Annotated in this window: 60 protein-coding genes and 4 tRNA genes (2 of these 64 cut by a window edge); 48 read left to right on the top strand and 16 right to left on the bottom strand. The window is 54.7% G+C overall.

From position 1 onward, the window contains the following. Nucleotides 1-63, top strand: partial view of a DnaA regulatory inactivator Hda gene (gene hda, locus GPM19_RS08740; protein WP_160418654.1) — the 3' portion only. 639 nt of this gene lie to the left of the window's left edge; only the last 63 of its 702 coding nucleotides appear in the window; its start codon lies off the left edge, out of view; it ends in the stop codon at nt 61-63. 100 nt (nt 64-163) lie between these two features. Here hda and GPM19_RS08735 read toward each other — a convergent pair whose 3' ends face one another. After that, complete coding sequence (locus tag GPM19_RS08735) at nt 164-541, bottom strand: phasin family protein (RefSeq protein WP_160418653.1); 378 nt, start codon at nt 539-541, stop codon at nt 164-166. 268 nt (nt 542-809) lie between these two features. On the opposite strand from GPM19_RS08735, the gene GPM19_RS08730 reads away from it, so the two are divergent. The 6 genes from GPM19_RS08730 (at nt 810) to GPM19_RS08705 (ending at nt 4199) form a co-directional block, all read left to right on the top strand. Next, the gene (locus GPM19_RS08730; RefSeq protein ID WP_160418652.1) at nt 810-2186 is read left to right on the top strand and encodes a class II fumarate hydratase; all 1377 of its coding nucleotides are present in this window, start codon (nt 810-812) and stop codon (nt 2184-2186) included. 39 nt (nt 2187-2225) lie between these two features. Further along, a complete protein-coding gene (gene glpK / locus GPM19_RS08725; protein ID WP_160418651.1) occupies nt 2226-3713 on the top strand; it encodes a glycerol kinase GlpK in 1488 nt (495 codons plus the stop codon). A 65-nt stretch (nt 3714-3778) separates the two neighbouring features. Next, nucleotides 3779-3855 (top strand) — tRNA-Val (locus tag GPM19_RS08720). Nucleotides 3856-3893: 38 nt separating this feature from the next. Next, nucleotides 3894-3970, top strand: a tRNA-Val gene (locus tag GPM19_RS08715). A gap of 37 nt (nt 3971-4007) precedes the next feature. Further along, nucleotides 4008-4084: transfer RNA gene (locus GPM19_RS08710), tRNA-Val, on the top strand. A gap of 38 nt (nt 4085-4122) precedes the next feature. Beyond that, nucleotides 4123-4199 (top strand) — tRNA-Val (locus GPM19_RS08705). A gap of 53 nt (nt 4200-4252) precedes the next feature. On the opposite strand, the gene msrC is transcribed toward GPM19_RS08705, so the two are convergent. From msrC to GPM19_RS08685, 4 genes are all read right to left on the bottom strand, one after another. Continuing rightward, the gene (gene msrC / locus GPM19_RS08700) at nt 4253-4720 is read right to left on the bottom strand and encodes a free L-methionine (R)-S-oxide reductase MsrC (protein WP_160418650.1); all 468 of its coding nucleotides are present in this window, start codon (nt 4718-4720) and stop codon (nt 4253-4255) included. Nucleotides 4721-4810: 90 nt separating this feature from the next. Further along, nucleotides 4811-5602 carry a MetQ/NlpA family ABC transporter substrate-binding protein gene (locus GPM19_RS08695; protein ID WP_160418649.1) on the bottom strand — a complete coding sequence of 264 codons (792 nt, stop codon included), beginning with the start codon at nt 5600-5602 and terminating at the stop codon, nt 4811-4813. A gap of 97 nt (nt 5603-5699) precedes the next feature. Beyond that, nucleotides 5700-6353, bottom strand: coding sequence for a methionine ABC transporter permease (locus GPM19_RS08690; RefSeq protein ID WP_160418648.1), 654 nt, complete (start codon nt 6351-6353; stop codon nt 5700-5702). Beyond that, the gene (locus tag GPM19_RS08685) at nt 6334-7377 is read right to left on the bottom strand and encodes a methionine ABC transporter ATP-binding protein (RefSeq protein ID WP_160418647.1); all 1044 of its coding nucleotides are present in this window, start codon (nt 7375-7377) and stop codon (nt 6334-6336) included. The genes GPM19_RS08690 and GPM19_RS08685 overlap by 20 nt, the downstream gene beginning before the upstream one ends. A 302-nt stretch (nt 7378-7679) precedes the next feature. On the opposite strand from GPM19_RS08685, the gene GPM19_RS08680 reads away from it, so the two are divergent. The 10 genes from GPM19_RS08680 to moaE all read left to right on the top strand — a co-directional run bounded on the left by GPM19_RS08680 (nt 7680) and on the right by moaE (nt 15519). Beyond that, nucleotides 7680-8309 carry a riboflavin synthase subunit alpha gene (locus tag GPM19_RS08680; protein WP_160418646.1) on the top strand — a complete coding sequence of 210 codons (630 nt, stop codon included), beginning with the start codon at nt 7680-7682 and terminating at the stop codon, nt 8307-8309. Nucleotides 8310-8437: 128 nt separating this feature from the next. Beyond that, a complete protein-coding gene (locus tag GPM19_RS08675; RefSeq protein WP_160418645.1) occupies nt 8438-9739 on the top strand; it encodes an NCS2 family permease in 1302 nt (433 codons plus the stop codon). 32 nt (nt 9740-9771) lie between these two features. Beyond that, nucleotides 9772-10317, top strand: coding sequence for an adenine phosphoribosyltransferase (locus GPM19_RS08670; protein ID WP_160418644.1), 546 nt, complete (start codon nt 9772-9774; stop codon nt 10315-10317). Nucleotides 10318-10322: 5 nt separating this feature from the next. Further along, nucleotides 10323-10802 (top strand): xanthine phosphoribosyltransferase, encoded by a 480-nt coding sequence (gene gpt / locus GPM19_RS08665; protein ID WP_160418643.1) that lies wholly within the window; start codon nt 10323-10325, stop codon nt 10800-10802. Nucleotides 10803-10837: 35 nt separating this feature from the next. Next, complete coding sequence (gene ung / locus GPM19_RS08660) at nt 10838-11530, top strand: uracil-DNA glycosylase (RefSeq protein ID WP_160418642.1); 693 nt, start codon at nt 10838-10840, stop codon at nt 11528-11530. Nucleotides 11531-11630: 100 nt separating this feature from the next. Continuing rightward, nucleotides 11631-12260, top strand: a complete 630-nt coding sequence (gene upp / locus GPM19_RS08655; protein ID WP_160418641.1) for a uracil phosphoribosyltransferase — start codon at nt 11631-11633, stop codon at nt 12258-12260. Between the two features lie 75 nt (nt 12261-12335). Further along, entirely contained in the window at nt 12336-13574 is a 1239-nt protein-coding gene (locus GPM19_RS08650; RefSeq protein WP_160418640.1) for a uracil-xanthine permease family protein, read from the top strand. 67 nt (nt 13575-13641) lie between these two features. Then, nucleotides 13642-14202, top strand: coding sequence for a molybdopterin-guanine dinucleotide biosynthesis protein B (gene mobB, locus GPM19_RS08645; RefSeq protein WP_160418639.1), 561 nt, complete (start codon nt 13642-13644; stop codon nt 14200-14202). Between the two features lie 46 nt (nt 14203-14248). Next, nucleotides 14249-15052, top strand: a complete 804-nt coding sequence (moaC, locus tag GPM19_RS08640) for a cyclic pyranopterin monophosphate synthase MoaC (protein WP_160418638.1) — start codon at nt 14249-14251, stop codon at nt 15050-15052. Nucleotides 15053-15054: 2 nt separating this feature from the next. Then, a complete protein-coding gene (gene moaE, locus GPM19_RS08635) occupies nt 15055-15519 on the top strand; it encodes a molybdopterin synthase catalytic subunit MoaE (protein WP_160418637.1) in 465 nt (154 codons plus the stop codon). 29 nt (nt 15520-15548) lie between these two features. Here moaE and GPM19_RS08630 read toward each other — a convergent pair whose 3' ends face one another. The 3 genes from GPM19_RS08630 to GPM19_RS08620 all read right to left on the bottom strand — a co-directional run bounded on the left by GPM19_RS08630 (nt 15549) and on the right by GPM19_RS08620 (nt 18390). Beyond that, entirely contained in the window at nt 15549-17132 is a 1584-nt protein-coding gene (locus GPM19_RS08630) for a ribonuclease J (protein ID WP_160418636.1), read from the bottom strand. 203 nt (nt 17133-17335) lie between these two features. After that, entirely contained in the window at nt 17336-17716 is a 381-nt protein-coding gene (locus GPM19_RS08625; protein ID WP_160418635.1) for a hypothetical protein, read from the bottom strand. 68 nt (nt 17717-17784) lie between these two features. Further along, nucleotides 17785-18390, bottom strand: coding sequence for a gamma-glutamylcyclotransferase (locus GPM19_RS08620; protein WP_160418634.1), 606 nt, complete (start codon nt 18388-18390; stop codon nt 17785-17787). 124 nt (nt 18391-18514) lie between these two features. Between GPM19_RS08620 and GPM19_RS08615 the strand changes: the two genes are divergently transcribed. Further along, a complete protein-coding gene (locus tag GPM19_RS08615; RefSeq protein ID WP_160418633.1) occupies nt 18515-19201 on the top strand; it encodes a metallophosphoesterase in 687 nt (228 codons plus the stop codon). Here GPM19_RS08615 and GPM19_RS08610 read toward each other — a convergent pair. Further along, a complete protein-coding gene (locus tag GPM19_RS08610) occupies nt 19187-21133 on the bottom strand; it encodes an aconitate hydratase (RefSeq protein ID WP_160418632.1) in 1947 nt (648 codons plus the stop codon). The two genes, GPM19_RS08615 and GPM19_RS08610, sit on opposite strands and share 15 nt — an antisense overlap. A 35-nt stretch (nt 21134-21168) precedes the next feature. After that, nucleotides 21169-21417 (bottom strand): hypothetical protein, encoded by a 249-nt coding sequence (locus tag GPM19_RS08605; RefSeq protein ID WP_160418631.1) that lies wholly within the window; start codon nt 21415-21417, stop codon nt 21169-21171. 148 nt (nt 21418-21565) lie between these two features. Here GPM19_RS08605 and GPM19_RS08600 point away from each other — a divergent pair, with 148 nt between their 5' ends. Beyond that, nucleotides 21566-22222, top strand: coding sequence for a LysM peptidoglycan-binding domain-containing protein (locus GPM19_RS08600; RefSeq protein WP_160418630.1), 657 nt, complete (start codon nt 21566-21568; stop codon nt 22220-22222). Between the two features lie 25 nt (nt 22223-22247). Here GPM19_RS08600 and GPM19_RS08595 read toward each other — a convergent pair whose 3' ends face one another. After that, a complete protein-coding gene (locus tag GPM19_RS08595; RefSeq protein WP_160418629.1) occupies nt 22248-22682 on the bottom strand; it encodes a RidA family protein in 435 nt (144 codons plus the stop codon). An 87-nt stretch (nt 22683-22769) separates the two neighbouring features. Between GPM19_RS08595 and GPM19_RS08590 the strand changes: the two genes are divergently transcribed. After that, nucleotides 22770-23906 (top strand): alpha/beta hydrolase family protein, encoded by a 1137-nt coding sequence (locus tag GPM19_RS08590; protein WP_160418628.1) that lies wholly within the window; start codon nt 22770-22772, stop codon nt 23904-23906. A gap of 67 nt (nt 23907-23973) precedes the next feature. Here the strand turns inward: GPM19_RS08590 and GPM19_RS08585 are convergent, their stop codons facing one another. Then, nucleotides 23974-24666, bottom strand: a complete 693-nt coding sequence (locus tag GPM19_RS08585) for a response regulator transcription factor (protein WP_160418627.1) — start codon at nt 24664-24666, stop codon at nt 23974-23976. A 347-nt stretch (nt 24667-25013) separates the two neighbouring features. Between GPM19_RS08585 and GPM19_RS08580 the strand changes: the two genes are divergently transcribed. The 3 genes from GPM19_RS08580 to GPM19_RS08570 all read left to right on the top strand — a co-directional run bounded on the left by GPM19_RS08580 (nt 25014) and on the right by GPM19_RS08570 (nt 27904). Beyond that, nucleotides 25014-26156, top strand: coding sequence for a histone deacetylase-like amidohydrolase (locus GPM19_RS08580; protein ID WP_160418626.1), 1143 nt, complete (start codon nt 25014-25016; stop codon nt 26154-26156). Next, a complete protein-coding gene (locus GPM19_RS08575) occupies nt 26156-27124 on the top strand; it encodes a branched-chain amino acid transaminase (protein ID WP_160418625.1) in 969 nt (322 codons plus the stop codon). Before GPM19_RS08580 ends, GPM19_RS08575 begins: the two co-directional genes overlap by 1 nt. 114 nt (nt 27125-27238) lie before the next feature. Beyond that, nucleotides 27239-27904 (top strand): SDR family oxidoreductase, encoded by a 666-nt coding sequence (locus GPM19_RS08570; RefSeq protein ID WP_160418624.1) that lies wholly within the window; start codon nt 27239-27241, stop codon nt 27902-27904. A gap of 81 nt (nt 27905-27985) precedes the next feature. On the opposite strand, the gene GPM19_RS08565 is transcribed toward GPM19_RS08570, so the two are convergent. After that, the gene (locus GPM19_RS08565; protein ID WP_160418623.1) at nt 27986-28357 is read right to left on the bottom strand and encodes a hypothetical protein; all 372 of its coding nucleotides are present in this window, start codon (nt 28355-28357) and stop codon (nt 27986-27988) included. Nucleotides 28358-28536: 179 nt separating this feature from the next. Between GPM19_RS08565 and GPM19_RS08560 the strand changes: the two genes are divergently transcribed. The 5 genes from GPM19_RS08560 to GPM19_RS08540 all read left to right on the top strand — a co-directional run bounded on the left by GPM19_RS08560 (nt 28537) and on the right by GPM19_RS08540 (nt 33136). Next, nucleotides 28537-28710 (top strand): DUF2970 domain-containing protein, encoded by a 174-nt coding sequence (locus tag GPM19_RS08560; RefSeq protein WP_114487064.1) that lies wholly within the window; start codon nt 28537-28539, stop codon nt 28708-28710. A 127-nt stretch (nt 28711-28837) separates the two neighbouring features. Beyond that, nucleotides 28838-29953 carry a cytochrome c oxidase subunit II gene (coxB, locus tag GPM19_RS08555; protein ID WP_160418622.1) on the top strand — a complete coding sequence of 372 codons (1116 nt, stop codon included), beginning with the start codon at nt 28838-28840 and terminating at the stop codon, nt 29951-29953. Nucleotides 29954-30010: 57 nt separating this feature from the next. Beyond that, nucleotides 30011-31645: a cytochrome c oxidase subunit I gene (ctaD, locus tag GPM19_RS08550; RefSeq protein ID WP_160418621.1), complete on the top strand. Its 1635-nt coding sequence runs from the start codon at nt 30011-30013 to the stop codon at nt 31643-31645. A gap of 34 nt (nt 31646-31679) precedes the next feature. Next, entirely contained in the window at nt 31680-32279 is a 600-nt protein-coding gene (locus GPM19_RS08545; protein ID WP_160418620.1) for a cytochrome c oxidase assembly protein, read from the top strand. Continuing rightward, nucleotides 32276-33136, top strand: a complete 861-nt coding sequence (locus tag GPM19_RS08540) for a cytochrome c oxidase subunit 3 (protein WP_160418619.1) — start codon at nt 32276-32278, stop codon at nt 33134-33136. Before GPM19_RS08545 ends, GPM19_RS08540 begins: the two co-directional genes overlap by 4 nt. A gap of 3 nt (nt 33137-33139) precedes the next feature. Here GPM19_RS08540 and GPM19_RS08535 read toward each other — a convergent pair whose 3' ends face one another. Beyond that, nucleotides 33140-33331, bottom strand: coding sequence for a DUF2909 family protein (locus GPM19_RS08535; RefSeq protein ID WP_160418618.1), 192 nt, complete (start codon nt 33329-33331; stop codon nt 33140-33142). Here GPM19_RS08535 and GPM19_RS08530 point away from each other — a divergent pair. From GPM19_RS08530 to GPM19_RS08470, 13 genes are all read left to right on the top strand, one after another. Continuing rightward, nucleotides 33312-34019, top strand: a complete 708-nt coding sequence (locus GPM19_RS08530; RefSeq protein WP_227842288.1) for an SURF1 family protein — start codon at nt 33312-33314, stop codon at nt 34017-34019. The genes GPM19_RS08535 and GPM19_RS08530 overlap by 20 nt on opposite strands. Before the next feature lie 23 nt (nt 34020-34042). Then, nucleotides 34043-34639, top strand: a complete 597-nt coding sequence (locus tag GPM19_RS08525) for a redox-active disulfide-containing membrane protein (protein ID WP_160418617.1) — start codon at nt 34043-34045, stop codon at nt 34637-34639. Between the two features lie 38 nt (nt 34640-34677). Next, on the top strand, nt 34678-35730 hold the full coding sequence (locus GPM19_RS08520; protein ID WP_160418616.1) for a COX15/CtaA family protein: 1053 nt from the start codon (nt 34678-34680) through the stop codon (nt 35728-35730). Then, nucleotides 35723-36643: a heme o synthase gene (gene cyoE / locus GPM19_RS08515; protein ID WP_160418777.1), complete on the top strand. Its 921-nt coding sequence runs from the start codon at nt 35723-35725 to the stop codon at nt 36641-36643. The genes GPM19_RS08520 and cyoE overlap by 8 nt, the downstream gene beginning before the upstream one ends. 105 nt (nt 36644-36748) lie before the next feature. Next, nucleotides 36749-37216 carry a DUF2489 domain-containing protein gene (locus tag GPM19_RS08510; protein WP_160418615.1) on the top strand — a complete coding sequence of 156 codons (468 nt, stop codon included), beginning with the start codon at nt 36749-36751 and terminating at the stop codon, nt 37214-37216. Between the two features lie 301 nt (nt 37217-37517). Beyond that, nucleotides 37518-38393 carry an OmpA family protein gene (locus GPM19_RS08505; protein WP_160418614.1) on the top strand — a complete coding sequence of 292 codons (876 nt, stop codon included), beginning with the start codon at nt 37518-37520 and terminating at the stop codon, nt 38391-38393. Between the two features lie 223 nt (nt 38394-38616). Continuing rightward, the gene (gene thrS / locus GPM19_RS08500; protein WP_160418613.1) at nt 38617-40539 is read left to right on the top strand and encodes a threonine--tRNA ligase; all 1923 of its coding nucleotides are present in this window, start codon (nt 38617-38619) and stop codon (nt 40537-40539) included. A 12-nt stretch (nt 40540-40551) separates the two neighbouring features. Beyond that, complete coding sequence (gene infC / locus GPM19_RS08495) at nt 40552-41091, top strand: translation initiation factor IF-3 (RefSeq protein ID WP_268877320.1); 540 nt, start codon at nt 40552-40554, stop codon at nt 41089-41091. An 81-nt stretch (nt 41092-41172) separates the two neighbouring features. Further along, nucleotides 41173-41367, top strand: a complete 195-nt coding sequence (gene rpmI, locus GPM19_RS08490; RefSeq protein WP_160418612.1) for a 50S ribosomal protein L35 — start codon at nt 41173-41175, stop codon at nt 41365-41367. 67 nt (nt 41368-41434) lie between these two features. Continuing rightward, on the top strand, nt 41435-41788 hold the full coding sequence (gene rplT / locus GPM19_RS08485) for a 50S ribosomal protein L20 (protein WP_114487050.1): 354 nt from the start codon (nt 41435-41437) through the stop codon (nt 41786-41788). 175 nt (nt 41789-41963) lie between these two features. Next, on the top strand, nt 41964-42983 hold the full coding sequence (gene pheS, locus GPM19_RS08480) for a phenylalanine--tRNA ligase subunit alpha (protein ID WP_160418611.1): 1020 nt from the start codon (nt 41964-41966) through the stop codon (nt 42981-42983). A 26-nt stretch (nt 42984-43009) separates the two neighbouring features. Next, the gene (gene pheT / locus GPM19_RS08475; RefSeq protein WP_160418610.1) at nt 43010-45391 is read left to right on the top strand and encodes a phenylalanine--tRNA ligase subunit beta; all 2382 of its coding nucleotides are present in this window, start codon (nt 43010-43012) and stop codon (nt 45389-45391) included. A gap of 88 nt (nt 45392-45479) precedes the next feature. Next, entirely contained in the window at nt 45480-45776 is a 297-nt protein-coding gene (locus GPM19_RS08470) for an integration host factor subunit alpha (RefSeq protein ID WP_160418609.1), read from the top strand. A 106-nt stretch (nt 45777-45882) separates the two neighbouring features. Here the strand turns inward: GPM19_RS08470 and GPM19_RS08465 are convergent, their stop codons facing one another. Continuing rightward, nucleotides 45883-46089 carry a DUF2788 domain-containing protein gene (locus tag GPM19_RS08465; RefSeq protein WP_160418608.1) on the bottom strand — a complete coding sequence of 69 codons (207 nt, stop codon included), beginning with the start codon at nt 46087-46089 and terminating at the stop codon, nt 45883-45885. 111 nt (nt 46090-46200) lie between these two features. Between GPM19_RS08465 and GPM19_RS08460 the strand changes: the two genes are divergently transcribed. The 3 genes from GPM19_RS08460 to GPM19_RS08450 all read left to right on the top strand — a co-directional run bounded on the left by GPM19_RS08460 (nt 46201) and on the right by GPM19_RS08450 (nt 48454). Further along, nucleotides 46201-46665: a flavodoxin gene (locus GPM19_RS08460; RefSeq protein WP_160418607.1), complete on the top strand. Its 465-nt coding sequence runs from the start codon at nt 46201-46203 to the stop codon at nt 46663-46665. Between the two features lies 1 nt (nt 46666). Further along, a complete protein-coding gene (locus GPM19_RS08455; protein ID WP_160418606.1) occupies nt 46667-47038 on the top strand; it encodes a hypothetical protein in 372 nt (123 codons plus the stop codon). 171 nt (nt 47039-47209) lie between these two features. Further along, nucleotides 47210-48454, top strand: a complete 1245-nt coding sequence (locus GPM19_RS08450; RefSeq protein ID WP_160418605.1) for an NAD(P)/FAD-dependent oxidoreductase — start codon at nt 47210-47212, stop codon at nt 48452-48454. Between the two features lie 9 nt (nt 48455-48463). Here GPM19_RS08450 and GPM19_RS08445 read toward each other — a convergent pair whose 3' ends face one another. Further along, nucleotides 48464-49126 (bottom strand): hypothetical protein, encoded by a 663-nt coding sequence (locus GPM19_RS08445; protein WP_160418604.1) that lies wholly within the window; start codon nt 49124-49126, stop codon nt 48464-48466. A gap of 179 nt (nt 49127-49305) precedes the next feature. Between GPM19_RS08445 and GPM19_RS08440 the strand changes: the two genes are divergently transcribed. The 4 genes from GPM19_RS08440 to GPM19_RS08425 all read left to right on the top strand — a co-directional run. Next, complete coding sequence (locus tag GPM19_RS08440; protein ID WP_160418603.1) at nt 49306-50478, top strand: metallophosphoesterase family protein; 1173 nt, start codon at nt 49306-49308, stop codon at nt 50476-50478. Next, nucleotides 50475-53144 (top strand): AAA family ATPase, encoded by a 2670-nt coding sequence (locus tag GPM19_RS08435; RefSeq protein ID WP_160418602.1) that lies wholly within the window; start codon nt 50475-50477, stop codon nt 53142-53144. Before GPM19_RS08440 ends, GPM19_RS08435 begins: the two co-directional genes overlap by 4 nt. A gap of 107 nt (nt 53145-53251) precedes the next feature. Next, complete coding sequence (locus GPM19_RS08430) at nt 53252-53971, top strand: Crp/Fnr family transcriptional regulator (RefSeq protein WP_319928106.1); 720 nt, start codon at nt 53252-53254, stop codon at nt 53969-53971. Between the two features lie 300 nt (nt 53972-54271). Further along, nucleotides 54272-54911: the 5' end (the start) of a peptide chain release factor 3 gene (locus GPM19_RS08425; protein WP_160418601.1), read on the top strand. The gene runs 950 nt beyond the window's last position; only the first 640 of its 1590 coding nucleotides appear in the window; the start codon lies at nt 54272-54274; its stop codon lies off the right edge, out of view.

Raw genomic sequence — 54911 nt, 5'->3', positions numbered from 1 at the left:
GCATCTCTGTCAGCGCAGCGCAAGCTCACAATCCCTTTCGTCAAAAAGGCGCTCGATTGGTAGACAATCGTCATAAACAGAAAAACCGCCGATGAATTCGGCGGTTTTTTGTGCGCTATACTGAATTATAATAAGTCGTTATAACAGAACCTCATGAAAGCACTCAGGCGCTTTTGGCAGTAGCCTTGCTGGCTACTTCACGCGCTTGCTTGACGTTGCTTTCTGTCAGCTTCTGGCTCTGCTGAATGAAATCCTGATGCAAGGAGGCCACCTTGTCGGCATCGCCCTTGACGCGTTCGGTGAGCTCCTTGGCGACTTTCTGCTGGTCTTCCATATAGCTGCGCAGGCCTTCAGCGTTTTTGATGCTCAGCAAGTTACGAACCTGTGCCAGGCTGGTATCGGCATAGGTTTTGCCGGCGTCCAGTTGAGCATTGACCAACTTCTCGGTGAAGTTAAGGCTCAAAGTAGCGAAGGCGCGTGCCGGTGCCATGAACAGGTTGTCGACTTGCTGGTTCATTTCGTTAGTGTTGAAAGTATTCATATTACCCTCCAAGGGTTGTCAGTGACTGACCAGGAAAGTAACGGTAGAGCTTTCTCTTGTTTCCTGACCTTCTTGCGTTGCAAGCATAGCAAGCATTTTTGTGCAGTGCAACATTGCGCGTGAAGCCACTGATAAATAGACCGGACTTGCATCATTTCCCCGCCGCTACCAAGGTGAGATTCATGCAGCCAAGTTGGGGCGCTTTTTAAAGAGGCACTCTTTTAGAAAAATGTATTTTTATCCCACTGGGTTAGGGAGGTAACGTCTCATGAGCACACGTATCGAACGCGACAGCATGGGTGAGCTGGAAGTGCCGGAGAAGGCGCTTTACGGAGCCCAGACCCAGCGTGCCGTCAACAACTTTCCGGTTTCCGGCTCGCCCATGCCCAGCCGGTTCATTCATGCCATTGCCCGGATCAAGCTTGCCGCCGCCCATACCAACCGGGATCTCGGCCTGCTGGACAGCGCATGTGCCGATGCCATCATCAAGGCGGCGGAAGCGGTAATCGCCGGCGAGCATGACAACCAGTTTCCGGTCGACGTGTTCCAAACCGGTTCCGGCACTTCAAGCAACATGAACGTCAATGAAGTGATCGCGACCCTAGCCAGTCGTGAGGGCGTCGAGGTCAACCCCAACGACCACGTCAACATGGGGCAGTCGAGCAATGATGTGATTCCCACGGCGATTCATGTAGCGGCGGCAATCGCGGTAGACACACATTTGCGTCCCGCCCTGGTGCATCTGCACGCTCAGATCACCCAGCGTGCCGACAGCTTGCAGCATGTCACCAAGACCGGTCGCACTCACTTGATGGACGCCATGCCCTTGCGCATGGATCAAGAGCTGGGGGCTTGGGCCAGCCAGATAAATCAAGCCATCGAGCGCCTGGACAGTGCCATGCAGCGGCTGTGCCGGTTGGCGCAGGGTGGCACGGCAGTGGGAACCGGCATCAATGCGCCGCCGGAATTCGCCGAGCGTATGGCGCAGCACTTGAGCCGTCAGACAGGGCTTGCCTTCGAGCCCAATGACAGCTTCTTTGCCAGCCTCGCTTCCCAGGATGCCGCCGTTGAACTTTCCGGCCAGCTCAAGGGATTGGCGTGCGTGGTGATGAAAATTGCCAACGACCTGCGCTGGATGAATTCCGGGCCCCTGGCCGGGCTGGGCGAGATCGAGCTCGAGGCACTGCAGCCCGGCAGTTCGATCATGCCGGGCAAGGTCAACCCGGTGATACCCGAGTCCGCCGCTCAGGCAGCCGCTCAGGTGATCGGCCTGGACATGGCAATCACCGTGGCGGGGCAGAGCGGTAATTTCCAGCTCAACGTCATGTTGCCGCTGGTTGCCTCCAACCTGCTCACTTCCATCATGCTGATGGGTAATACCGCAAGCTTACTCGCGGATAGGGCCATAGCTACCTTCAAGGTCCGTGAGGATAATCTTCAGGGACCCTTGGCGCGTAACCCGATACTGGTCACCGCCTTGAATAACGTGATTGGCTATAACGCCGCCGCCGCTGTTGCCAAGAAGGCCTATCAGGCGGGGCGACCGATTATCGATGTGGCCGAGGAGCAGACCGACCTCGACAGGGAAACGCTGGAAAGGCTGCTTGACCCTGCCGTTCTGACCCGTGGCGGCATTCCCGAGTAAATAAGAACCGAATAAACAAAAACGAGTACAGGGACGCGGATGGCCAATTATCTTCTCGCAATTGATCAGGGGACCACCAGCTCCCGAGCAATTGTGTTTGACCGGCAGGGGCGCAGCGTAGCCTCTGCACAACAGGAGTTTGCTCAATGTTTTCCCGCCGATGGCTGGGTGGAGCATCAACCGGAAGCCATCTGGGAAAGTGTGTTGAGCAGTTGTCGCCAGGCGCTGGAAAATGCCGGCCTGAATGCCGCGCAACTGGATGGAGTGGGCATCACCAATCAACGTGAAACCACCTTGTTGTGGGATCGAGCCACCGGCGAGACGCTGTATCCGGCCATCGTGTGGCAGGACCGGCGTACGATCGAGCATTGTCAGGTGCTCAAAGAAGCAGGGCATGAGCCGATGCTCCAATCACGCACCGGCTTGCTGCTGGACCCTTATTTTTCCGCGACCAAGCTCGCCTGGCTGCTGGATAACATCGAAGGCGCGCGTGAGCGTGCCGAGAGAGGTGAGTTGGCCTTTGGCACCGCGGATTCCTTTTTAATCTGGCGGCTGACGCATGGCCGGGTGCATGCCACTGACGCCACCAATGCCTCGCGTACGGCATTGTTCAATATTCATCATCAAGATTGGGACGAGGAATTGCTGGCGCTTTTCGACATACCGGCCGCATTGCTGCCGCAGGTGCGAGACTCCAGCGATGATTTCGGCAAGGTGGATGCCGCCTGGTTGGGGGCCGAATTGCCGATTTCCGGTGTGGCGGGCGACCAGCAGGCTGCCTTGATCGGCCAGGCATGCTTTACCCCGGGGATGGGCAAAAGTACCTATGGGACCGGTTGTTTCATGATCGTCAATACCGGTGATGACCCTTCGCTATCACGCAATCGATTGCTGACGACGGTTGCCTATCGCCTGAACGGGCGGCCCACTTATGCCATGGAAGGCAGCATTTTCGTGGCCGGTGCGACGGTACAATGGTTGCGTGATGGTTTGAAACTGTTCGCCAACGCCGCGGAAACCGAAGCGCTGGCGGCGGAGACCCGCAGTGGCCATAGCGTTTACCTGGTGCCTGCCTTTACCGGTTTGGGCGCGCCGCATTGGGACCCCAAGGCGCGTGGGGCGATTTTAGGCCTGACTCGCGATACGGGGATAGCCGAAATCGTCGCGGCAGGGCTGCAGGCGGTGTGCTATCAAACCCGCGATCTCCAGGCCTGCATGAATGATGATATCCAGGCAACGCCAGGCGTCTTGCGCGTCGATGGAGGAATGGTCAGCAATAATTGGCTGATGCAATTTCTTGCCGACATGCTCGATGTAGACGTGGATCGTCCCGGTATCCTGGAAACCACCGCCTTGGGTGCGGCGTATCTGGCTGGCCTGAGGTTGGGTTGGTATCGCGATCTGGAGGAAATTTCCCGCCTATGGCAATGCGAGCGACGCTTTACCCCTCAAATGCCTGCGCAAGAGCGTGACGCGCTTTATCGAGGTTGGCGGGAGGCGGTGAGCCGTGTGCGTACCACGCCCTGAGCAAGCCATAAAAATGCTTGCATTTCAGGGGTGGGTCCGTAGAATACGCATCCGTTGCTTGCAGCAGGACCATAGCTCAGTTGGTTAGAGCGCCACGTTGACATCGTGGAGGTCGGCGGTTCAAATCCGCCTGGTCCTACCAAGTATTCGCTGCTGCCAACGTCTTTATTACCGGTTTACAGGACCATAGCTCAGTTGGTTAGAGCGCCACGTTGACATCGTGGAGGTCGGCGGTTCAAATCCGCCTGGTCCTACCAGTATTCGCTGCTGCCAACGTCTTTATTACCGGTTTACAGGACCATAGCTCAGTTGGTTAGAGCGCCACGTTGACATCGTGGAGGTCGGCGGTTCAAATCCGCCTGGTCCTACCAAGTATTCGCTGCTGCCAACGTCTTTATTACCGGTTTACAGGACCATAGCTCAGTTGGTTAGAGCGCCACGTTGACATCGTGGAGGTCGGCGGTTCAAATCCGCCTGGTCCTACCAGTAAAAACGCCCCTGCAATCCAGATTGTAGGGGCGTTTTTTTGCGTTCGAATTTTATTTGAGATACGGCAAGTCGGTCTGATCCACAAAGATCTTCACTAACGCTTCGATGCCGATCTGATCTTTTTCAGTGAAGCGGCCCGGCTCCGGGCTGTCCAGGTCAAGAACTCCCCATAGTCCTGCATTCATCACCACAGGAATCACCAGCTCCGAGCGCGATGCCGCATCGCAGGCAATATGGTCGGCCACGGCATGCACGTCCTCGATGCGCTGGGTGATCTGGCTGCGCGCCGCTGCGCCACATACACCCTTGCTGAAGGGAATGGGGTGGCAGGCAGGCTTGCCTTGAAACGGTCCCAGGTGAAGCAGTTCGGGGCTGCGCTGCAGATAGAAGCCCACCCAGTTCAACTGGGGAATTTCCTGCATGATGAAGGCACAGCTTTGCGCACTATTGGTTAACCAGTCGCGTGTATCGAGTAAGGCGCTGAGCTGGCGACACAGTAAGGAGTAGTCGGGTTGCATGGTTTCGCCTGAAACGTGAAAGGAAACGAATCAGGCCGGCATGAGCCGGCCTGAAATAGGGCACTATGTAGTGTCTAGCAGTGCTTAAACTTACTCGGTCCAGCCGGGAACGGCGCCGCCTTGGAACAGTTCTTCGGCTTTTTCGACAACGGCTTCGCTTTGGTAGGCATCCACCAGCTGGCGGATATCTTCACGGTCTTCATCGCCGCCACGCACGGCAATCAAGTTGACGTAGGGAGATTCGGGACCTTCCTTGATCAAGGCGTCGTCCAAGCTCAGGCCTGCCGGCTGAGCGAAGGTATTGTTGATGAAAGCCATGTCCACATCAGGCAGCACGCGCGGCAACTGAGCGGCTTCGATTTCGTGAAAGCGGAAATTACGTGGATTTTCGACAATATCGATCGGGGTGGCTTCCAGGTTCTCGGGATCATCCAGCGTGATCAGGCCCTTGTTGTGCATCAGGATCAGGGAACGGCCTTCGTTGGAAGGGTCGTTGGGCAGTGCAATCAGAGCACCCTCCGGAAGCTCATCAATATTCTCGTATTTTTCCGAGTAGGCGCCAATGGGGTAAACGAAGGTGTAGCCGGCAATCGCCAGATCGTAGCCCCGGTCATTGTTCATCGACTGCAGGTAGGGCTCGTGCTGGTAGGCATTGGCATCGAGGCTACCATCGGCCAAGGCGGCGTTGGGGGTCACGTAATCCGTGAACTCGATGATTTCGACGTTCAGGCCATATTCTTCCTCGGCAATGCGAGCGGCCACTTGCATGACATCGGTTTCAGGCCCAGCGACGGTGCCTACCTTGAGTGTGTCTGTCTCAGCATTGGCGGTGCTGACGGCAAAAGCGATGGCGGTGAGTCCGCCAAGTAGTAATTTATGCATCCAGAACGCTCCTCTTGAGTTGAATGGACTACTTGAAAATGATATTGCAGGAATAAAAACCCAGTGTCTAATTCATTTTGGTTATTAAGGTTGAAAGCTATTTTCGATCGCTCTTGCGCACCAGGTAGTCACCCAGGCTTTGAAAGCCTTGAACCATTACCACCAGTATCACCACGGTAATCACCATGATGGTGGGGTTGAAGCGGTTGTAGCCGTAGCGTATGCCCAAGTCGCCCAAGCCGCCGCCGCCCACCGCCCCGGCCATGGCCGAGTAGCTCACCAGTGTGACCACGGTAATGGTCAGGCCGGTTATGATGCCCCCGCGGGCTTCCGGGAGCAGTACTTTCCTGACGATCTGCCACGGTGTGGCACCCATGGATTGAGCCGCTTCGACCAGCCCAGGTGAGAGTTCGTTCAGTGCGCCTTCGACCAGACGAGCGACGAAGGGGATGGCGGCAATCGTCAGCGGCACTGAAGCGGCATTGATGCCAATCGATGTACCCACGAGCATTCGGGTGAATGGAATGATCGCCACCATCAGGATGATGAACGGTATCGAGCGTCCGATGTTGGTGACGATGCTTAATACCTGATTGAGCACCGGCATGGCCAGAATTTGGCGTGGACGAGTGACATAAAGCATCACGCCCAAAGGGACGCCAAGCAATGTCGAGATCATCCCCGATATTGCCACCATATACAGGGTGTCCAGAGTGGCCTGGAGAATAAGGTCAAGCATTGCGCTGGACATGGCCAAGTACCTCTATCTGCAATTGGTGGGATTCCAGATACGCCATGGCGTCCCGGGTTTGTTGGGGTGTGCCGAGAAGCTCGGCAATCATTAGCCCCAGGGTACGATCCTGAATGGATTCCACCTTGGCTTGAAGAATGCTGACATCCACTTCGCACTCCCGCGCCAGGCGAGAAATCAGCGGAGTGGAAACTGCGTCACCGGAAAACGTGAGGCGCACGACCGGATGCGTGTGGGTGCCAGCATCGGGGCTCAAGCGTTCAATAAGCTCCTTGGGAGGCTCCAACTGAAGGAAGTCATTGAGAAATTCACGTCCCAATTGGGTGCGTGGGGCGGTAAAGAAATCGCCTACTTCAGCATCCTCTACCAGTTCACCATCTGAAATAAGGCTTACCCGATGGCAAATCGACTTCACCACTTCCATTTCGTGAGTGATCAGCAGGATGGTGAGGCCGAGTTTCTTATTGATATCGCGTAAAAGCTCAAGAATCGAGCCGGTGGTCTGGGGGTCGAGTGCTGAGGTGGCTTCATCGCAGAGCAGAACATTGGGCTTGCTGGCCAGCGCACGGGCGATGGCGACGCGCTGTTTCTGGCCGCCGGAAAGCTGGGCGGGGTATTGGTTGGCTTTATCGACCAGGCCGACCAGTTCCAGAAGCGGCCCGACCCGCTGGCGGATCGTGCTGCGGGTTTCTCCCATCAATTCCAAGGGCAAGGCGATATTATCGAACACCGTGCGGCTGGTCAGTAGGTTGAAGTGCTGAAAAATCATCCCGATACGATGGCGGGCCTTGTTCAGTGCCTGAGGGCTCAGGGCGGTCATGTCCTGTCCGTCGACACTGACCTTGCCGGCAGAAGGGCGCTCAAGCAGGTTGACGCAGCGGATCAAGGTCGATTTACCGGCGCCGGACAAGCCGATCACGCCGTGTATTTTGCCTTGAGGAATATGCAGGTTCACGTTTTGCAAGGCGTGGACGGTGTTGGCGCCAACCCCGTAGGTCTTGCTGATGTTTTCAAGGTAAATCATGGGCGTCTGCCTTGTGGTAGGCCGAAGACACGGGATGTGAGGGCAGGTGCGAAAAAGGGGCATAAAAAAGACCACCCTAGGTGGTGGCCCTAACGCTGGACACACCCTTTTTAGCTGAACTTCATCAGAGAATGTCTGATGGACGCCCGCAATCCGGGGACAAATCGGCGTCATTACATTTGCGGCGAAAGTCTAGAGAGTGACGGGGGGAGTGTCAATTGATTGCGGTGAAGACAACCGCCGCATTATGCTGGGGGCGGTAACAAAGAAGCCATCTAAAACAGCCAGTAAAAGGAGTGCCCATGTTTACCGGTATTGTGCAGGGTACCGCCGAAGTGGTGGAAGTTCGCGAGCTTGAGCAGTTCCGTACCCATATCATGAAAATGCCCGCCGAGCTATGTGAAGGCTTGCAGCTGGGGGCCTCCGTGGCTCACAACGGCGTCTGCCTGACCGTCACGGCGATCGAGGGAACCCGGATCAGTTTCGACTTGATGCGGGAAACGCTGCGGTTGACCAATCTGGGTAACGTTGTTCCGGGAACCCATGTCAATGTAGAGCGTGCGGCACGTTTTGGCGATGAAATCGGTGGTCATGCGATGTCCGGCCATATCATCGGCATGGCGCCTCTCGTCGCCATCGAAGAAGCACCCAATAACCGGAAGCTATGGTTTGAGCTGCCCAGTGAAAAAGGACGCTTTGTATTTGAAAAGGGCTATATCGGTGTGGATGGGATCAGCCTGACAGTCGGAGAGGTACGCAAAGGGAGTGGAGCATCAAGCATACAGTTTTGCGTCAATTTGATTCCCGAAACCTTGGCGCGAACCACCCTGGGACAACGTGTGCCGGGAGATCAGATCAACATCGAAGTCGACCCCCAAACCCAGGCTATCGTGGAAACAGTGGAGCGGGTGTTGGCTGCACGAAATGATTAGGGTGGACAAGGCTCGTCTACGTATGTCGCCTTAGAGGTTCTCGCATCGTCAGGCGCCTTTAGGTACCATGTGCGGCTTTTCTAGCTCCCTTAATGCCACGGCGTTTTCGCGCGCAGGATAAAACATCCATGAAACGTTTCCTCGATAATCATTTCAAGCTCACTGAGCACAAGACAAACGTGAAAACAGAAGTCATCGCCGGGATTACTACTTTCCTGACTATGGCTTACATCATTTTTGTTAATCCGAGTATTCTTTCCGAAGCCGGCATGGATTATGGAGCGGTCTTCGTGGCGACTTGCCTGGCGGCCGCTATTGGCTGTTTGATCATGGGCATATGGGCCAATTACCCCATCGCACAGGCACCGGGAATGGGACTGAACGCCTTTTTCACCTACGGTGTGGTGCTGGGCATGGGTTATACGTGGGAAGCCGCCTTGGGCGCGGTGTTCTTTTCCGGTTTGTGCTTTTTCCTGTTGAGTGTTTTCAAGATACGCGAGTGGATCATCAACTCGATTCCGCTTTCTCTGCGCCTGGGCATCGCCGCGGGTATCGGTCTGTTCCTGGCAATGATCGCACTGAAAAACGCCGGCATCGTGGTGGCCAATCCGGCAACCTTCGTGGCGCTGGGTGATCTGTCCCAGCCGCCGGCGATTTATGCCTTGCTGGGCTTTTTCGTGATTACCGCCCTGGCTTACCTCAAGGTCACCGGCGCCGTCATGATCGGTATTCTGGGTATCACTGTGATCGCCATGCTGTTGGGCCACAATGAATACGCCGGGCTCATGTCCATGCCGCCTTCAATCGCCCCGACCTTCATGGCGATGGATTTGATGGGCGCTCTGGACGTGGCGATGCTCAGTGTGATCTTTGCCTTTCTGTTCGTGGATTTGTTCGATACCTCCGGCACCTTGGTAGGTGTGGCGCAACGCGGCAAGCTGTTGGATAAAGATGGCAAGCTGCCACGTCTTGGTCGTGCCATGATGGCTGACAGTGGCGCCTCCATGGCCGGTGCCGCTCTGGGTACTTCAACCACCACCAGCTATATTGAATCCACGGCGGGAATCGTTTCAGGGGGCCGCACCGGGCTTACCGCTGTCGTTGTAGCCATTCTGTTCCTGGCCAGTCTGTTTTTCGCCCCGCTGGCTGGATCGATTCCCGCTTACGCGACGGCGGGAGCGTTGCTTTATGTGGCGGTATTGATGGCGGGTAGCCTGGCGCATGCCAACTGGGATGACCCCACCGATGCCGCCCCGGTGCTGATTGCCGCCTTGGCGATGCCGCTGACATTCTCGATTGCTGAAGGTATTGCCTTGGGTTTTATCAGCTATGCGGCAATCAAGACGCTCTCCGGGCGTTTCAAGGACCTCAACCCGGCGGTCATTCTGCTGGCGCTACTGTTTGCCTTTAAATACCTGTTCCTAGGCTGATTGATTTCCCCCTTCTTTCGATGAGAGACGTGATGAGCATCTACGGCGACTATATCAAGTCCGTTATTCGTACAGTTCCCGACTGGCCCGAGACCGGGGTCAATTTCCGCGATATCACGCCGCTTTTGCAAAATAGCGCGGCCTTTCGCAAACTGATCGATAGCTTTGTGCATCGCTATCAAGAAATGAACCTGGACGCTATCGCCGCTATCGATGCACGAGGTTTTATCATTGGAGCGCCCCTGGCATACGAGCTTGGCTGCAGCTTCGTGCCGGTGCGTAAAAAGGGTAAATTGCCATTCAAGACCATCAGTGAAACCTATACATTGGAATACGGTCATGCCGAGGTCGAACTACACTCGGATGCATTCAAACAGGGGGACCGAATCCTGTTGATGGATGACCTTATCGCTACGGGTGGCACCATGTTGGCAGCGGCTAATTTGATTCAGCGTAGCGGCGGCCATGTGGTTGAAACAGCCACCATTATCGACTTGCCTGACCTGGGTGGTTCCACCAAGATTCGCGAAGCCGGTTACGGCGTTTTCGCGGTATGTTCCTTCACTGAAAACGAGTAACACCCATGAGCAGCGAGCATTATCAACAGCACTTCATCGTTTCTTGGGATCAGTTGCATCGTGATGTGCGCCGGCTATGTCATCAACTGGTCGAGCGAGACTTCAAGGGTATCGTCGCGATTACCCGAGGTGGCTTGATTCCCGCTGCTCTTATCGCCCGCGAGCTCAATGTGCGCCTGATCGATACCGTATGCATCAAGAGCTATGATCATCAGGAGCAAGGCAGTCTGGAGGTGCTCAAGGGTGTAGAACATGACGGCGAGGGCTGGTTGCTGGTCGACGACTTGGTGGATACTGGCAAAACGGCTCGCGCCGTGCGTGAAATGTTACCCAAAGCGCACTTCGTCACCATCTATGCCAAGCCGGATGGGCGCCCTCTGGTCGATCAGTACGTGACCGAAGTCGCCCAGCAATGCTGGATTCAGTTTCCCTGGGACATGGGTGTCACCTATGTCGAACCTCTGGTTGAGCAGGCCAAACGCTGAATGAGGTTTCTATGACCCCTACCTCGATGCCCCCTATGACCAGCACTTCAAACCCGCTTCCCGATGACTGGAACCGCTATTTAGGCGAGGAGTTCAACGCTGACTACATGCAGGCGTTGAAACGCTTTTTGAAGGCGGAAAAAGCCGATGGCAAAGTCATCTATCCGCACTCTTCAAACTGGTTTCGTGCCTTCGAGTTGACGCCGTTGAATGACGTTCGGGTGGTCATTCTGGGCCAGGACCCTTATCACGGTCCGAACCAGGCGCATGGACTGTGCTTTTCCGTGCAGCCGGGGGTGCCGGTACCGCCGTCGCTTGCCAATATCTACAAGGAGCTTGCCGCTGACGTGGGTGTTACCCCGGTCAAGCATGGCAACCTGGAATATTGGGCGCGGCAAGGCGTATTGCTATTGAATGCCGCCTTGACTGTAGAGCGTGGTAATGCCGCATCGCACCGCGGAAAAGGCTGGGAAAAATTTACCGACCAAGTGATCCGTGTTGTCAGTGAACATGCCAAACCGAGTGTATTTCTGCTTTGGGGCGGTCATGCGCGCCAGAAAAAGGCATTGGTGGATACTCAACGACATCTGGTGCTTGAAGCGCCACATCCATCACCACTTTCCGCTCATCGGGGATTTCTGGGCTGCCGGCATTTTTCGAAGGCCAATGCGTTTCTCGAAGACAATGGACGCGAGCCGATCGACTGGCAATTGCCAGAGTCCCCTTAACCCATTCATGAGTTAGGCGTAGAATGTCGCGCAATTTTACGTCTTTAACGTCGCCTGAACTTTCGTCATCGTCCTGAACCAGCTATCAAGAGAGATTTCCATGAGTGTCCATACCGTTAAGCATCCATTGGTTCAGCATAAGCTGGGGCTGATGCGAGAAGCTCATCTAAGCACCAAGAGCTTTCGTGAACTGGCCGGTGAGATCGCCAAATTATTGACCTACGAAGCGACCCAGGACTTGGAAGTCGAAGACCAGGAAATCCATGGCTGGAACAATGAGTCGATGGCGGTACCACGGCTCAAGGGCAAGAAAGTCACCATCGTTCCGATCCTGCGTGCCGGGCTGGGAATGCTGGAAGGCGTAACCGATTTGCTTCCTAGCGCTCGGGTCAGTGTCGTGGGGCTTTATCGCGATGAAGAAAGCCTGGAGCCTGTGCCTTATTACGCCAAGTTCGCCAATGACATCGAAGAGCGCATGGCGCTGGTGATTGACCCCATGCTGGCAACGGGCGGCACTATGGTAGCCACCCTGGACATGCTCAAGGAGCAGGGTTGTAAGCATATGAAGGTCATTGTGCTGGTCGCGGCACCGGAGGGCATCAAGCGCGTGCAAGATGCTTATCCCGATATCGAAATCTTTACCGCTTCAATCGATCAGCGATTGGATGAACACGGTTATATCGTTCCAGGCCTGGGAGATGCCGGAGACAAGATTTTCGGAACACGCTAGTTCCCCTCCTTACTGCCCCTCGCATTTTTGATGCCAGGGGCATTTTTTTGGTCATTGTTGCCCGGAGATTGTTACATGAGTGACGCCGTTTCTGCTGCCAAGGCGGAATCCTTGCTGCGCGTACTTCTCACCGGCGCCCAAATGCTATTCGTGGCATTCGGTGCTTTGGTTTTGGTGCCGTTACTGACAGGGCTTGACCCCAGTGTGGCGCTATTTACCGCAGGTGCCGGGACACTGCTGTTCCATGCCGTTACTCGGCAAAGTGTGCCGGTATTTCTTGCCTCGTCATTTGCTTTCATTGCGCCGATCCAAGGCTCAATAGCGAGTTTCGGCATTTCCGCGACCATGGGCGGTCTGATGGCTGCCGGCTTAGTGTATGTGGTGATTTCTCAGGCTGTCCGGTTGAAAGGGACGGTCTGGTTGCATCGTCTTTTGCCGGCGGTGGTGGTCGGGCCGGTCATCATGGTGATCGGGCTGGCACTGGCGCCGGTAGCGGTAAGTATGGCCACCGGTGAAACCAGCGACAACATCGATTACGGCACGGCCATTTTTCTTTCCATGACCAGTTTGCTGGTGACTTTGGTGCTGGCTGTATTCGGGAGAGGGTTGCTGCGTCTGATTCCGATCATGGGAGGTATTGTTACTGGCTATGGACTGGCGCTCTTGATGGGTGCCGTGGATTTCACCCCGGTACGCGAAGCCGCCTGGCTGGCCATTCCGGCCTTTACCGCCCCTAGCTTTCATTGGGCCGCGATCTTATTCATGATCCCCGTTGCCATTGCGCCAGCGGTGGAACATATCGGTGATATGGTTGCCATCGGCTCGGTCACGCGCAAGAATTACCTGGAAACCCCTGGCCTGCATCGCACCTTGCTGGGAGATGGCTTGGCGACCACCGTGGCGGCGCTATTGGGTGGGCCCCCCAACACGACTTATTCGGAAGTTACCGGTGCGGTAACCCTGACCCGAGCCTTCAATCCTTTGTACATGATAGTGGCCGCGGTGCTTGCGGTATTGCTGGCCTTCATTTCCAAGCTGGGGGCATTGCTGCAAACCATACCCGGTCCGGTGATGGGCGGTATCATGACCTTGCTGTTCGGTTCGATTGCAGTGGTAGGCATGAATACCTTGGTGCGTGCCGGGCACTCGCTCACCGCTCCGCGTAACTTGGTGGTGGTGTCGTTGATTCTGGTATTCGGGATCGGCGGTATGCAATTCGGCGAAGGGCAATTCACCTTGCAAGGGGTGAGTCTTGCAGCATTGGTAGGTATTGTATTGAATTGGGTGTTGCCAGCCGCCGGCGAAGATGAATAATCAGTCGGCATGTAACGAAATACCACAAAGAAATACTTTCAAAGAGATCTCTTAAAAAAGAGTAGTTATGAACGCATTGTCGACCTTGTCATTCGAGCCTGATTTGCCACTGCTGGGTATTGCCGCCTGGAGTGGCACCGGCAAGACGACTTTATTGGAAAAGCTGCTTCCGGTACTGCGCGAGCAGGGGCTCAAGGTGGCGGTGATCAAGCATGCTCATCATGAATTCGAGGTGGATAAACCCGGCAAGGATAGCCACCGTTTGCGTTGTGCCGGTGCCACGCCGATGCTGGTGGCATCGCACAAACGACTTGCCCTGATGATGGAAACACCGGGGCAGGAGGAGCCGGACTTGCCCGCCTTGGTCGAGTCCTTGCGCTGCTATTCACCGGATCTGATTCTGGTAGAAGGCTTCAAAACCTGGCCATTTCCCAAGCTGGCACTTCATCGTGATACCTGTGGTGATACAAGCCTCGTGCAGGATACCTGGGTGCGTGCGGTTGCCACCAATCAACCCGAAGCGCTTACCCTGAAGGAGGACGTCGTGGTGCTGGATATTGATAATATGATGGACATTGCCGCCTGGGTGAAAAAATGGCCCGCGTGCTGGAAGGCATCCTTGGCTTAGCCTTGGTCTATCTCCCTAACACTCAACTTGTCGATAGAGGAAAAGCATGAACTTGACGCATCTGAACGCCCATGGCGAAGCCCATATGGTGGATGTGACGGACAAAGCTGAAACGTCTCGTGAAGCCGTGGCATCCGGGTGTGTGTTCATGCAGCCGGCAACCCTGGCGTTGCTGGTGGAAGGGGGCTTGCCCAAGGGCGATGTCCTGGCCACTGCACGTATTGCGGGTATTCAGGCTGCAAAACGCACCCATGAGCTAATCCCACTATGCCATGCGCTGGCGCTCTCCAAAGTCTCCGTCGACTTTTTGATCAACCATGAACAACATTGCGTCGAAGTTTCTGCTACATGCCGTTTGACGGGGCGCACTGGCGTTGAAATGGAAGCGTTGACCGCCGTCTCGGTCGCCTGTCTGACGCTCTATGATATGTGCAAGGCCGTCGACAAGACCATGCAGATCGAGGCCATTCGCCTGGATAGTAAGATCGGGGGGAAAAGCGGTGATTATCGGCGGGCCGGTTATGCGTCGGAAGCGCCTATCGTGACCGGCGAAGGAGAGACCGGTGAAGTCTCATTGAGAGAGCGATGCCCCACGGCGGGAGTCAGGGTCAAATTTCTGGCGGAACTCCGCGAGCGACTGGCCACCAGTGAAAGTTTCGTAAGCCTGGATGAATTACCTAGGCGGGATATTGCCGGCTTGAAAGCAGTCCTCGCTCAGCGTGATCCTCGCTTTGCTCTGCTTAACGAACAACGCATTCTCTGCGCCATCAATCAGGTCATGGCCAACGATACGGCCCGTATTACCGATGATGATGAGGTTGCTTTCTTCCCGCCGGTCACAGGGGGCTAATCATGGCGGATATCGAGATAAGAGTGCAGTCCAACGCCTTTGCCATCACCTATGGCTATCCGGAAACGCTAAATGGACGAACGGATATCGGGGCGGTAGTCAGCTTCACCGGCTTGGTACGCGATTTCAATGAAGCTCCCGAGGTAACGGGCCTGAGCCTTGAGCACTACCCCGGCATGACGGAAAAAACTTTGCACGCCATTGCCGAGCAAGCATGGCAGCGTTGGCCGTTGCAGGCCGTGCGGGTGGTTCATCGAGTGGGTCACTTGCAGCCTGGGGACCCCATTGTCAGGGTGCTGGTCGCCAGTGCTCATCGGCGTGATGCGTTTCAAGCCTGTGACTTCATTATGGACTTGCTCAAGACAGAAGCACCGTTCTGGAAAAAAGAGCACGCCAAAAGTGGAGATTATTGGGTGAAGGAGCGCCATACGGATCAAGCCGATGCCCAGCGCTGGTCATCCTCCTGATTGCGACTGTTTGAACAGAAGCGGGCGACTCATGTCGACTGCGGCATTTCCTCCGCCATGATTTGTAGATGTACCTCTGGCATGCGCTGAAGATGGGTTGTCAGCCAATCGACCAACCGAGGTTGCAGGGCGGCTCTCAATTCGGAAAGCGTGTCGGCATGAATGTCGTCCAACTGCTCATCGAGCCAATCCACGAAACTGTCTTCATCCATCGGACTGGTGGCATTGCTATCAAGCATCAGCCGCCCGATGCGCGTCCAGCCCGTCTCGGTCGCCGCCACCGGCAAGGCCAGATACAGGCTGCCGTGGCGTGAACGCTGATGTGATCCATCCAGGCCCGGATGCGGCACCACGCTGTCCTGGCTGACGATGCAGGGCGGCTGAGGATGGCGCTTCTCCAAGGTAAGGCCGTTGGCATCCAGGCGTATCATGTCGCCGTTTACGGGCGCTAGAGGCGCCTCGATATCCATTTCCCGTGCAAGCGCTTGATGTGCCTGTTGATGACGTGCCTCACCATGCACGGGCAACAGGTAGCGCGGCTGCGTCCATTGATACAGCTTGCGTAACTCATCCTGAGCAGGGTGGCCTGTGGCATGTAGCTCGGGATGGTTGAACTCGTCATACAGGCTGACTCCAAGGCGAGCCAGCGAGGTCTTCAAGCGTTCGATCATGCGTTCGTTGCCGGGAATCGCCTTGGCGGAAAAGATCACGCTGTCGCCGGGCTGAAGCTCAAAATGCGAATGCCGCCCTTGGGCAAGGCGCTGCAGGGCCGCGCGGGGTTCTCCCTGGCTGCCGGTGGCGATCACTACGACCTCTTCCGGCGGCAGATAGCCTAAGTCATGGACGGGCACCAACGGCGGAAAATCATCGAGATATCCCAAACCCCGCGCCACCGTCACCATGCGTTCCATTGAGCGTCCCATCAAGCTGATGCGCCGGCCGCAGCGCTGCGCTGCCCGGCCAATGGCCACGATTCTGGCGATATTGCTGGAAAAACACGATATCACGATGCGCCCGGTGCATTGGGCCATGGTGGTTTCCAGGGCCACGGCCACGCCGCCTTCGCTACCCGAATGGCCCGGCAGCGGCGCATTGGTGGAGTCTCCCACCACCAGGTCGACCGGCGCCAAGGCGCGCAGCATCGCAGCGGATACCGGCGCACCGACCAGAGGGTCGGGGTCGAGTTTCCAGTCTCCGGTATGCAGCACTCGATAATTGCCGACAGCCATGATCAAAGCACAGCTTTCGGGAATGGAGTGAGTCATCGGGAGATAGCGTAGCGTAAAAGGGCCATTCTCCAGCGCTTCGCCGGGCTCGACGATAGTAATGGCATCGGTTGCCAAGCCACGCTCGGAAAATTTCAGGCGCAAAAGCCCGGCGGCCAGGGGAGTGGCGTAGATAGGACAACCCCAATGTGGCCACAACCAGGCAGCAGCGCCGATATGGTCTTCATGGCCATGGGTAATGAAGAGTGCCCGAGGAATGATCCCCAATGCCGTGGCAGTATCGAGATTGGGTACCTGTAGCGGAAAATCTGGCAGATCCTGACGAATCATCATGCCGCAATCAATGGCGATCCAGTGATCGTCATGGCCGTAAAGGCTCAGATTCATGCCGATTTCACCACAGCCTCCTAGCGGCAAAAAATGCAGGGGGTGGCGACGGCGGGGGCGAATTTGGACACGCGGTTGAAGCATCGGTAATTACGAACCTGAAGTAATAAGCCTTCAACTATACGGGAAGGGAGGCGGGAGTCACAATCCAGGTTGCCTAAAGTACCGTCCTCAGACGTTTTTCAAAGAACATGTGCGCCTAACTACCTAGTTGCCAGCCTCTGCCATGGCCAGCGCATCTTGATGGGGATGGCCATGTACTGTATCGCTTCATTTAACGGGGTCAGTATGGTGCCAAGGTGTCGGTAGCATAGTGCGCTGCTCAGCATCCCGGGGCACTGCTTCAGCAACAGTTCACATTGCTGAGCGGCAAGAGAAAGTTGCTCGGCAGCTTCCGGTACGAACAGTGACTTTGACTGATGACAGCAGCGCTTCAGTTCACGGGACAGCATCATCACCATGCTGGTATCCAGCCAGCAAGGCAAAGGGTCCTCCAGCCTGCCGGCGATAGAGCTCTGGACCGCCTCGAAAGAGGTGCGCAAAAATAGAGCAGTTTGGTGGGTTTGGCGCTGTTCATTTGTCATAGTGGGTTGTCTTTAAAAGATATAGATTCTCATTCTCAAGTAAAAGTATATATTTTCATGTATCGCTGTCAATGGCAAGGCGACTGCTCTGAACTTATCAATGAATCACTTTTATCTCTTGATCGCACATGCGCCGCCAGCGTGAACACATGTGCATCCTCAGCACCCAACTCTTCCAGTGCAGTTGCCAAGTGGCGCAAGTAGTCACGGTTGGAGCCGCTGGGACCATAGGCAGTGGCGATTTGTTCGACGACTGCATCGAGGGGTGCTGCGCCCAGAAAAGCGGCGTTTTCTTCTGTGGCCAAATAAATCAACCCTTCGGCGTGACTGCCATCGGCAAAGTGCAGGGTGATGAGCTCACGCAGGTAGCCATTCTTTTCGCGGATATCCAGCGCGTGCAAGGTACTGGCATTAATGCGATAGGCCATACCCTGGCAGGTGGCGCCGGGCTCGTTGATCAAGGTGACCACACGCCCCGGCGATGCCGGGGTGCCTCGGTGGTCATGGGAGCCCTGCCAGAAGCGGCGTGCCCAATGGTGAATATAGGCGGGGTGGCGTTCGAGATAAGGAAACTCCGCTTTCCAGATCAAGGAGCCGTAGCCGAACAGCCAAAGTTCGGCGTCATCATCAAACGGCATGCGCTGCTGGTTAAGCTGGGCGGTGTCGAGCGTCATCAATATTCTCACTCTCTTGTTGCGTCTCTTGGTGCGATAACGGCATTGTTGGATATAAGGAGCAAACTGGTATGGCTGCTACTCTTAAAGGCAGCATTGTATCCTTGTGGAAAGGAGGTGGCCCATGTTGGTGACACATGCAACCAATCGGGATGGGCGTGATTGGGTAGCAGGGGATATTCACGGCCAATACGATACCCTGTTCGAATCCCTTGAGCAGGCCGGGTTCGATAGCAAACATGACCGGCTGTTCCAGGTGGGTGATCTTATTGACCGTGGCCGCGATTCCTTCAAATGTCTGTCCTTGGCTTTCGAACCCTGGTTTTTCGGGGTGCTCGGCAATCATGAGCAATTAGCGCTGGATGCTTTTCGTACCGGTGGAAGCGCCTGGGAGTTATGGATGCTCAATGGCGGCAAGTGGGTCTATTCCGAAAACCCCAACGAGGTGGAAGCCGTACTTGAAGAGGCGGTGAAACACCTGCCGCTGGCGCGCGAGATCAACGCTGGCCGGTATCGTATCGGAATGGTTCACGCCGAACCGCCGCAGGATTGGCTTTGGCTTAAAGACGCTGTCGATGTTTATCGCGATACTCTCACCTGGGGTCGCAGGCGTTACAAGACGCAAGATAACCGCCTCGTAAGCGGCATCAATGCGGTGGTGGTGGGGCATACTATCGTGAAGGAGCCTATCTGGTTGGGAAATGTGCTTTATCTGGACACCGGTGCCTTCGCGAAAGAAGGCTATCTAACGCTTGTACCGCTAGATGAAATTATCGCCATGACACCCTCCGATTTTTCAGCCAGACCCTGATTCGCTGCGCATGACATTGATCAAGCTGCCACTTTTGATTACCTCGGTTTGACGCTTGGAAAGACGGTGGTACATGGCGTAGTCGACGTTCTTGGTCTTGTTGTGCAGCTTGATTTCATCATCGCTTTGAAGGGCGGTGTGGATTGCATCCAGCGCCAGTTCATCATCCTGGTCAATGCTGTCGAGGTCGTCCGGGTTGGTGAAGTTCAGCGGTACCACGCCGAAGTTGACCAGGTTCTGCCAGTGTATACGACCATAAGAAATAGCACAGACGGTCCGTAGCCCCAAATAGCGCGGGGCGATGGCAGCATGCTCACGACTTGACCCTTGACCGTAGTTTTTGCCGGCAACAATGAAGAAACCATCACCTTCGAGTGCCTTGGCGCGTTCATGGAACTCAGGGTCCATGGCATGAAACACGAAATCGGCGATGGCGGGAATATTACTGCGTAACGGCAGCACCTCGGCCCCGGCGGGCAGAATCTCGTCGGTGGAAATGTCGTCGCCCACTTTCAGCAACAACGGGCCGCAAAAATCGTCGGGAATGGGGTCGAAGGTAGGCAATGTCTTGACGTTCGGCCCCTTGTCCAGTGCCACCTTACTGCTGTGTTCGGCGGGTGGAATGAACATTTCACGATTGATCGACAGAAAGTCGGGCTCCTTGAATATCGGATAGTCCATATCCAGCTCGCGGGGGTCGGTAATCCTTCCGGTCAGGGCTGATGCGGTGGCGGTTTCCGGGCTGCACAGGAACACTCTGTCTTCGGGGGTGCCGGAGCGTCCGGGAAAGTTGCGCGGCACGGTGCGTAGGCTATTGCGTTCGGTGGCCGGCGCCTGTCCCATGCCGATACAGCCGTTACAGCCGGCCTGGTGCAGGCGGGCACCGGCGTGTATCAGCAGCGAAAGATAGTTCTCGCTGGCGAGGTTTTCGAGTAACTGGCGCGAAGTGGGGTTGACGTCGAAGGATATTCCCGGCTGAACTTGGCGGCCTTCAACCATCATTGCCGGCACGGCAAAATCGCGTAGACCGGCGTTGGCCGAGGAGCCGATATAAGCCTGATAAATTTCCTCGCCAGCTACTTGGTGGACGGGCTTGACGTTGCCGGGACTGCTGGGCAACGCGATCAGAGGTTCAAGTGTGGATAGGTGCAGGTTGAGATGCTCATCGTAATCGGCTCCTTCGTCGGCCAACAGTTCTTGCCAATCGTCACTGCGGTCCTGCTGCGTCAGGAAGCGTTTTACCTCAAGGTCAGAGGGGAACACGGTGGTGGTGGCGCCCATCTCGGTGCCCATGTTGGCGATGACATGGCGGTCCATGGCGCTCAGGCTGTCGAGACCGGGGCCGTAGTACTCGAATACCTTGCCAACGCCGCCCTTGACACCGTAACGGCGCAACATTTCCAGCACTGCATCCTTGGCGCTGACCCAGGCGGGCAACTCCCCGGTAATCTCTACTCCAACTATTTTAGGCATAGTCAGATGCAGCGGCTTTCCGGCCATGGCAAGGGCGACTTCCAGGCCGCCGGCGCCGGTGGCAAACATGCCCAAGGCACCGGCTGCGGGAGTGTGGCTATCGGAGCCGACCAGCGTTTTGCCGGGAATGCCGAAGCGTTCCTGATGGAGGGGGTGGCTGACGCCATTGCCGGCTGGGCTGAACCACACGCCGAACTTGCGACAGGCACTTTCCAGAAAAAGATGATCGTCGGGGTTTTTGAAGTCTTCCTGCAAGAGGTTGTGATCGACGTATTGGGCGGAAAGCTCGGTACGCACGCGCTCTATCCGCATGGATTCGAATTCCAGCATGACCAGCGTGCCGGTGGCATCCTGGGTCAAGGTCTGGTCGACTACAAGGCCTATTTCCTCTCCTGGTTGCATCTTTCCTGACACCAGGTGAGATTCAATCAGTTTCTGAGTCACGTTGAGCCGAGCCATGTTTTGCTCCGTTTGCATAGTAATTGACAATAAGATCACGCAAATTCGGAATCCGTGGTTTTCACGCGTACGGCGTCTTCCTCACCCTGTACCCACACTGAAAAGTCGCCGCCGCCCAAATGATTGACGGCATGGCCTTCTCGAGTCTTGAAAGTAGAGAGCCCGTTTTTTACGGCCCCTTCATGGTGTAACGTACTGATATTCTTGACGCTCGAGAAAATATCGATGAAGTATTCATTACCTGCTTCATCAAACGCCATGATGGTTCTCTCGTACTGATGCATGTTTCTCACCTGCTTGAATGCCATTGAATATGGATGACGTACTCAGCATAAACATAGCTAACAACGAGCGTTGGCGCCTTGCAGTTGGATGAACCATATTAGTAAGTAGCCTGGTAACGGGGCGTGCTTTGCTACAGGGAGATGCAACATGAAAGTACCTTTTTACCTTTGGGCTACTCGTGCTGGAGTCGCCAAATCGATGGGTATTGCTATGACAGCCGGTATGTTGCTGGGGCACTCTGTTCCAGGGCTGGCCCAGCAGGACCAGGACGCGCCGGAAACCGAACAATCGGTCGAAGAAAGAGAGAAATCCAGGGAGCAACTGGAAGACGAGCTTTCCGTGACGCGTAGCGAATTGGAAAACCATAAGGAAGAAATGCAAAAGATGCGTAAGCGCATCGAATATCTTGAAGAAGAGTTGGCCGACACGCTTGAAAAGAAGGCCGCAGCCGCGACAGCTAACGACTCTCAAGAGGAAACCGAAGAAGAAGGCAGCGTGAATCTCGAAAGTGCCAAAGACACCGCCGGCGAAACTGCTCAGGCGTTGGCTGATGCCTACCGTCGTGATAATCCTGAAGAAATAGAACAGTACTCCGAGCAGCTGTATGATGACCAGAGGCTGGTTTCATTGATGCAGGATGACACCACGCTTTATCGGGTTAAACAGGGAGAAAGCCTGGCCAATATCGCCATGCGCTATTACGGAGACGGCAATCGTTGGCCTGAGATTCATGAGGCCAATAGCCATGTCATTGAGAATCCGGATAGGTTGTGGCCGCGAATGACGCTGCTTCTACCCATGTAAGGACGCTTTCATGTGAACTAGCTTTCTAGCGGTCGCCTTGTTCACCGTTCGCGTCGCCTTCATTGTCTTTCGGTTTGTGGGGGCGTCGTGCCATCAAGGTAATCTCGACGTGGGAGCCGTCGTAGAGTCGTGGCGACTCGGTGCAGGTACGGGCTGGGTAGCGACTGTGATTGAAAAATTCAGCATAGACGGCATCCACCTGCTGGGCGTTATCGAGATTGGTGAGATGAATATCCACACGGACGGTATCGGCGATATTACACCCTGCATATTCGAGCAATTTGACCAGGCGGCGCATGACCCAGCGGGTTTCTTCGTGAATATTGCCGAGCACGGTTTCTCCCCCTGGAATATCCATCACGGTCAGACCCGAGATAAACGCATAATGATCATCCAGCACGATATGGCTACCCGGGAATAATGGCTGGTTCAGGGTGGGATCATTCAGATAGTTCGGCATCTTGACGTCCTTTCGAGTCGAGACAATATGACAATTATCATGATAGCTATGAGCGGATTGTCTTTCCTGAAATTCCAGAGGCACAAGATGAGCCGAATAAAAAACATGCCGTTTAGTCCAAGGTTTGTCGGCCTGCTTCTGATGCTTGGCTTGCTGTCGGGCTGTGGTGCCTTGAACCGTGGTTATGAAGCCTTGCTGGTGCTGGAAGATCTGTCGGCGGGGAGCGAAGAGAGTTGGTTGGAGCAGCGCACCTCAGAGCCCAGCCGTGAGAAGGTGAATTACGCAGTCAAGGGGCGGGATTACGTAGCGGATATTTATCATCCGGAGATCCCCCGCCGAGGGGCAATGGTACTGGTGCATGGGTTTACCGAGGAGGGTCGCCGCGACCCCCGTCTGGTCGAGTTTGCCATGACACTGTCTCGGGTCGGCTTCACGCTGGTAGTGCCTGAACTGGAGGGGCTGAAGGATTTTTCCATCAGCACGCGCGAGGCTCAAGCGATAGCCGATGCCGTCCGCTACACCACGAATGAAATAGAGGCCACGGAATCGGAGACGGCACTTGCCGCCATCAGTTTTGCGGTAGGCCCGGCACTCATCGCGGCGATGCAGGAGGACACGGCTGGGCGGGTGAGTTTCGTGGTGGCTGTGGGTGGCTATTATGATCTGACGGACATGCTTCGCTATGTCACCACGGGGGAAGATCGCGGCGGTGCAGCGCTGGAGCTACCCCCACCGGAGAGTCGGGCACGTTGGGCGATGTTGTTGAGTCAGCTTCATTGGCTGGAAGACGAGGAGGATCAAGCGCTTCTGGAAAATATTGCCCGGCGCAAACTGGAAGACCGTTCTGCAGCAGTGGAGGCTGAGGTTCGCAGGCTAGGGCCGCAAGGCAGGCCGCTGTATAATCTGGTGACCAATGAAGATCCGGACAATGTGAATGCGCTGCTTGCCAAGCTTCCGTCACGGCTGAGACAGGAATTCAAGGCATTGGACTTATCGAGACGCGATCTCGATGAGTTACAGGCGCAACTGATATTGATCCACGGGCCGAATGATCGAGTGATTCCGATAAGCCACAGTCGCCGTTTAGAGGATGCCTTGCCGGAGGGCCAGGCTCACTTATACGAGGCGGCGGGCTTGGAGCATGTGGATGTCTCGCCGGGCCTTCTGGATGGCTGGGAATTATGGCGAGCCACGGTTCACGTGCTAAAGCTGGGAGAGCAATAGAGTGACCCCTTTATAGTGCTGCACTTATTGCTTGAATTCAGGAGTCTATGAATCCAGGAGCACAGCGTTAACCATGCCTTTTTCCATTCCGGTTACTGTCGATATGAGGCAAGATCGGCCCGATATTCTGATGAATCCAATTCAAGGCCTGGATACGGTTGTGCACATTGATCTTGCGGAAGATGTTGTAAAGGTGAGATTTGACGGTGTGCTCGCTGACAAACAGCTTGTCAGCGATCTGCTGGTTGGATGCCCCGGAACTGAGCAAGGAAATGATTTCCATTTCACGGTTGGTCAGGCCGGCTGCCGGGCGGAACACATTACTCTGATACTTGCGATAAAACAGAATCAGCTGCGCCATGAGGTCGCGTGACATCCAAAGCTCACCCTCCATCAAGCTTTTGATGCCTTTGCAGATCACATCGAGACTCTCGTTACGGTAAAAAATCCCTTTGAGTTGAGCGCAAGCCAAGGCTTCCAGGGCATGATCCATGTCCTTGATATTGAAGGCAGCGATGGGCACCTGTTTCAGGGCTTCCGGAAGCTTTGCTTGCCATTCCGGTAAGGTATCCAGGCTGATGTGGTCCATGTCGATCAGCAACAGTGCTTTTTCGGGTGGAGTGACCGTAAGCACGGCAGACGGTGGATACACCGTGGCATTATAGCCGGTGTGCTGAATCAAATAGTCAACAAATAATTGAGTTTGCGGACTTTTTTCGGTTATTACATAAACCTGATCGGATGATGTCGCCAGAGTCATTAGGTAACTCTCCTGAAAAAATGATGATTAAGCAGTCTATGAAAGATTCTTCAATAAGCATTTTTTTCATAACTTTTTGTTATTAAATACAAATTATCAGTTTGATTAGTTATATTTAATTAAACATCATGTTTAAAAATTACTGCATCTCTCTTTGGTTTTTATTAACTTACATTATTTTGTAAATTAATTTTTTGCATAGTGAGTAAAATCAATAGATACGGCATAACCATTCAAAAACGAACCAGTAAAGATGACTAGCATCACCTCATTCAGTCGAATTAAACATTGGTATGAGGTGAGGCTCAGCTCGACTTCCAAAACCAAAAGCCTTTCGAGGGCAGATAATGAATCAGCATGGCAAAACCACAGGATTCTTCTGGCACGAACGCTGCTTCTGGCATGATCCGGGGGCTATTGGGATATTTTCAGCACCGGGTGAATTTCTGCAACCACAACCGGCATCGGAAAGCCCTGAAAGTAAACGTCGGCTCAAGAACTTGCTGGAAGTCTCGGGCCTGATCGATGAACTGCAGGTAAGAAAAAGTGCCCCTGCCAGTCGCCAGGCACTGGAGCGATTTCACACTTCGCGCTATCTCGATGCCCTCGAGGCAGGCGCCCGGCGAGGAATGGGTGATGCTGGCGATTGCGCACCTTATACAGCGGGAAGTCTGGCGGCGGCGCGTCAGTCTGCGGGTTTGGCGCTTGAAGCTGTCGAAGCGGTCACAGGAGGCGAGTTGAGCAATGCCTATGCCTTGTGCCGTCCGCCGGGCCACCATGCGGAGTCCGATCGCGGTCGGGGTTTCTGTCTTTTGGGCAATATTCCCATCGCGGTGATGCATGCTCGTTCGCTCGGCCTGGCCAAACGGGTGGCGATCCTTGATTGGGACGTTCATCACGGCAATGGCCAGCAGGCCGCCTTTTATGACGACCCCGACGTCTTGACGGTATCGATACATCAAGCAGGCAATTACCCGCTGGATACCGGTGGCTTCGATGAGCGAGGCGAAGGTGCAGGCCAGGGCGCCAATCTCAACCTGCCGTTACCTCCTGGGTGCGGGATTGGGGCTTATCGCTATGCCATGGCTGAGCTGATACTTCCGGCTATTGAGGCATTTTCGCCAGAATTGATTGTGGTGGCCTGTGGCTATGATGCCTGCGGCAAAGATCCGCTCGGCAAGATGCTGCTCAATAGCCGGGCATTTGCTGAAATGACCTCAGAGGTCAAGGCGCTGGCAGAGCGCTGCTGCGAGGGGCATTTAGTGATGATTCACGAAGGTGGCTACTCGGAAGGCTATGTTCCGTTGTGCGGCCATGCGGCGATCTCGGTATTGGCCGAAAGCGAGATCCAGGTGCCTGATCCTCAGAATGATGAAATTGCTGCCTGGGGTTATCAAGCGTTGCAGCCCCATCAACGTGACTTGATCGATGAGTGGGTCCGGGTGTGGGACACTCAAGAAAAGGCAGCTGACGAACGAGGGGAATATTGATGACACCACTATACGACCGGGATGGCTGGATCTGGCAAGATGGCGAGTGGCTTCCGTGGCGTGAGGCCACCACGCATTTGCTGACCCATACATTACATTATGGGATGGGCTGTTTTGAGGGAGTACGGGCTTACGAGGGGCCAAGTGGAACCCATCTTTTCAGAGTGGCGGAGCATACGCGGCGTCTACTGGATAGCGCGCACGCCCTGGATATGCCGCTTGCCTTCACTGCCAACGACTTGATCGAGGCCCAGCGTGATTGCCTGAAGAAGAATGCCCTGACCAATGCCTACCTCAAGCCCACCGTTTACTTCGGTGCCGAGGGAATGGGCCTGAGAGCCAAGGGGCTAACCGTGCATGCCATGATCGCGGCCTGGGATCTAGGCGACTACATTTCTCCTGAAGCTGCCTCGATTGGCCTGCGGGCACTGACATCTTCCTGGGCACGTCATCACGTCAACGTCAGCCTGTGTCGCGCCAAGACCAATGGACATTATGTCAATTCGATGCTGGCGCTCAATACGGCCGTCAAGGCCGGTTTCGATGAGACGATCATGCTCGATACGGAAGGCTATGTAGCCGAAGCGTCAGCGGCCAATATCTTTTTGCTGCGCGATGGTGTGCTGCATACCCCTGAGGTGACCTCCTGCCTCCAGGGCATTACTCGCGATAGCGTGATTCGTCTGGCACGCGAGGTGCTGAAACTGGATGTTCAGGAGCGCCGCATTACCCGCGATGAGCTGTATACCGCAGATGAGGCTTTTCTGACAGGCACTGCCGCCGAGATACTGCCTCTGCGGGAGCTCGACGGACGCCATGTAGGTGCTCGAGCAGGCGCACCACCCCCCACTCAGCCTATTGCCGACGACTCGGTGACGGCCCAACTGCAACGCCTTTATCGGCGGGTTGTGCGTGGTGAGACGGGAAATGAGCTGCAGGCATTCAGTGGCTGGCTGACCCCAGTTTAGTCAGGGCGATGTTATTCATCCAAGAAGCCGTTAGCAGTTATTTTGTCGCTTTGAAACCGGGGTCAACTAGGCTCATAGTCATGGCTGCCATTTTTGTATTTCACAGGAGGTGTTATGTCTTCCACGGTCTTGATCACCGGTGCCAATCGTGGTGTCGGTTTGGCGTTGGCGCAGCATTATCAGCAGGCCGGCTGGGATGTCATCGGGGTTTGTCGCAGCACTTCACAGGAACTCGCTGAAGCTGCCCGACAAGTCATCGATAACATCGATGTCACCCAGGCCCAGGACGTAGGGCGACTGGCCGAAAAGCTCAACGGCGTCTCGCTCGATCTGTTGATCAACAATGCCGGGCTGCTACATGACGAATCCCTAGGGTCAATTGATTTCGACAGTATCCGCGAACAGATGGAGGTCAATGCCTATGCACCGTTACGGGTGACCGAGGCCTTGCTGCCATGCTTAGGAGATGGGGCTAAAATCGCCAATATTACCAGCCGCATGGGGTCGATGGCCGACAATGATTCCGGTGGGCGCTATGGCTACCGTGCCTCAAAAGCCGCATTGAATGCCTTTGGCAAGTCGTTGGCGGTAGATCTCGCTCCTCAGGGCATCGCCGTGGCACAGTTGCATCCAGGCTACGTGAAGACTCGCATGGTCAATTTCGGCGGCATGATTACCCCGGAAGAGGCGGCAGCCGGGATTGCCGAACGTATCGAGGCATTGAGCCTTGAGACAACCGGGGGTTTCTGGCACAGCAATGGTGAGCCACTGCCTTGGTAGGCATCGCAAGAAACCGCCGCCAAGGATCCAGTCAGGTGGCGGTTATTCTATGAATCCAGGTTTGAAGCTTTGGGTTTCTGGTTAGATTTCATCCCACAGTTGACGCCGAAAATCGGTGGTTAATTCGGCAACCTTGTTCATTCGACTGTAGTGGGCCTCCGTCATGGTGTTGATCATGTCCTGATAGCAGCTAGCTATCGCCTCCTGGGATGGCGGTCCGTCATCAGCAGTGAAACACTGTGAGAGCTTTTCGCCACTTTCCGCCAAGGTATGCAGAAACTGCGCTTCCATCTGCATGGCTTGGGTGAGGCTTTTCAGCCATGCCTCTTGCATTTTTATCACTGGGACGAAGCCTTGCAGCATTTGCTGGCTCCACCACTCCATACCTGGCTGAGTAGTGGGAAACTCCGTGAAGAGAGTATCGAGCTTCTTTTCAGGCTTTTGGGTGCCCATTTTGAGACTCCTTGTTATTTAGCTTCATTAAAAAGTGTGTGCTTATTCTAGAAAAGGGTCTTTTAATCAGTATAGCCAACGCATGCGATGAATAAAGCGCTACAGCAGTTATTTTAATGAAAATAAAGCGCGTTTGTAACAAATTGAAATTGATGTGAGTGCAATATAAGGAGAATTTTATGTGGGGCTTAATAAAATCTGTACTAGCAGCTTTTCTAGGGGTGCAAAAGGAAGAACAGCGACGTAAGGATTTTAGTGCCTCGAGCCCATGGGGCTTCATTATTACGGCGGTCATTCTGGCGATAATCTTCGTGGTAGGCCTGGCTGGGTTGGCGATATGGGTGGCGCGATGAAAAGCGTTGAGAGCGAAACCTATGTTGAAGGTGACGAATAGCTTAGGGTTTCTATACTGCTATTAACTCATATAACCCTGACCTGATTTAAAAGTGAGTAATAACAACAATAACTGCGGAGGTATCCATGCGATCACTGTGGCGTTGGATCGTCAGTAGCAGCGTTTTCCTGAGTATCACGTCGGTGCATGCCAACGGCTGGAACATGCCGCGGGGCGTCACCGACGTCAGTGGCGAAATTTACGGCTTGCATATGACCATCTTCTGGATATGTGTGGTCATCGGCGCTGTCGTCTTTGGGGCGATGTTCTATTCCTTGTTTCGCTATCGGCATTCCAAGGGAGCCAAGTCAGCCAATTTCCATGAGCACACCACCGTTGAAATCTTCTGGACGACCATTCCTTTGCTGATTCTGGTGGGTATGGCTGTGCCGGCCACGGCGACATTGACCAAGATGTACGATGCTTCCGAGGCTGATTTGGATGTCATGATCATCGGCCAGCAATGGCGCTGGCGCTATGAGTACCTAGGCGAAGAAGTGGCTTTCACTTCCAACATGAGTACGCCAAGGGCTCAGATCTCGGGTGAAGAGGGCTTCGGTGAGCATTATCTTAGAGAAGTGGATGAGCCGCTCGTGTTGCCGATCAATCGCAAGGTACGTTTTCTGATGACCTCCGATGATGTCATCCATTCCTGGTGGGTGCCGGAACTGGCCGTCAAGCAAGATACTATTCCTGGGTTCATTAACGAAAACTGGGTGAATATCAATGAACCGGGGATTTATCGGGGGCAGTGCGCGGAATTATGTGGCATCGACCATGCGTTCATGCCGATTGTCGTGCACGCCATGGAGGAAGCGGAATTCGACGCATGGATGGTGGAGCGCAAGGAGGCCATGAAGCAGGAAGCCTTAGGGGTCGATCGTGAATGGGAAATGCAGGAACTGATGGCACGAGGCGAGACTGTCTTCGAGTCGATATGCGCCGCTTGCCACCAAAGTGAAGGCCAAGGTGCGCCTCCGGCATTTCCGGCATTGGCCGGTAACGCAAGATTGATCGAGGATCGTGAATGGCATATCCAGACCGTGATCAATGGGGTTTCCGGTACGGCCATGCCGGCATTTCGCAATACGCTGAATCCGGTGGAGTTGGCATCTGTGGTGACCTATACGCGTAATGCCTGGGGTAACGATACGGGTGACAGCGTGCAACCCGCTGATATAGCCAGGCGTCTTGCTCAATAACGTTTCGTGATGACGAGCTTTCTCTATTCCAAAAAAACACAATTTCTGGAGAGTTTCATGGCGCCTAAGTTACCTCCGACCTATCCTCTTGAGCACAGTGCGACCACTGCGGCCGGGAGCCAGGCTCCAACGCATCATGCGCCGCCACGCGGTCTCCTGCGCTGGTTATTGACCACCAATCATAAAGAGATTGGTTCCTTGTATTTGATCTTTTCCTTGATCATGTTCTTCATCGGCGGAATTTTCGCACTGGTGATACGAGCGGAGCTATTCCAGCCAGGCCTGCAATTGGTCAACCCTGAGTTTTTCAACCAGATGACCACCATGCATGGGTTGATCATGGTGTTCGCTGCGGTAATGCCGGCCTTTACCGGCCTGGCTAACTGGATGATTCCGCTGCAGATCGGAGCGCCGGACATGGCATTGCCGCGACTCAATAACTTCAGTTTCTGGTTGTTGCCGGTAGCCTTCACCTTGTTGCTTTCCACACTTTTCATGCCTGGCGGCGGTCCGAATTTCGGCTGGACGTTTTATGCGCCGCTTTCCACCACCTATGCACCGCCCTCGACGACCTTCTTCATTCTAGCGCTACATATTGCCGGTATTAGTTCGATACTGGGAGCGATCAATATTATCGCCACCATCCTGAATATGCGTGCACCGGGCATGCGCATGATGGACATGCCGCTGTTCGTGTGGACCTGGCTGATTACCGCCTTTCTATTGATTGCCGTCATGCCGGTATTGGCGGGAGTCATCACCATGATGCTGATGGACATCAACTTCGGGACCAGTTTTTTTAGTGCGGCGGGTGGCGGTGACCCAGTGCTTTTCCAGCACCTCTTCTGGTTTTTCGGCCATCCCGAAGTGTACATAATGATTCTGCCGGCCTTCGGTATCGTCTCGGTGATTATTCCGACCTTCGCGCGCAAACCGCTGTTCGGCTATCCCTCGATGGTGTATGCGACTGCCTCGATCGCATTGCTGTCATTCATGGTGTGGGCACATCATATGTTCGTGGTGGGGCTGCCGCTGGCAGCTGAACTATTTTTCATGTACTCCACCATGCTGATCGCCGTTCCCACCGGGGTGAAGATATTCAACTGGATCACCACTTTATTTCGCGGCTCGATCAGTTTTGAATCGCCCATGTTGTTCTCATTGGCATTTGTGGTGTTATTCACCATTGGGGGCTTTTCCGGCTTGATGCTGGCTATTTCTCCTGCAGATTTTCAATATCACGACACCTACTTTGTGGTGGCGCACTTTCATTACGTACTAGTACCTGGGGCGGTGTTTGCGATCATGGCGGCGGTTTATTACTGGCTGCCCAAGTGGACGGGCCATTACCCTAATGAGCGTTTAGCCCAATGGCACTTCTGGCTTTCCGTGATCGGGGTCAACCTGACGTTCTTTCCCATGCACTTTTCTGGGCTTGCCGGCATGCCCCGGCGAATTCCGGACTATGCCCTGCAGTTTGCCGACTTCAATATGCTTTCCAGCCTTGGGGCCTTTCTTTTCGGCTTTTCTCAGCTGTTGTTTGTACTGGGTGTAGTGCTTTGCGTTCGTGGAGGCAAGAAGGCCCCCGCTCAAGCATGGGAAGGCGCATGGGATCTCGAATGGACGGTGCCCAGTCCGGCTCCCTTGCACACCTTTGAAACACCGCCTGTGTTCAAGCGCCCGACCCCCTGAATCATGGCCAAACCTATAGGTATGAGGTGGCGATATGAACAATCAACAACAAGAAATTTTCGAGCAGAGTGTAGGCATTCGGCGAACGGTAGGGAGAAGCATTGCAGCGCTAGTGGGCATGTTTGCCTTTGCGTTTGCACTGGTACCGCTGTATGACGCTTTTTGTCGCCTTACCGGGATTAACGGCAAGGTGGATACCACGGCGCAGGCATTTGTGCATGAAAGCGTGGACGAATCGCGTTATGTCACCGTGCAATTCATTACCCGCGGAAGTGCGGGCTTGCCGTGGAAAATGGACGTGGAAACCCAACAAGTTCGCGTTCACCCTGGCCAGCCGACGGAAGTGGATTTCACGTTCAGCAATCAAAGTGACCAGTCCAACTGGGGGCGAGCGGTACCCAGTGTCTCGCCTTCAGAAGCATCACCGCACTTACGCAAGATGAGCTGCTTCTGCTTTGCCGAACAGCAACTCCAAGCCGGTGAGAAATTGACGATACCGTTGGTATTCCAGCTCACTCATGAACTGCCCGAGGAGATCTCCACTATCACGCTGGTTTACACCCTGTACCCGGTCAAGAATAGGGTCAGCCAGTTATCCAGCCAGCAAACGCAGCATGCGGGAGGCACGATATGAGCGGTGGCACTTATTACGTTCCTGCAACCAGCCGGTGGCCCATATTGGGCTCAGTTGCGCTGGGAATAATGATGTTCGGTATCGGCATGCAGCTGGTCTATGATGCCAGTAGTATCATCATGCTAGTAGGCTTGGTAGGCATACTTTCGGTCATGGGATTCTGGTTTCGCGATGTGGTGCGAGAATCGCGCGGGGGGCTCTACGATACCCAGATGGACCGTTCGTTTCGCTGGGGTATGGGGTGGTTCATCTTTTCCGAGGCGATGTTTTTCGCGGCCTTTTTCGGTGCCTTGTTCTATATACGTACCTTTGCGGTGCCTTGGCTTGGCGGCGAAGGGGAAAAAGGCATTTCCGCCTTGCTATGGCCTGATTTCGTGCCCCAATGGCCGTTGATGAATCCCCCGGATGAAGCTGTCGTGGGTCCAAGAGGAATCTTCAGCCCGTGGCAGTTGCCGTTGGTCAATACGCTGATACTGGTAACATCCAGTATTACCTTGACCGTAGCGCATGAGGCGCTGAAGGAAGGCCATCGCAAGATATGCCGTAACTGGCTGACAGGTACGGTACTACTTGGTCTGTGTTTTATTCTGATTCAGGGACTTGAGTATTACGAAGCCTATGCGCATTACGGTATCACCCTTGAAGCCGGCATTTTCGGTGCTACCTTTTTCATTCTCACCGGATTTCATGGGGTCCACGTAATAGTGGGAACGATCATCCTGACGGTAATGCTTGTCCGTGTGCATCAGGGCCATTTTGCAAAGGAAAACCACTTCGCTTTCGAAGCCGCCTCCTGGTACTGGCATTTCGTGGATGTGGTATGGATCGGGTTGTTCATTTTCGTGTACGTCATCTAGCGCCTAACCTAGTTGACCCGACAGGAAGCCGTATAGCAGCAGGCCCATCAATAGGCATCCAAGGCCGATACGCCATTTCAATGAGGACAACAAGCGTCGAGAGGCTGAGTCATCACGTAATAAAAAGCCCGCACCTGCACCTAGGCTGATCACCATGGCGAAAAAGACAAGAGCAATGAATACTTTGAGTAACATGGCGGTTTCCTCGAAAACTGGCTGGCGTCTAGGGGGATGGTGCATTTTCTGGTCATTGATTGTGATAACGGGAATAGCTCTGGGACTATGGCAGTGGGAAAGAGCCATTGACAAGCAAAATGCAATAGCGCAGCGAGAGGCTGCCCCCGCACTGGTCAATCCCGACACTTCACCCAGTGACGGCGCCTGGGTCACTGTAACGGGCGACTATCTGGCAGAGCATACCCTGTTCCTGGATAACCGGATTCTTGGCCGGCGCCTGGGTGTCGCGGTACTGACGCCTTTACGTGATGAACAGGGACGCCTCTGGCTGATGCAACGGGGGTTTCTGGAAACCGGTCCTAGCCGAGCGACGCCAGAAACGACGACACCCAGCGGCCCTGTAGAAGTTCGAGGTCGTTGGCAAGAAGCGGGCGATCGAGGGCCTTTATTCGGTCCCAATGCCGAACAACAACGGCTACAGCAGATTCGCCTTGAAGCATGGTCCATACGGGGTGAATTTGCCTATCCGGGCTGGTTGCATCTGGAAGAAGGTCCCGGTGTGCTGGATAGCTGGTGGAAACCTAACGTAATGCCACCCAGTCGGCATTTCGGCTATGCCGTCCAATGGTGGGGGTTGGCGTTGGCCGCGGCGGTTGTCATGCTCCTCGGGGGGCATCGTTTGCACCGCGATAGGCGGGATGAATAAACACAATAAAAGGAGCGGGCTTCATGAAATATTTGAGCAGAGCGGGACGCCAAAAACTCAAGCTCGTGCTTTTGATCAGCGTGTTTCTGTTACCCATGGTGGCGGCCTGGGGCATGGTGGAATGGCGACTGGGTATACCCGAGCAACGCACCGCACACGGGATTCTGAACCCGGAAATTCCACCGCTTTCAGATTGGCCTCTAGAAGACGTAGCGTATTCGAAAACGCAAGAAACAGTCCCTGAAGGCACGACCCTTGAAAAAAATGCCCTAGAAAGTACAGCGACTGAAGCTCCCGAAGGGCAAATCTCCGAGACTTGGATATTGGCATTTGACTGCAAGGAAGATTGCACTGCCCAGGCGGACCAGTGGTGGCGTCTGCATCGGGCGCTGGGGCGTGAGGCCGTTCGTGTCAGTCGCCTGCGGATTGGAGGTGCCGTCGAGGCATTGCCTGGTGAAAAAGTGGGAGACTGGCAAGCACGTCCCGGCTGGGTAAAGGAGGGGGATATATGGATTCTCGACCCCCAAGGTCGCCCGGTTTTGGCATTCAGTGGCGGCACACAAGCGGCTGACGTACTCAAGGACATCAAGCATTTGTTGCGCGTGAATCCAGACTATTGAACAAAATCCATGGGCGGCGGCAAAAGGACGAATACTCAATGGCAAGTCACCTTCTAGAGTCTCGTTTGAGATGGCTTCTGCGGCTGACATTGGCGGGGACGGTCTTTACCGCCATCGTGATACTGGTTGGCGCATGGACACGTTTGGTCGATGCCGGTCTAGGTTGCCCGGACTGGCCGGGATGTTATGGAAGACTGGTGGTGCCTGACACTGGCTATGCTGCCTTGCGCCATCCAGAGTCTCCACTGGAACCTTTCAAGGCCTGGATGGAAATGATTCATCGCTATATCGCGACACTCTTGGGGGTCGCGGTCCTGGGAGTGGTCGCGCTTGGATGGCGTTTACGACACGCACGACAATATCCATGGCGGCTGAGTATCGCGTTGCTGGTAGTGATCCTCCTTCAAGGCGCTTTTGGCGCATTCACAGTGACATTGCAGTTATGGCCCCAAGTGGTGACGTTGCATCTGCTGGGCGGCTTGAGTGTGTTAATCATTTTTCTTTGGTTACACTTGAGGTTGCGACGATTTGCGGCAGGGCGTCCATATTCATCACCTAGGCGGCTGAATGCCTTGTGGCTGGGAGCCGCGGCGATACTGGTCATGCAGCTGGCGCTGGGAGGGTGGGTCTCAAGCAATTATGCGGGTATTGCCTGCCAAGGATTTCCAGCCTGCAATGGCCAGTGGTGGCCGGAAATGGATGTTAGCGAAGGCTTTCATCTGACTCAGACGGTAGGGCCGAACTATCTCTATGGCCAATTACATGCTGATGCACGTACGGCTATCCACATTGCGCATCGGTTAGGCGCTGTGCTGTCGGGAATTGCCCTTTTGACGCTCTGGTTGCGTTATCGACAGCAAGCCTCTTTGCGCGCTGTGCTGTCTGGTGTCGTGGCGGTTTATTTCGTTCAAGGTGGGCTAGGCGTGGCCAATGTGCTGCTTGGGCTGCCGCTATGGCTGGCGCTGTTACATACCGCCGGCGCCATAGCGTTGACGTTAGGTCTAGTGACGGCGTTCTGGACGTGGCGCCATTCCACTGGATGGGAAGAAGATATAACCGTAATCAAGGAGGCAAGCCATGCCAATGCGTAATGGGGCAATGACACTGCAATCGTCGGCGTTTTCGGCGACGGCATGGGGATGGCGAGACTTGCTGGGGTTGTGCAAGCTTCGGGTGGTGGTGGTCATGTTGGTCTGTGCCTTGGTGGGTATGGCATTGGCAACACCGGGAATTCCGCCTATCAGCAATGTTGTGTTCGGCTTGATCGGCATCGGGCTTACCTCCTGTGGAGCCGCTGCCTTCAATCATATTGTCGACCGGCGCCTGGATGCCTTGATGTCACGTACTTCGCATCGGCCAATGGCGAGTAAAAGACTTCCAGTAAGCGTCGGGCTCACCTGGGCAATAATCCTTTCTGGTGCGGGCGTGGGCCTGTTGGCTTGGCAGGTCAATACCCTGACGGCGGTGCTGACGTTTGCCTCCTTGATTGGCTATGCGCTGATCTACACCGCTTTTCTCAAGCGTGCCACACCCCAGAATATTGTTATCGGTGGCGTTGCCGGTGCCGCACCGCCACTACTTGGGTGGACCGCTATTACCGACCAGCTTGGGCCTGAACCGTTATTGCTCTTGCTGATCATTTTTGCCTGGACACCACCGCATTTCTGGGCCTTGGCGATACATAAGTGCGATGACTATGCCCGGGCAGGCATTCCCATGTTGCCGGTAACCCACGGGCTGGCTTTCACTCGTTTGCAGGTGTGGTTATATGGCTGGTTGACAGTGGGAGTCACGTTGTTGCCATTTGTCATTGGCATGAGTGGGGAACTTTACCTGGCGGGCATTGCGCTGTTGAATGGCCGCTTCATGTACTGGAACTGGAAAGTATGGCGAGGCCATGATCCACAAGCACCGATGGCGGCTTTCTGGTTCTCGATCCGTTACTTGCTTGGGGTGTTTGGCGTGTTGCTATTGGATCATTACGCTGCGGTGATGGCGTGGTAACTAAAACTTATTGGGATTTGGTAACCATCTAGGTGGTGTGTACAATTGTCGTCAAGCAATTGTTGGTTTGCAATTTCACGCTGCCGCTGGAGGAACGATATTCCAATGAATACAACCGTTATGCTGATATTACTCGGACTTGGTCTGGTGATAGTGATCGGCCTGGCCGCCTATGCCTTTACCCTACGCCGAGAAGTAAAGCGCCGTGATAGATATCGCCAGGAGGAGGAGCGCCGAGCTCAGGAAAATAGCCTGGAAAATCTCGATTGGGTGATCAGCGCGCTATTGCAAGAACAGGTAGAAATCACTGAAGGAGCCTGGCGGTGTAAGGTCCTCCTGGAAATCATCGATTCAAGCTTGGCCGAACAGGAAAGGTTTCGGGCATTTGCGGAAATGTACAACCGAACTCATCATCTCAAGACGCATTCAGCCCGCAAACAGCTAACACCGCGCGAACGTATGCAAGAAGACAAGCAAAGATTGGAAATCGAAGACGAAATGCGTCCACGCGTATTAGCAGCAGCCGCAGCGGTTAAGGAATGGCGTCAGGAAGGGTCAAATGCCTTGCATTGAAAGTTAATGTTATCTATAAGTTTGGTAAAGAGTCTGAGGGAGGAATCATTTTACTAATCAATTAAATTTAATTTTCTAGGCTGAGCCCCAAACAGCACCTGCAAGAAAGCTTCGAAAATGTGGGTTGTTTTTCGATTCAGTACTGCAATCCATGGTTTCCCATGTAGACTATGATCCTGAACCACAGGTTCCGTTCCAAATAGCTTTTGTTTAGAAGAGCTGGGTTCTTAGCATACATACTGGATGGCTGTAATTTTCCCTGTCGGTCATGTCAGCATTAAACGAAGAAGGAGTTTTATACATGAAAAAATCAACAACTGGCTTGCTACTCGGTTCCGCTTTGGTTGTCGGCCTTTCCGGCTGTGCCAATACGGGGACTCAGGCGTCTGGCCAAGGTGCAGCGGGTGCCAGCAGTGACCGTAGCTGGTACCAGCATCCCATGGTATGTGGTCTGGCGGGTAGTGTGATCGGTGGTGGTATTGGTTATGCCACTAGCAGCACGTCAGATGAAGACAGTGGTGCTGCTATCGGTGCCACCGCTGGTGCTACCATCGGCGCTATGTTGTGTGCTGACAGCACGCCTGTAGCAGTTGCCCCGCAATGCCCGAGCTACGGCGAAGTGCCCGCAGGCGTGGCAGTGGATGCTGAAGGTTGTCCGCTGGATTCCGACAATGACGGTGTAGCGGATTATCGTGACCAGTGTCCGGGAACTCCTGCCGGCGTTGAGGTGAATGCTCAGGGTTGCCCGCTGGATTCCGACAACGACGGCGTGGCGGATTATCGTGACCAGTGTCCTGGTACTCCTGCCGGCGTAGAAGTGAACGCACTGGGTTGCGAGGAAAGCGTTGTACTGGAAGATGTGAATTTCGAGTTTGATTCCGCCCAGCTGACACTCAATGCCCGTGAAGTGCTTGATGATGTCGCTGAACGTCTGGCTAACAACCCCGGTGTGCGCGTGCGTATCGAAGGGCACACTGACGCTGTAGGTTCTGCTGAATACAACAAGGACCTCTCGCAGCGTCGTGCCGAATCTGTCGCTACCTATATGGCTCGGCGTGGCATCAGCGAAGATCGCATGATGGCGGTCGGTTATGGTGAAGAGCGTCCTATCGCAACTAACGAAACCGATGAAGGTCGCGCGCTTAACCGTCGCGTCGAGCTGGATGAGTGGAACTAAGCAAGCCGCTTTCGTATGCAATGACAGATTGAGTATTGCTGTTCATGCGGTGCATGAAAAAGGAGGCCGTTCGGCCTCCTTTTTTGTGTCGCTCAGTTTTTCCCGTTACGTGCATCTGTTAGGCTAGCCAGCGCTATTTAGCACCGCTTTATCCCCTTAACGACCATTGATAGCGAAATGTGATCCTTGGTATGGATCACCACTGCGCTCAAGGAATTATCGAATGCCCATCGTAACGCTGCCGGATGGTAGCCAGAAAACGTTTGATGTCCCTGTTTCCATCATGCAGCTTGCAGCGTCCATTGGCCCTGGTTTGGCCAAGGCCTGTGTGGCAGGCAAGATTGATGGCAATTTGGTGGACGCCGCTGATCTCATTGAACACGATGCCAATGTGGCGATCGTGACGGCACGTGATCCAGAAGGGCTGGAAATTATCCGCCATTCCTGTGCTCACTTGATCGGCCATGCGGTCAAACAGCTTTTTCCTGATGCCAAGATGGCTATTGGTCCGACAATCGATGACGGTTTCTATTACGATATCGATTTTGGGGCCCCTGTCACCCCAGATGATATGGACACGATCGAAAAACGCATGAAAGCGTTGATCGAGCGCGAATACGATGTAGTGCGTGAGTACGTTGACCGTGACAAGGCGATGCTGACTTTCTTGCATCGCGATGAGCCTTATAAGCAGGAAATTATTCGCGAGATACCGGAAGGTGCTTCGATCCGGCTGTATCACCATGAAGAATACACTGATATGTGTCGCGGTCCTCATGTGCCCAACACCCGACACTTGAAAGCTTTTAAATTGACCAAGCTGGCCGGTGCCTACTGGCGTGGCGATGCTTCCAAACCCATGCTGACCCGCCTTTATGGAACGGCCTGGAGTGATAAAAAGCAGCTCAATGCCTACCTGAAACGTCTCGAAGAAGCCGAAAAGCGCGATCACCGTAAGCTGGCGCGTAAGATGGATCTATTTCATCTGCAGGAAGAAGCGCCGGGCATGGTGTTCTGGCATCCCAATGGCTGGACGATGTATCAGGCGTTGGAAGATTACATGCGTCGCATCCAACGCGAACATGGTTACCAGGAAATCCGGACACCCCAAGTGGTCGATTTATCCTTGTGGAAAAAATCAGGCCATTGGGGCCACTACAGCGAGCTGATGTTCACCACGGAATCAGAAAAGCGCGAGTATGCGGTAAAGCCGATGAACTGCCCGTGCCATGTGCAGGTATTCAATCAAGGGCTGAAAAGCTACCGTGACCTGCCGCTGCGTTTGGCGGAATTCGGCAGCTGCCACCGTAACGAGCCTTCCGGTTCCTTGCACGGCCTGATGCGTGTGCGTAGTTTTACCCAGGATGATGCGCATATATTTTGTACGGAAGGGCAGATTCAGGCAGAGGCCGAAGCGTTTATCGCCTTGACCCTTCAGGTATATGAAGCGCTCGGGTTTGATGAAGTGGAGCTTAAGCTCTCGACTCGTCCGGAAGATTTCATGGGGGAGTCTCACCTCTGGGATCAAGCGGAAGCCGGCCTTGAAGTAGCACTTGACTCCACAGGGCTGGAATGGACCCTACAGCCGGGCGAGGGGGCATTTTATGGCCCGAAAATTGAATTTTCTTTGCGAGATTGTCTCAATCGTGTGTGGCAATGTGGTACGCTACAGCTCGATTTTAACTTGCCGGGCAGGTTGGGCGCTCAGTTTGTGGATGAAGATGGCAGCCGAAAAACGCCAGTCATGTTACACAGGGCGATTCTCGGTTCCTTCGAACGCTTTCTGGGAATACTGATTGAACATTATGCCGGTGCCATGCCATTGTGGCTTGCTCCCCAGCAGGTAGTGGTCATGACGATTACTGATGCTCAGCGGGATTATGCCCTTGCGCTAGAGAAACGTTTGCAGAAAAATGGCTTGCGAGCCAAGGCGGACTTGAGGAACGAGAAAATCGGCTTTAAAATCCGCGAGCATACGTTGCAGAAAGTTCCCTATCTCCTGGTGGTAGGAGATAAGGAAGTCGAAGCTGACTCAGTTGCCGTGCGTACGCGTACAGGCGAAAATCTCGGCACCATGACGGTTGATGAATTCATCAAACGAGCGGATGCGGAGCGAGAAGCTCTAGCGATATCGACAATTGCCTAAGGAGACGGAACGATCAAGCGAAGCAGCCAGCGCGGGCGCCCTCAAGACAAGCGCCCCCCAATGAACGAGAGAATTACCGACGAAGAAGTACGCCTGATTGATAGCGACGGTGAGCAGTTGGGCGTAGTGCCCACTACCGAAGCCCTCGAGCGTGCTGAAGCTGCCGGTATGGATCTCGTGCAAATATCAAATGCCGATCCGATCGTGTGTAAGATCATGGATTACGGCAAATTCGTCTTTGAGCAGAAAAAGCAGAAAGCGGCTCAAAAGAAGAAGACAAAGCAAATCCAGGTGAAGGAAGTCAAATTCCGTCCTGGCACCGATGAAGGCGATTATCAGGTCAAGCTGAAAAACCTGACACGCTTTCTGGAAGGTGGTGACAAAGGCAAGGTCACATTGCGCTTCCGTGGGCGGGAAATGGCACACCAGGATATCGGCCGCCGGCTGATGGAACGGATAGCCAACGACCTGGAAGAGATCGGAGCCGTGGAGTCCTTTCCTAAAATGGAAGGACGCCAGATGGTCATGATCATTGCCCCGAAGAAAAAGTGATCCAACGGCGTTTTCAACGGGCCACCGCTGTTGCGGTGGTCGGCCCTGGATTTTCTAAAAAACTTGAGCGGAGTTACTCTCATGCCGAAAATCAAGAGCAACAGTGGTGCTGCGAAGCGCTTCAAGAAGACAGCTAGCGGCTTCAAGCACAAGCAGTCTTTCCGTAGCCACATTCTGACCAAGAAGTCGAGCAAGCGTAAGCGTCACCTGCGGGGTACGAAGCTGATTCACGATGCCGATAAGGCGCTGATTCAGCGTATGCTGCCCAACCTCTAAGGTTACGTTGTCGTTTTCTCTGGATGCCGTGAATACTCGGCATCAGCTATAAAGTCAGGAGTGTGTTATGGCCCGTGTCAAACGTGGCGTTGTCGCCCGTCGTCGTCACAAGAAGATTCTTAAGCAAGCTAAAGGTTACTATGGTGCGCGGTCACGCGTTTTCCGTGTAGCCAAGCAGGCTGTCATCAAAGCTGGTCAGTATGCCTATCGCGACCGCCGTAACCGCAAGCGTCAGTTCCGTGCGTTGTGGATTCAGCGTATCAACGCTGGTGCTCGTCAGAACGGCATGTCCTACAGCCGTTTTGTCGGTGGCCTGAAGAAAGCCGGTATCGAGATTGATCGCAAGGTACTGGCTGATCTGGCCGTTCACGAGAAGGCAGCATTTGCCGCTATCGTGGAAAAAGCCAAGGCTGCCCAGTAAAGGCATACATGCCGGGCAACTGAAGAGTTGCACAACTGTACTGCATGATATGTCCGTGGTCATTTCAGTGTGACCCATCCAGGGGAAGAGCAGCCGCTCTTCCCCTGTTTTTTTGTCACCCTATTGTTGCCTCCCCAATGCTGAACTTGGGGCCGCCTAATTCGGAGTTAATCGGATGGAACACCTTCCCACTCTGGTGTCTGAAGCTCGCCATGCCATCCAGGCAGCGGATAGTGTTGTCGCACTGGAAGAAATTCGTGTCAGCTATCTCGGCAAGAAAGGCGAAGTGACGGCCTTGCTCAAGGGCTTGGGCAAGTTGCCGCCCGAAGAGCGACCTGCTGCTGGTGAGCAGATCAATCAGGCAAAGCAGGCACTGGCCCAGGAAATCGATACGCAACGCCAGCAGCTGGAAGATGTCGCCTTGCAGGCGCGCCTGTCGGCCGAGCGTATCGATGTCACCTTGCCGGGGCGTGGACAGCCAAACGGCGGGTTGCATCCGGTCACACGCACGCTTGAGCGTATCGAGGAACTGTTTACCCGGATTGGCTTTGACGTGGCGGTGGGGCCGGAAATCGAAGACGATTACCATAACTTTGAAGCGCTGAATATTCCGGCTCACCACCCGGCGCGCGGAATGGCGGATACTTTTTATTTTGACGCCACCAGGCTGTTGCGTACCCATACGTCGCCTGTGCAAGTGCGCACCATGAAGGCTGAAGAGCCGCCAATACGCATCGTCTGCCCCGGGCGCGTATATCGCAGCGACTCCGACCTGACCCACACCCCGATGTTTCATCAGGTGGAAGGGTTGTTGGTGGACGAGGATGTCAGTTTTGCCGATCTCAAAGGCACCATAGAAGATTTCCTGCATGCGTTTTTCGAACGTGATGATCTTTCCGTTCGCTTCCGGCCTTCCTATTTTCCCTTCACCGAACCCTCCGCCGAGGTGGATATTCAGTGCGTGATGTGCAGCGGTGAAGGATGCCGTGTGTGTTCAAACAGTGGTTGGCTGGAAGTGATGGGTTGCGGCATGGTGCACCCCGAAGTGTTCCGCCACAGTGGTATCGATAGCGAGCGCTTCACTGGTTTCGCCTTCGGTATGGGAGCCGAACGCTTGGCCATGTTGCGCTATGGTGTCAATGACTTGCGCCTGTTCTTCGAGAACGACCTGCGCTTTCTTCGCCAGTTCGCCTGATACCGCCACCAAACACAGGAATCACCATGAAATTCTCTGAAAAATGGTTGCGTGACTGGGTGTCACCGCAGCTGGATACGCAAGCCATGGCCGACCAAATTACCATGGCGGGTCTGGAAGTGGATGCTGTCGCCCCTGTAGCGGCTGCATTCGGCGGGGTGGTGGTGGCTGAAGTACTCAGCAAGACCCAGCACCCGAATGCCGACAAGCTCAACGTATGCAGCGTGGATGATGGCAGCGGTGATCCTGTCCAGGTGGTATGCGGGGCACCCAACGTCGCAGTGGGGCAGAAAGTGCCTTTTGCGCAGGTTGGTGGGCTATTGCCGGGCGACTTCAGGATCAAGAAAGCCAAGCTGCGCGGTGAAGAGTCCTTCGGCATGATCTGCTCGGCCTCCGAGTTGGGGTTGGAGGAAGAGACGTCTCCCGGCATCCTGGTATTGCCCGATAGCGCCCCGGTAGGAGAGAGCTTTCGCGACTACATGGGCCTCGATGATCACACCATTGAAGTGGATCTCACGCCGAATCGTGGCGATTGCTTGAGCATCAAGGGCATGGCACGAGAAGTGGGAGTACTCAATCGGTTGGCCGTAACAGGGCCCGCGATGGCAGCGATCGAGACTGCTCATGATGAAACCTTTGCGGTAACGCTAGAGGCGCCTGAGAACTGCCCGCGTTATATCGGTCGCTTGATTTCCGAGGTCAATCCGGCTGTCGAAACGCCGCTGTGGATGGTGGAATGCCTTCGCCGAAGTGGTGTGCGCTCGATCGACCCTGTGGTTGATGTCACCAACTACGTCATGCTGGAGTTAGGGCAACCGCTGCATGCCTTTGATCGGGAAAACTTGCAGGGCGGCATTGTGGTGCGTATGGCCAAGCAAGACGAAATGCTGACGTTGCTCGATGGTCAGCGCATCGCCTTGCGTCCTGAAACGCTGGTGATTGCCGATGAAAACGGCCCCTTGGCCATGGCCGGGATCATGGGGGGAGAACATTCGGGCGTCAGCGCAAAAACCCGCACCATTTTTCTGGAATCGGCATTTTTCACCCCGCTGGCGATTGCGGGGCAAGCGCGCTCCTATGGCCTGCATACCGATGCTTCCCATCGATTCGAGCGGGGGGTTGACCCGGGCCTGACCGCATTGGCTGTGGAGCGCGCCACTCAGCTTTTGCTCGAGATATGTGGCGGACGTCCCGGCCCCTTGGTTGAGGCAGTCAGCGAGGCTCATCTGCCTGATTCAGCGCATATTACCCTGCGAGCGCAGCGTTTGGCCCAGGCGCTGGACAAGGACCTGGCTGCGGATGAGGTAACCGATATTTTGCAGCGGCTGGGTATGCAGGTACTTGCCGATGACAACGGCTGGCAGGTTCAGGCGCCCAGTTGGCGGTTTGATATTGCCATCGAAGAGGACTTGATCGAAGAAGTTGCTCGGATACACGGCTATAATAATTTGCCGTCGCGTCGCCCCTCTGCACGCTTGGCATTGCGTTCATCCAACGAAGCGCGCCTGAGTGAATCGCAGCTACGCCATCAGATGGTGGCAAGAGGCTATCAAGAAGCGGTGACCTACAGCTTCGTGGCCCCGGAATTGCAGGCAACGATATTGCCTGATGCGGTTTCACCCAAGCTTGCGAATCCTATTTCCGCCGATCTTTCGGTAATGCGGGCGAGCCTATTCCCCGGCTTGATTCGCGCCATGGAGCACAATCTCAACCGCCAGCAAACCCGCATTCGCTTGTTCGAGACTGGCTTGGTCTTCAACGGTGAACTGGATGGCTTGTCCCAGGTGCCCATGCTGGGTGCTCTGGCTTGCGGTCCGCGTGACGCCGAGGGGTGGGCAGCTAACCGCGACGCCGTGGATTTTTATGATCTCAAGGGTGATCTGGAAAGCGTGCTGGGCCTGGGAGGAAATGCTTCCGACTGGCGTTTCGAGCCCGGCGAGCATCCTGCTCTGCAGCCAGGACAGAGCGCACGTATCCTCTACCAGGGTCAGGAAGCAGGGTGGATCGGTACATTGCATCCTCGTGTTCGCGCCAAGCTCGGGCTGAAAATGGATGCGGTGCTGTTTGAGGTGCGCCTGGATGCCTTGAGCGAAGGCCGTATACCCGCTTTTGAGCCGCTTTCACGCTTTCCCGAGGTGCGTCGGGATCTGGCATTGCTTCTAGACGAGGAAGTGCCGGTTCAGGTATTGCTCGATAGCGTGGAAAGGCATGCCGGCGATTGTCTGACAAGCATCAAATTATTTGATGTGTATGCGGGTAAAGGCGTGCCGGAAGGCCACAAGAGCATCGCCTTGGGCTTGACCTGGCAGCATCCATCACGCACGCTGAATGATGAGGAAATCAATCAGTTGGTGGATACGGTTGTGATCCAGGTGCGTGCTGAGCTGGGTGCAAAACTGCGCGGCTGAGAACGGTAGCTATATGGCAAAAGCGATACGGCGACGGTACGCCCATAACATTCCTGGCGATGCGTTCGCTGCAAGGAGGATAGCCATTATGAGTGCGTTGACCAAAGCGGAACTGGCGGAACATCTGCATGCCGAGCTGGGGTTGTCCAAACGAGAGGCCAAGGCAATGGTGGAAGCCTTCTTCGAGGAAATAAGAGCATGTCTGAGGGAAAACGAGCAGGTGAAGCTTTCCGGTTTCGGTAACTTCGACCTGCGGGACAAGCGCGAACGGCCGGGACGTAACCCTAAGACCGGTGAGGAAATTCCGATTTCCGCACGGCGTGTCGTTACCTTTCGTCCAGGCCAAAAGCTCAAGCAGCAGGTAGAGTCTTATCCCGCTTCATAGTGTTAATGCTGGTACTTAGCTGACACTAAATGAAAAGCTAGCATGGGAAGGTGCTGCTCGTAAGGGCGGCACCTTCTCATGTGTGGGCTATAGATACGTCTCCCCGTTATCCAGCACCTCCTTCGAGCCACCAGGTAATGATGACTTTGAATACATAGCCGAGCATACCAGCGCCAAGAACGATAAACAGCATGAGGGTGCCGAAACGCCCCGCGTTGGACTGTTTGGCTAGATCCCAGATGATAAAGCACATGAATACAATCAATCCGCCGATCATTACTGGAGTGATCCAAGCTTCGAACGTCTGCTGCATGAGGGCTCCTATTGCAGGTATTTCTTCACCTGTTAATATTTGACCAAAATCATCGGGTATTTGTCGACTACTAGAGTAGTGCTGTGACACTTTGACAGGGGTAAACCTATAATGCCGAAGCTGAATATCTTTGTGGGCACTATGTACGGTGGTGCGTTGGATGTGGCTGAACAGGTCAAGCCACTGTTTGAACAGGCGGGCTTTGACGTGACTATTTTTGAGCAGCCCATGCTTGAAGACCTCATCCAGCATAAGACTGACGTAGCGCTGTTTTGTGTTTCGACTACCGGTAGCGGGGATTTTCCGGGTAATTTCGTACCTTTTGTGCGCGCTTTTCATGAGCAAGGCCCGGCCTTGTCTGAATTGCGCTATGGCCTGATTGCGTTGGGTGATAGTTCTTACGGAGAAACGTTCTGTGGTGCCGGACGAGCGCTGGATGCGCTATTGGAAGACCATGGTGCCACCCGGCTGGGAGAACGATTGGAAATCGATGCCATGGAAACCTTCATGGCTGACGATGAAGCTGTGCCATGGGTCGAGCAGTGGATTGACTCCCAGCAGTTGAAGGCGGCCTGATATGCAACGACCTTCTCCCACAGCCGGGCGTTTGAGTGTGGCGTTCGGCCTGTGTGTGGTAATGCTTGCCACCTTGCCACGTTATCTGGCGGGGGGCCATGAAACCCGCCAGACACTTATCCTGATCGCTCTTGGCGTGGTGGCGCTGGCAACGTTCATGCAATGGCGCATTTTGCCGCAAGAAGCCCGGGCTCGCCTGCCTGCCTTGCTCAAGCGATTGGTGGGCATGCTAGTGGTGGGGTCGCTGTTGATGGGCCTATGGCACTGGCTCTTTACTGACTGGATTAGCTGGCAAGTCCTGTTATCACACGGTGCTACCCTAGGCCTTCTGCTCCACGTAGTCAGCTTGTGGTGGTCAAGTGAAAAAGAATGAGCGTTTCTTTCGGCTAATGGCTAGGAGTTGGTTTTAAACACTGCTATAGACATGGATTAAAGTTTTTTAAGCTATATAAAGCCATGCTGTATTGGTGTTATTTTCTAGTCTTGGACGGTTAGCATTTTGTAGCGTTGGCCTTATAAGCAATTAACCAAAAGGAAGGTAGCAATGTCGCGGCAAACAGTGGTGTTGGGAGCGGGCATGGTAGGCGTCAGTATTGCCTGGCACCTTGTTCAGCGGGGACATGATGTAACCTTGGTGGACCGGCTTAAGCCAGGGCGCGAAACCTCCTTCGGTAATGCGGGCATTATCCAGCGAGAAGCGGTACGGCCGTACCCCTTCCCTCGAGACTTGAAAACCTTGCTAAAGGTAGTTCCCAATCGGCGGGTAGACATTCGCTACCGACCAGGTGGCATGCTACAAGCAGCTTCTCCGCTGTTACGCTATTGGCTGAATTCGGCACCCGCCATCTACAAGAAAATCGTACCGGAATATGCCTCTCTGATTCAGCTTTCATTGCAGGAACATGCCCCCATGATCGAGGCGGCTGGCGCCGAGGCCTTGGTGTGCAAGGATGGCTGGCTTGAGCTGTATCGAACGCCGAGCAAATTGAACAAACGCCTGAAAGAAGCCGAAGAGGCGCGTGGTCGTTTCGGCGTTCAGTTCGAATTGCTGGATGGCTTGGCTCTGGCAGTCAAGGAGCCTGACCTCAGTGAAGACATCATAGGTGCCATCCATTGGCTTGATCCTTGGACGGTGGCGGACCCCGGCGCCCTGGTGGAAGCTTATGCTCAGGCGTTCCAGAAGGCCGGCGGGGAACTCTTGCAGGCGGATCTCCAGGAAGTAACCCAGCAGGAGCAAGGCTGGGTGGTCCACACCAGCGAAGGTGACCTGGAGGCCGATACCCTGGTGGTCGCGCTGGGCCCATGGGCGGGAAGCTGGCTGAAGGGACTGGGCTATGATTTTCCCACTTTCGTCAAACGCGGTTATCACATGCATTACGGGCTTGCCCCAAAAGCGAAACTGCATCACTGGGTGATGGATGCCGAAGTCGGTTACTTGCTGGCACCCATGCATGCTGGCGTGCGTTTGACCACGGGGGCGGAGCTTGACCGGCTGGAAGCTCCTGCCCATGAAAGCCAGCTCAAGGCAGCCGAGACAATGGCGCGTAAGCTTTTCCCCTTGGGGGAACGGTGCGACCAAACCGCCTGGAAGGGCGCTCGCCCTTGCCTGCCGGATATGAAGCCGGTGATTGGTCCGGCGCCTCGTCACAAGGGATTATGGCTAGCGTTCGGCCATGGGCATCAGGGATTTACCTTGGGGCCGGCAACCGGTCGTCTATTGGCTGACATGATAGAAGGCGATACGCCACCCATCGACATGGCCCCTTTCCGTGCTGAGCGCTTCCGCTAATCAAAGAGCTCACCTTTCAACATTTGAGTGAGTTTTTGAAGGAAGGTGGGCGTAAGCCTTTTGGATATCCAGGGTGGTGAGGCAAGTGAACTTCTCGACGAAAAACACTAGAGTTGAAAGACAGGAAAAGCGCTCTTCGAATTGCTCCTCGGTCCCCGCGAGGCGCCGATTGACATTGGCACGGTAACCATCTTTGAGTTTGGCAATCCGTACGCGTGCACGCCTATCAGCTTCTTGTTTTTCCACCACCAATTCTGGCTGTGTATCGAGTAATACTTTCAAGTGGTTGGCGTCGTCGCGCTCTTCAGGGGTCGCCCAGAGCGCCTGGTCACGGTCGCCATATTGATAGAGAATCACTGCCAGGGGCATGAAAAAGATAGCGCCGGCAAGCATCCAGGTCAGTTGTGTTGGAGAAAGCGACAGGGTAATGGCCATCAGTAGTTGCCCTAGTGACCCTATCGCTAATACTAGTGCCAACGGTCGCCAGGTTCTTTGGTTCATGACGCTTTTCCCCAAGCTATAGCCCCATAAACCGAGCACCGCCAACATACCGATGCCCAGCTGCATTAGGGAGAAAAGGTTGCCCCCTCCCAGCAAAAGGGCCACTACCCCTACAATAATCAAAAGACTGTAAATAGCGGCAAACAGAAGATACGCACGGTGCAGGTTCATTATTATATGTCCTTCTCTTGAGGGTTACCTGTAATCAGCGTTCTCCTAGCTTAGGCGCCAAAGACGTTGGACTCCATATTTTCCATCACAGGTGTTCTTGCCACCGCTGTTTTTTCTCGCATGGTATAACTGTCATGATTTCTAACGTAATCAACTAATCAGGAAAGGAGACCCAAAGGGTGCGATTACTGCATACCGCAGACTGGCAGATTGGGCGCCAATATGGCCGCTTTGCACCGGAGGACGCACTCGCCTTGGCCGAGGCCCGGTTCAGCGCTGTCGAGCGGTTGGCGCGCCTGGCCACTGAGCAAGCTGTGGCGGCGGTGCTCGTGGCCGGGGATGTATTCGATGCACAGACTGTCTCGGATCGCACGGTTCGGCGTTTATTCAATGCCATGCAAGGTTTTTCGGGTCCTTGGATCTTGATTCCGGGCAACCACGATGCCGCTTTGGCGGAGAGTGTCTGGCACCGAGCCAAGCGGCTGGGGGCAATTCCAACCCATGTCGAAGTACTGCTTGAACCTGGTGTCTATGCCTTTCCCCAGTCAGGTATCGCTGTATTGGCGGCTCCATTGACCCAGCGCCAGACATCTGCAGATCTCACCGCCTGGTTCGATAACGCCGAAAGCCCCGAGGGGCTATTACGCCTTGGACTGGCGCATGGCAGCGTACAGGGCCAGCTGGCGGATGACATCGATTCACCTAATCCCATCGCCGCCGAGCGGGCCGCACGCGCCCGGCTGGATTACCTGGCATTAGGTGATTGGCATGGTCTCAAACGGATTGATGAACGCACCTGGTATAGCGGGACGCCCGAGCAGGAACGTTTCAAGAATAACGGTGCCGGTCAGGCCCTGATCGTAGACTTCGAACAATCTGGTCAACCGCCGCGGGTGACTGCCCATCAGGTGGGAGAGTTTCAATGGCGCCAATGGCAGGAAACCTTAGGAGTCGACTCCGACATCGACCGCTTGATCGAGCGTCTGGAAGCATTACCTGCACCGGCGGTACTGGCCTTGAACCTTGCGGGAGATACCGACCTTGCGGGCCATCAGCGGCTCATCCAAGCGTTGGCCGAAGCCGAGGCCCGGCATCGCAGCGTGCAGTACGATCTCTCGGCACTACGCCTGCAGCCTACCGATGCCGATGTTGCCGCTCTTGATGCCGATGGCTATCTAGGGGATGTGATCGATGAGCTGCGTGCGCAACAGTCCTTGCATGATGACGAAGCCTCCCGCGATGCCCTGGTGCTACTGGCGGGCCTGCTGCGTGAGCGCTTGCCCCAGGCTGCATCGAGTGCCGAGGAATCGGCATTGGGTATGGGCACGCTGGAACGGGAAGATAACGCATGAAACTCAAGCGAATACGCATTGAGCAGCTACGCCAGTTTCAGCATCCCTTGATGGTGGATAATCTCCAGCCCGGGATCAATGTTTTTACCGGCCCTAACGAATCCGGCAAGAGCACCATTGCCAGCGCCATCCGTGCTGCCTTTTTCGAGCGTCACCGTTCCAGCAGTGTCAGCGACCTGCAACCTTGGGGCGATTCCTCGGCTACGCCTCAGGTGACGCTTGAGTTCGACTGGCAGGATCGGCATTGGCGGTTGGAAAAACGGTTTCTAGGACGCAAACGCTGTGACTTGGAGATTGCCGGCGTGCATTACAGTGGAGATGACGCCGAAGAGCAGTTGGCTGATCTGCTGGGCTTTCAACATCCCGCACGCGGGGCCAGCAAGGCAGAGCATTGGGGGATTCCCGGACTTCTGTGGATCGAGCAGGGCGCCGGGCATGAACTGCGGCCAGCGGTGGAACATGCGGCCGATCATTTGCAATCGGCCTTGGGAGCTGGTCTGGGAGAGGTGACCAGCAGCGGAGGAGATGAAATTATCCAGGCGGTGGCCACCCAGAAGGCCGTGTTTCTCACTGCTACCGGAAAGCCGCGAGGCGAATTCGCCAAACTCCCCGTCCAGATTGCTCAGCAGCGAGAAGAGCTTGTCGGTCTGGAAACGCGTATTGCCAACTATCGCCAAGAGGTCGACCGACTGTCCGAGCTGCGTAAGCAGCATGCAATGGATGCTCGGGAAAAACCCTGGCAAATGCTACGCCAGCAACAACAGGCCGCCGAAAAAGCGTTGGCCGACGTCGAGACCCTTCAACAGGCCCAGGCAGTGGATCAGCAAGCGTTACAAAGCTGTCAGAATACCCTGATTCTTCTGCGTGAGCAGCTCGAAGCTTTCCAGCGTCAGCAACAGACGCTGCTGCAGCGCCAGAGTGCTGCCCAGCACGCCAAGCAAACTCTGCAGGCGCTGAATGAGGGGAATGCTGATATCAATGCCGAGCATCAGCGAGCGGAAAAAAGCTATCGGCAGGCATGCCATATCGCGCAGCAAGCTCGACAGCAAGAGCAGGCAGGTCGCTTGCTGCAGGAGTTGGAACGTCTGTCTCGGGAACGTGTCGCTCTGGATGACAGACTCGAAAAAGCCTACCGCGTCCAGGCTGAGTTGTTGGAGCAGCGCCGGGCTTTACCATGCCGGAGAATCGATGAGCCGATCCTGGACAAGCTACGCAAGCAACACAAGCAACGCGACGACCTGGGCATTCGGCTGCAAAGCGTCGCTACACGCCTGCAATACGATATATTGCCGGACCAGGCAGTCGAGCTCGATGGCCAGGCATTGACCATGCAGGGGGAGACGTTACTGCTCGAGTCGGGGGAAATGATGATCCCCGGCGTGGGGCGTCTGCGTATCATTCCAGGCGGAGAAGATATCGGCGAGCTGTCACGCCGGCATAGACAGCTGGAAGAGGCACTCAAGGCTCTGTTCGAGCAACTTGAGATCACTTCCCTGGCCGAAGCCGAACAGCGCATGGAAGTCTATCAACGTTTGCATATCGAAATTCAGGCCAACGAGCGGCTATTAAGTAGCTTGGCACCGGAAGGTATCGACTTGTTGAGCCAGGCATGTGAGAGCTGCAAACAGCAATGCGAGACGTTTTCCGCACAATGTCGCAACTCGACGGTACTAGCTGAGGAAGCGCCGAGCCTGGTTGATGCCGAAGCGCAACGCACAGCAGCTGAACAGGCGCTTAAAATGGCCGAAAAGCGCCAGAGCGATCACCAGCTGGCATTGAACGGCGCCCGCCGGGATGCGGTCAATAATGATGCAGAATTGCAGCGTTTACAGGCTGAGCTCTCGGCACCAGATCGTCAGCAGCGCGAACGCGAACTCAGTCAGCAGTTAGTGGAGCAGCGCGCTGAGCATGCCTCGCTTGAACAGCGCATTGCCAATCGACAACAGCGTATCAACGCTGCACAGCCTGTATTGCTACAGCAGGATGTGCAGCGCTTTGCGCGTAGCGCCGAGCAGCTTGAAAAAGCCGTCCATGATCGCGAGCTGGCGCTGACCGAGCTACATAGCCGTCTTGAGGCACATAGTGCCGAAGGGCTGGAAGAGCAACGCACAGAATGCTTGCTGGTTTGCGAGCAACTCGAACGTCGTTACGCTGAGATGCAACGGCGAATGGCGGCGCTTTCCTTGTTACATACGTTGCTCAAGGAAAAACGCCAGGCATTGACTCAGCGCCTGCAGGCCCCGTTACAGCGGCATCTCAACCACTACCTGGCGCTGTTGTTTCCTCAGGCCAGCCTGAGCGTCGATGAAAATTTGATTCCCGCTCAGTTAACCCGTACGCAAACTTTTGGAGTTGAGCATGGTGGCCTGGAAGCACTGAGCTTCGGTGCGCGCGAGCAGATGGGTTTGATCAGTCGCCTGGCCTACGCAGATTTGCTGCGTGAGGCAGGGCGTCCTACGCTTATCATTCTTGACGACGCCTTGGTGCACAGCGACGCCCAGCGTCTGGAGCAGATGAAACGGATTCTATTCGATGCCGCAGAGCGCCATCAGGTGTTGTTGTTCAGCTGCCATCCGGAAGACTGGTGCGACTTGGGGGTTGCCCCGCGCGACATGCAAGCGCTCAAGGCAGCCGTCAACAGCCCTAATTTAAGCATTACAACCTAACCAGTTTTTTGTTGAAAAAATTCTTTTTCTCTCTTCCATGCCTATCACACTAACTTTATCTATATAAACGGTAGCTATAAACCAAAACCAAACAGAGGAGAGAGGCAGTGATTGAGGCACTAATTAATAAGCTGAGTTACTACATGACTCTCTCCAACGAAGAAAAACAGGTGCTGGTGAATGCGGCTACCCAAAGCTTTCATGTGGACAAAGGTGAGGTCATTATCAACGAGGGCGAGCGACCCGAGCACGTCTACCTCATAGAAAAGGGATGGGCATGTCGCTACAAACTTCTGAAAAACGGTGAGGTTCACATCATGGCTTACCTGATCCCGGGAGATCCATGCGATGTGCATATCACCATCCTTGAGAAAATGGATCACTCGATACGTGCGCTTACGCCAATGAGACTGCGCAAGTTTCCAGCAGATGAAATGCGTAACATCATGGAAAATCATCATCGCCTGGCGCGAGCGCTTTTCTGGTCCATCCTAGTGGATGAAGCCGTTTTGCGAGAATGGTTGGTCAATATGGGGACTCGGCCAGCCGCGGCACGACTGGCACATGTCTTTTGTGAAATGCTGATACGTTCACAGATTGCCGGTTGTGCTGAAAACGACAGTTTTGAGTTTCCACTGACCCAGGCGGAACTCGGCGAGTCGATGGGGCTGACACCGGTACATACCAACCGTGCTCTTCAAAAGCTGCGTCAGGAGGGCTTGGTATCGCTGGAAAAGAAACGTTTGACGATTCTTGACTGGGAGCGATTGAAGCAATTTTCGCAATTCGATCCGATTTACCTGCATTGCCAGAACCTGCCTCGATGAGCATTTCTAATGCACAAAAAGCTATACTATTGTTGCACTGAAGCGGAGCGTAGGTGACCCCCCAAACAGTTCGATACCCAGCAAATCGAATCCATGATGTTCGGTCCGGCAATGCGCTTAGCGGGGCTGAAAGAGGATGGGTGGTGCTTCTTTGCGTGAAGGTCTCTTCGAAGTTCTCTCTTATCTCATGCGTAGCACCCAATGGGCTGCGGCGGTACAATGCCTTCATTAACGTAAGCGTCTAGCCATGTAAATTGCAAAGCAAGTACAAGGCTGAGTACAAATTACTGAAGAGGCAAGATGACAGACACCAATTTGGCCCGCCAGACCGCGCTTCGGCGCACCTTTGCCATCATTTCGCACCCGGATGCGGGCAAGACCACTATCACTGAAAAGATGCTGTTGTTCGGCAATGCCATCCAACTGGCCGGTTCGGTGAAGAGCAAGCGCAACGACCGTCACGCCACTTCCGACTGGATGAAAATGGAGCAGGAACGCGGCATCTCGGTGACAACCTCGGTGATGCAGTTCCCCTATGGGGGGCGCATGGTCAACCTGCTGGATACGCCGGGGCACGAAGACTTCTCGGAAGATACCTACCGCACTCTGACCGCGGTGGACTCAGCGCTGATGGTGATAGACTGCGCCAAGGGTGTCGAGGCACGTACCATCAAACTGATGGAAGTGTGTCGCTTGCGCACCACGCCGATCCTTACCTTCATCAACAAGATGGACCGCGAGACGCGCGACCCCATAGAGGTGATGGACGAAGTCGAAGAAGTGCTCAATATTCAGTGTGCACCGATGACTTGGCCGATCGGCATGGGGCGTGCCTTCAAAGGTGTCTATCACCTTTATAATGATGTGATTCATCTCTATACCCAAGGGCAGGGCAGCCGAATTCCCGAGGACCGGCGTATCGAAGGGTTGGACAACCCTG

Source organism: Vreelandella zhuhanensis (assembly GCF_009793355.1).
In the GTDB taxonomy this organism is placed as follows: Bacteria; Pseudomonadota; Gammaproteobacteria; order Pseudomonadales; family Halomonadaceae; genus Vreelandella; species Vreelandella zhuhanensis.
This window is presented reverse-complemented; position numbering and strand designations above follow the sequence as displayed.

What these genes read in the sequence shown, in the direction of transcription:
- GPM19_RS08735 (WP_160418653.1), bottom strand. Translation starts at nt 541, where the DNA reads ATGAATACTTTCAACACTAACGAAATGAACCAGCAAGTCGACAACCTG.
- GPM19_RS08730 (WP_160418652.1), top strand. Translation starts at nt 810, where the DNA reads ATGAGCACACGTATCGAACGCGACAGCATGGGTGAGCTGGAAGTGCCG.
- glpK (WP_160418651.1), top strand. Translation starts at nt 2,226, where the DNA reads ATGGCCAATTATCTTCTCGCAATTGATCAGGGGACCACCAGCTCCCGA.
- msrC (WP_160418650.1), bottom strand. Translation starts at nt 4,720, where the DNA reads ATGCAACCCGACTACTCCTTACTGTGTCGCCAGCTCAGCGCCTTACTC.
- GPM19_RS08695 (WP_160418649.1), bottom strand. Translation starts at nt 5,602, where the DNA reads ATGCATAAATTACTACTTGGCGGACTCACCGCCATCGCTTTTGCCGTC.
- GPM19_RS08690 (WP_160418648.1), bottom strand. Translation starts at nt 6,353, where the DNA reads ATGTCCAGCGCAATGCTTGACCTTATTCTCCAGGCCACTCTGGACACC.
- GPM19_RS08685 (WP_160418647.1), bottom strand. Translation starts at nt 7,377, where the DNA reads ATGATTTACCTTGAAAACATCAGCAAGACCTACGGGGTTGGCGCCAAC.
- GPM19_RS08680 (WP_160418646.1), top strand. Translation starts at nt 7,680, where the DNA reads ATGTTTACCGGTATTGTGCAGGGTACCGCCGAAGTGGTGGAAGTTCGC.
- GPM19_RS08675 (WP_160418645.1), top strand. Translation starts at nt 8,438, where the DNA reads ATGAAACGTTTCCTCGATAATCATTTCAAGCTCACTGAGCACAAGACA.
- GPM19_RS08670 (WP_160418644.1), top strand. Translation starts at nt 9,772, where the DNA reads ATGAGCATCTACGGCGACTATATCAAGTCCGTTATTCGTACAGTTCCC.
- gpt (WP_160418643.1), top strand. Translation starts at nt 10,323, where the DNA reads ATGAGCAGCGAGCATTATCAACAGCACTTCATCGTTTCTTGGGATCAG.
- ung (WP_160418642.1), top strand. Translation starts at nt 10,838, where the DNA reads ATGACCAGCACTTCAAACCCGCTTCCCGATGACTGGAACCGCTATTTA.
- upp (WP_160418641.1), top strand. Translation starts at nt 11,631, where the DNA reads ATGAGTGTCCATACCGTTAAGCATCCATTGGTTCAGCATAAGCTGGGG.
- GPM19_RS08650 (WP_160418640.1), top strand. Translation starts at nt 12,336, where the DNA reads ATGAGTGACGCCGTTTCTGCTGCCAAGGCGGAATCCTTGCTGCGCGTA.
- mobB (WP_160418639.1), top strand. Translation starts at nt 13,642, where the DNA reads ATGAACGCATTGTCGACCTTGTCATTCGAGCCTGATTTGCCACTGCTG.
- moaC (WP_160418638.1), top strand. Translation starts at nt 14,249, where the DNA reads ATGAACTTGACGCATCTGAACGCCCATGGCGAAGCCCATATGGTGGAT.
- moaE (WP_160418637.1), top strand. Translation starts at nt 15,055, where the DNA reads ATGGCGGATATCGAGATAAGAGTGCAGTCCAACGCCTTTGCCATCACC.
- GPM19_RS08630 (WP_160418636.1), bottom strand. Translation starts at nt 17,132, where the DNA reads ATGAATCTGAGCCTTTACGGCCATGACGATCACTGGATCGCCATTGAT.
- GPM19_RS08625 (WP_160418635.1), bottom strand. Translation starts at nt 17,716, where the DNA reads ATGACAAATGAACAGCGCCAAACCCACCAAACTGCTCTATTTTTGCGC.
- GPM19_RS08620 (WP_160418634.1), bottom strand. Translation starts at nt 18,390, where the DNA reads ATGACGCTCGACACCGCCCAGCTTAACCAGCAGCGCATGCCGTTTGAT.
- GPM19_RS08615 (WP_160418633.1), top strand. Translation starts at nt 18,515, where the DNA reads ATGTTGGTGACACATGCAACCAATCGGGATGGGCGTGATTGGGTAGCA.
- GPM19_RS08610 (WP_160418632.1), bottom strand. Translation starts at nt 21,133, where the DNA reads ATGGCTCGGCTCAACGTGACTCAGAAACTGATTGAATCTCACCTGGTG.
- GPM19_RS08605 (WP_160418631.1), bottom strand. Translation starts at nt 21,417, where the DNA reads ATGCATCAGTACGAGAGAACCATCATGGCGTTTGATGAAGCAGGTAAT.
- GPM19_RS08600 (WP_160418630.1), top strand. Translation starts at nt 21,566, where the DNA reads ATGAAAGTACCTTTTTACCTTTGGGCTACTCGTGCTGGAGTCGCCAAA.
- GPM19_RS08595 (WP_160418629.1), bottom strand. Translation starts at nt 22,682, where the DNA reads ATGCCGAACTATCTGAATGATCCCACCCTGAACCAGCCATTATTCCCG.
- GPM19_RS08590 (WP_160418628.1), top strand. Translation starts at nt 22,770, where the DNA reads ATGAGCCGAATAAAAAACATGCCGTTTAGTCCAAGGTTTGTCGGCCTG.
- GPM19_RS08585 (WP_160418627.1), bottom strand. Translation starts at nt 24,666, where the DNA reads ATGACTCTGGCGACATCATCCGATCAGGTTTATGTAATAACCGAAAAA.
- GPM19_RS08580 (WP_160418626.1), top strand. Translation starts at nt 25,014, where the DNA reads ATGAATCAGCATGGCAAAACCACAGGATTCTTCTGGCACGAACGCTGC.
- GPM19_RS08575 (WP_160418625.1), top strand. Translation starts at nt 26,156, where the DNA reads ATGACACCACTATACGACCGGGATGGCTGGATCTGGCAAGATGGCGAG.
- GPM19_RS08570 (WP_160418624.1), top strand. Translation starts at nt 27,239, where the DNA reads ATGTCTTCCACGGTCTTGATCACCGGTGCCAATCGTGGTGTCGGTTTG.
- GPM19_RS08565 (WP_160418623.1), bottom strand. Translation starts at nt 28,357, where the DNA reads ATGGGCACCCAAAAGCCTGAAAAGAAGCTCGATACTCTCTTCACGGAG.
- GPM19_RS08560 (WP_114487064.1), top strand. Translation starts at nt 28,537, where the DNA reads ATGTGGGGCTTAATAAAATCTGTACTAGCAGCTTTTCTAGGGGTGCAA.
- coxB (WP_160418622.1), top strand. Translation starts at nt 28,838, where the DNA reads ATGCGATCACTGTGGCGTTGGATCGTCAGTAGCAGCGTTTTCCTGAGT.
- ctaD (WP_160418621.1), top strand. Translation starts at nt 30,011, where the DNA reads ATGGCGCCTAAGTTACCTCCGACCTATCCTCTTGAGCACAGTGCGACC.
- GPM19_RS08545 (WP_160418620.1), top strand. Translation starts at nt 31,680, where the DNA reads ATGAACAATCAACAACAAGAAATTTTCGAGCAGAGTGTAGGCATTCGG.
- GPM19_RS08540 (WP_160418619.1), top strand. Translation starts at nt 32,276, where the DNA reads ATGAGCGGTGGCACTTATTACGTTCCTGCAACCAGCCGGTGGCCCATA.
- GPM19_RS08530 (WP_227842288.1), top strand. Translation starts at nt 33,312, where the DNA reads ATGAATACTTTGAGTAACATGGCGGTTTCCTCGAAAACTGGCTGGCGT.
- GPM19_RS08535 (WP_160418618.1), bottom strand. Translation starts at nt 33,331, where the DNA reads ATGTTACTCAAAGTATTCATTGCTCTTGTCTTTTTCGCCATGGTGATC.
- GPM19_RS08525 (WP_160418617.1), top strand. Translation starts at nt 34,043, where the DNA reads ATGAAATATTTGAGCAGAGCGGGACGCCAAAAACTCAAGCTCGTGCTT.
- GPM19_RS08520 (WP_160418616.1), top strand. Translation starts at nt 34,678, where the DNA reads ATGGCAAGTCACCTTCTAGAGTCTCGTTTGAGATGGCTTCTGCGGCTG.
- cyoE (WP_160418777.1), top strand. Translation starts at nt 35,723, where the DNA reads ATGCGTAATGGGGCAATGACACTGCAATCGTCGGCGTTTTCGGCGACG.
- GPM19_RS08510 (WP_160418615.1), top strand. Translation starts at nt 36,749, where the DNA reads ATGAATACAACCGTTATGCTGATATTACTCGGACTTGGTCTGGTGATA.
- GPM19_RS08505 (WP_160418614.1), top strand. Translation starts at nt 37,518, where the DNA reads ATGAAAAAATCAACAACTGGCTTGCTACTCGGTTCCGCTTTGGTTGTC.
- thrS (WP_160418613.1), top strand. Translation starts at nt 38,617, where the DNA reads ATGCCCATCGTAACGCTGCCGGATGGTAGCCAGAAAACGTTTGATGTC.
- rpmI (WP_160418612.1), top strand. Translation starts at nt 41,173, where the DNA reads ATGCCGAAAATCAAGAGCAACAGTGGTGCTGCGAAGCGCTTCAAGAAG.
- rplT (WP_114487050.1), top strand. Translation starts at nt 41,435, where the DNA reads ATGGCCCGTGTCAAACGTGGCGTTGTCGCCCGTCGTCGTCACAAGAAG.
- pheS (WP_160418611.1), top strand. Translation starts at nt 41,964, where the DNA reads ATGGAACACCTTCCCACTCTGGTGTCTGAAGCTCGCCATGCCATCCAG.
- pheT (WP_160418610.1), top strand. Translation starts at nt 43,010, where the DNA reads ATGAAATTCTCTGAAAAATGGTTGCGTGACTGGGTGTCACCGCAGCTG.
- GPM19_RS08470 (WP_160418609.1), top strand. Translation starts at nt 45,480, where the DNA reads ATGAGTGCGTTGACCAAAGCGGAACTGGCGGAACATCTGCATGCCGAG.
- GPM19_RS08465 (WP_160418608.1), bottom strand. Translation starts at nt 46,089, where the DNA reads ATGCAGCAGACGTTCGAAGCTTGGATCACTCCAGTAATGATCGGCGGA.
- GPM19_RS08460 (WP_160418607.1), top strand. Translation starts at nt 46,201, where the DNA reads ATGCCGAAGCTGAATATCTTTGTGGGCACTATGTACGGTGGTGCGTTG.
- GPM19_RS08455 (WP_160418606.1), top strand. Translation starts at nt 46,667, where the DNA reads ATGCAACGACCTTCTCCCACAGCCGGGCGTTTGAGTGTGGCGTTCGGC.
- GPM19_RS08450 (WP_160418605.1), top strand. Translation starts at nt 47,210, where the DNA reads ATGTCGCGGCAAACAGTGGTGTTGGGAGCGGGCATGGTAGGCGTCAGT.
- GPM19_RS08445 (WP_160418604.1), bottom strand. Translation starts at nt 49,126, where the DNA reads ATGAACCTGCACCGTGCGTATCTTCTGTTTGCCGCTATTTACAGTCTT.
- GPM19_RS08435 (WP_160418602.1), top strand. Translation starts at nt 50,475, where the DNA reads ATGAAACTCAAGCGAATACGCATTGAGCAGCTACGCCAGTTTCAGCAT.